This window comes from Flammeovirga sp. EKP202 (genome assembly GCF_014534745.1).
Taxonomy (GTDB): Bacteria; Bacteroidota; Bacteroidia; order Cytophagales; family Flammeovirgaceae; genus Flammeovirga.
Window position 1 is genome coordinate 173014 of record NZ_JACVVP010000006.1, and the last position, 48131, is coordinate 221144.

43 protein-coding genes (1 of these 43 running past the window's edge) are annotated in these 48131 nt (G+C 32.0%); 20 read left to right on the forward strand and 23 right to left on the reverse strand.

Annotated elements, in window-relative coordinates:
• Positions 1–1648 carry the 5' portion of a signal peptide peptidase SppA gene (sppA, locus tag IC221_RS05360; RefSeq protein WP_188167980.1) on the reverse strand. 155 nt of this gene lie to the left of the window's left edge, so the window shows 1648 of its 1803 coding nt (coding positions 1–1648); it begins with the start codon at positions 1646–1648; its stop codon lies off the left edge, out of view.
• 233 nt (positions 1649–1881) lie between these two features.
• Between sppA and IC221_RS05365 the strand changes: the two genes are divergently transcribed.
• The 3 genes from IC221_RS05365 to IC221_RS05375 all read left to right on the forward strand — a co-directional run bounded on the left by IC221_RS05365 (position 1882) and on the right by IC221_RS05375 (position 4599).
• Positions 1882–2718, forward strand: coding sequence for a LexA family transcriptional regulator (locus IC221_RS05365; protein WP_044212980.1), 837 nt, complete (start codon positions 1882–1884; stop codon positions 2716–2718).
• Between the two features lie 297 nt (positions 2719–3015).
• Positions 3016–3540: a DUF4924 family protein gene (locus IC221_RS05370; RefSeq protein ID WP_188167981.1), complete on the forward strand. Its 525-nt coding sequence runs from the start codon at positions 3016–3018 to the stop codon at positions 3538–3540.
• Positions 3541–3690: 150 nt separating this feature from the next.
• Positions 3691–4599, forward strand: coding sequence for an NUMOD4 motif-containing HNH endonuclease (locus IC221_RS05375; RefSeq protein WP_052444813.1), 909 nt, complete (start codon positions 3691–3693; stop codon positions 4597–4599).
• A 71-nt stretch (positions 4600–4670) separates the two neighbouring features.
• On the opposite strand, the gene IC221_RS05380 is transcribed toward IC221_RS05375, so the two are convergent.
• Entirely contained in the window at positions 4671–5837 is a 1167-nt protein-coding gene (locus IC221_RS05380; protein WP_188167982.1) for a homogentisate 1,2-dioxygenase, read from the reverse strand.
• A gap of 148 nt (positions 5838–5985) precedes the next feature.
• Positions 5986–8220 (reverse strand): amino acid permease, encoded by a 2235-nt coding sequence (locus IC221_RS05385; protein WP_044212975.1) that lies wholly within the window; start codon positions 8218–8220, stop codon positions 5986–5988.
• Between the two features lie 825 nt (positions 8221–9045).
• Here IC221_RS05385 and IC221_RS05390 point away from each other — a divergent pair.
• The 7 genes from IC221_RS05390 (at position 9046) to IC221_RS05415 (ending at position 19460) form a co-directional block, all read left to right on the forward strand.
• Positions 9046–10581 carry an AbgT family transporter gene (locus IC221_RS05390; protein ID WP_188167983.1) on the forward strand — a complete coding sequence of 512 codons (1536 nt, stop codon included), beginning with the start codon at positions 9046–9048 and terminating at the stop codon, positions 10579–10581.
• 420 nt (positions 10582–11001) lie between these two features.
• A complete protein-coding gene (locus IC221_RS05395) occupies positions 11002–11916 on the forward strand; it encodes a DUF2911 domain-containing protein (protein ID WP_188167984.1) in 915 nt (304 codons plus the stop codon).
• A gap of 101 nt (positions 11917–12017) precedes the next feature.
• The gene (locus tag IC221_RS05400) at positions 12018–14531 is read left to right on the forward strand and encodes a PIG-L family deacetylase (RefSeq protein ID WP_188167985.1); all 2514 of its coding nucleotides are present in this window, start codon (positions 12018–12020) and stop codon (positions 14529–14531) included.
• Positions 14531–14653: a hypothetical protein gene (locus IC221_RS29740; protein ID WP_255516019.1), complete on the forward strand. Its 123-nt coding sequence runs from the start codon at positions 14531–14533 to the stop codon at positions 14651–14653. The genes IC221_RS05400 and IC221_RS29740 overlap by 1 nt, the downstream gene beginning before the upstream one ends.
• A 2-nt stretch (positions 14654–14655) precedes the next feature.
• Positions 14656–16353 (forward strand): sodium:solute symporter, encoded by a 1698-nt coding sequence (locus IC221_RS05405; protein WP_188167986.1) that lies wholly within the window; start codon positions 14656–14658, stop codon positions 16351–16353.
• Positions 16354–16496: 143 nt separating this feature from the next.
• A complete protein-coding gene (gene ribH, locus IC221_RS05410) occupies positions 16497–16979 on the forward strand; it encodes a 6,7-dimethyl-8-ribityllumazine synthase (protein WP_062615848.1) in 483 nt (160 codons plus the stop codon).
• 87 nt (positions 16980–17066) lie between these two features.
• Complete coding sequence (locus IC221_RS05415) at positions 17067–19460, forward strand: RND family transporter (RefSeq protein WP_188167987.1); 2394 nt, start codon at positions 17067–17069, stop codon at positions 19458–19460.
• A gap of 89 nt (positions 19461–19549) precedes the next feature.
• Here IC221_RS05415 and IC221_RS05420 read toward each other — a convergent pair whose 3' ends face one another.
• The 5 genes from IC221_RS05420 to IC221_RS05440 form a co-directional block, all read right to left on the reverse strand.
• Complete coding sequence (locus IC221_RS05420; protein ID WP_188167988.1) at positions 19550–20569, reverse strand: alkane 1-monooxygenase; 1020 nt, start codon at positions 20567–20569, stop codon at positions 19550–19552.
• A gap of 211 nt (positions 20570–20780) precedes the next feature.
• Positions 20781–21530, reverse strand: a complete 750-nt coding sequence (locus IC221_RS05425; protein ID WP_188167989.1) for a YebC/PmpR family DNA-binding transcriptional regulator — start codon at positions 21528–21530, stop codon at positions 20781–20783.
• Between the two features lie 9 nt (positions 21531–21539).
• Positions 21540–22574, reverse strand: coding sequence for a thiamine-phosphate kinase (thiL, locus tag IC221_RS05430; protein WP_188167990.1), 1035 nt, complete (start codon positions 22572–22574; stop codon positions 21540–21542).
• Positions 22575–22583: 9 nt separating this feature from the next.
• Positions 22584–23930, reverse strand: coding sequence for a magnesium transporter (mgtE, locus tag IC221_RS05435; protein WP_188167991.1), 1347 nt, complete (start codon positions 23928–23930; stop codon positions 22584–22586).
• Positions 23931–23943: 13 nt separating this feature from the next.
• Positions 23944–24333 (reverse strand): START-like domain-containing protein, encoded by a 390-nt coding sequence (locus tag IC221_RS05440; protein ID WP_188167992.1) that lies wholly within the window; start codon positions 24331–24333, stop codon positions 23944–23946.
• 494 nt (positions 24334–24827) lie between these two features.
• Between IC221_RS05440 and IC221_RS05445 the strand changes: the two genes are divergently transcribed.
• From IC221_RS05445 to IC221_RS05485, 9 genes are all read left to right on the forward strand, one after another.
• Positions 24828–25163: a hypothetical protein gene (locus tag IC221_RS05445; RefSeq protein ID WP_188167993.1), complete on the forward strand. Its 336-nt coding sequence runs from the start codon at positions 24828–24830 to the stop codon at positions 25161–25163.
• 147 nt (positions 25164–25310) lie between these two features.
• Positions 25311–26771, forward strand: coding sequence for an MBOAT family protein (locus IC221_RS05450; RefSeq protein ID WP_188167994.1), 1461 nt, complete (start codon positions 25311–25313; stop codon positions 26769–26771).
• 5 nt (positions 26772–26776) lie between these two features.
• Positions 26777–27724, forward strand: a complete 948-nt coding sequence (locus IC221_RS05455; protein ID WP_188167995.1) for a hypothetical protein — start codon at positions 26777–26779, stop codon at positions 27722–27724.
• A 129-nt stretch (positions 27725–27853) separates the two neighbouring features.
• Complete coding sequence (locus IC221_RS05460) at positions 27854–28774, forward strand: glycosyltransferase family 2 protein (RefSeq protein WP_188167996.1); 921 nt, start codon at positions 27854–27856, stop codon at positions 28772–28774.
• Positions 28771–29505: a sulfotransferase gene (locus IC221_RS05465; RefSeq protein ID WP_188167997.1), complete on the forward strand. Its 735-nt coding sequence runs from the start codon at positions 28771–28773 to the stop codon at positions 29503–29505. Before IC221_RS05460 ends, IC221_RS05465 begins: the two co-directional genes overlap by 4 nt.
• Before the next feature lie 328 nt (positions 29506–29833).
• Complete coding sequence (locus IC221_RS29860; protein ID WP_188167998.1) at positions 29834–30139, forward strand: EamA family transporter; 306 nt, start codon at positions 29834–29836, stop codon at positions 30137–30139.
• A gap of 1 nt (position 30140) precedes the next feature.
• Positions 30141–31274 (forward strand): dTDP-4-amino-4,6-dideoxygalactose transaminase, encoded by a 1134-nt coding sequence (rffA, locus tag IC221_RS05475; protein ID WP_188167999.1) that lies wholly within the window; start codon positions 30141–30143, stop codon positions 31272–31274.
• Positions 31267–32637, forward strand: a complete 1371-nt coding sequence (locus tag IC221_RS05480; protein WP_188168000.1) for a hypothetical protein — start codon at positions 31267–31269, stop codon at positions 32635–32637. The genes rffA and IC221_RS05480 overlap by 8 nt, the downstream gene beginning before the upstream one ends.
• Before the next feature lie 3 nt (positions 32638–32640).
• Positions 32641–34014, forward strand: coding sequence for a hypothetical protein (locus tag IC221_RS05485; protein ID WP_188168001.1), 1374 nt, complete (start codon positions 32641–32643; stop codon positions 34012–34014).
• Here the strand turns inward: IC221_RS05485 and IC221_RS05490 are convergent.
• Genes IC221_RS05490 through IC221_RS05560 form a run of 15 tightly spaced genes read right to left on the reverse strand, consistent with a single transcriptional unit; the run spans position 33989 to position 47780 of the window.
• Positions 33989–35056: a glycosyltransferase family 4 protein gene (locus tag IC221_RS05490; protein ID WP_188168002.1), complete on the reverse strand. Its 1068-nt coding sequence runs from the start codon at positions 35054–35056 to the stop codon at positions 33989–33991. The two genes, IC221_RS05485 and IC221_RS05490, sit on opposite strands and share 26 nt — an antisense overlap.
• A gap of 4 nt (positions 35057–35060) precedes the next feature.
• The gene (locus IC221_RS05495; RefSeq protein WP_188168003.1) at positions 35061–36215 is read right to left on the reverse strand and encodes a glycosyltransferase; all 1155 of its coding nucleotides are present in this window, start codon (positions 36213–36215) and stop codon (positions 35061–35063) included.
• Positions 36212–37090: a glycosyltransferase family A protein gene (locus IC221_RS05500; protein ID WP_188168004.1), complete on the reverse strand. Its 879-nt coding sequence runs from the start codon at positions 37088–37090 to the stop codon at positions 36212–36214. Before IC221_RS05500 ends, IC221_RS05495 begins: the two co-directional genes overlap by 4 nt.
• Positions 37077–38210, reverse strand: a complete 1134-nt coding sequence (locus tag IC221_RS05505) for a glycosyltransferase family 4 protein (RefSeq protein ID WP_188168005.1) — start codon at positions 38208–38210, stop codon at positions 37077–37079. Before IC221_RS05505 ends, IC221_RS05500 begins: the two co-directional genes overlap by 14 nt.
• Complete coding sequence (locus IC221_RS05510; RefSeq protein WP_188168006.1) at positions 38203–39276, reverse strand: hypothetical protein; 1074 nt, start codon at positions 39274–39276, stop codon at positions 38203–38205. The genes IC221_RS05505 and IC221_RS05510 overlap by 8 nt, the downstream gene beginning before the upstream one ends.
• A complete protein-coding gene (locus tag IC221_RS05515) occupies positions 39273–40199 on the reverse strand; it encodes a glycosyltransferase (RefSeq protein WP_188168007.1) in 927 nt (308 codons plus the stop codon). Before IC221_RS05515 ends, IC221_RS05510 begins: the two co-directional genes overlap by 4 nt.
• A 9-nt stretch (positions 40200–40208) precedes the next feature.
• Positions 40209–40718: a dTDP-4-dehydrorhamnose 3,5-epimerase family protein gene (locus IC221_RS05520; protein ID WP_188168008.1), complete on the reverse strand. Its 510-nt coding sequence runs from the start codon at positions 40716–40718 to the stop codon at positions 40209–40211.
• Positions 40705–41676, reverse strand: a complete 972-nt coding sequence (locus tag IC221_RS05525) for an NAD(P)-dependent oxidoreductase (protein ID WP_188168009.1) — start codon at positions 41674–41676, stop codon at positions 40705–40707. The genes IC221_RS05520 and IC221_RS05525 overlap by 14 nt, the downstream gene beginning before the upstream one ends.
• Positions 41673–42755 carry a CDP-glucose 4,6-dehydratase gene (gene rfbG / locus IC221_RS05530; RefSeq protein ID WP_188168010.1) on the reverse strand — a complete coding sequence of 361 codons (1083 nt, stop codon included), beginning with the start codon at positions 42753–42755 and terminating at the stop codon, positions 41673–41675. Before rfbG ends, IC221_RS05525 begins: the two co-directional genes overlap by 4 nt.
• The gene (rfbF, locus tag IC221_RS05535; protein WP_188168011.1) at positions 42746–43525 is read right to left on the reverse strand and encodes a glucose-1-phosphate cytidylyltransferase; all 780 of its coding nucleotides are present in this window, start codon (positions 43523–43525) and stop codon (positions 42746–42748) included. The genes rfbG and rfbF overlap by 10 nt, the downstream gene beginning before the upstream one ends.
• On the reverse strand, positions 43522–44319 hold the full coding sequence (locus IC221_RS05540) for a putative nucleotide-diphospho-sugar transferase (protein WP_188168012.1): 798 nt from the start codon (positions 44317–44319) through the stop codon (positions 43522–43524). Before IC221_RS05540 ends, rfbF begins: the two co-directional genes overlap by 4 nt.
• Positions 44316–45296, reverse strand: coding sequence for a glycosyltransferase family A protein (locus IC221_RS05545; RefSeq protein ID WP_188168013.1), 981 nt, complete (start codon positions 45294–45296; stop codon positions 44316–44318). The genes IC221_RS05540 and IC221_RS05545 overlap by 4 nt, the downstream gene beginning before the upstream one ends.
• 56 nt (positions 45297–45352) lie before the next feature.
• Complete coding sequence (locus IC221_RS05550; RefSeq protein WP_188168014.1) at positions 45353–46255, reverse strand: glycosyltransferase; 903 nt, start codon at positions 46253–46255, stop codon at positions 45353–45355.
• Positions 46245–46988 (reverse strand): sulfotransferase, encoded by a 744-nt coding sequence (locus IC221_RS05555; RefSeq protein ID WP_188168015.1) that lies wholly within the window; start codon positions 46986–46988, stop codon positions 46245–46247. Before IC221_RS05555 ends, IC221_RS05550 begins: the two co-directional genes overlap by 11 nt.
• A 24-nt stretch (positions 46989–47012) precedes the next feature.
• Positions 47013–47780, reverse strand: coding sequence for a sulfotransferase domain-containing protein (locus tag IC221_RS05560; protein WP_188168016.1), 768 nt, complete (start codon positions 47778–47780; stop codon positions 47013–47015).
• 139 nt (positions 47781–47919) lie between these two features.
• Between IC221_RS05560 and IC221_RS05565 the strand changes: the two genes are divergently transcribed.
• A partial coding sequence (locus tag IC221_RS05565; protein WP_223241303.1) for a hypothetical protein occupies positions 47920–48131 on the forward strand: 212 nt, incomplete at its 3' end.

The following is a 48131-nucleotide window of genomic DNA, read 5'->3' on the forward strand; positions in this document are numbered from 1 at the left end:
TTTCCTGGAAGAAATCAATCTCTCCTGGCAAATGCTTTACTTTATAAGCATCTTCTTCCAACCCAGCTAAATCAGCAGCAATTTTGATTGCAGTATCATAACCACCTAGTTCATCTACTAGACCAACTTGCTTAGCTTGAACACCAGTCCAAACTCTTCCTTGTGCGACTTTCAATAAATCATCGATGTTCATATGACGACCTTCTGCTGCTTTTTCAGTAAAAGTCTTATAACCTTCTTCTACGCTTTGTTGTATGATTGCAAAATCCTCTTTTGAAAAATCATCTAAAGGAGATTGGAAATTAGAAAACTCACCCGTACTCACAGCATAAGTTTTAATACCCAATTTCTTATTCAACAACTCTGATGGGTTAAACATTAAACCGAAAATACCAATAGAACCAGTAATCGTATTAGGGTAAGCAACAATCTTATCACATCCCATAGAAATATAATAACCACCTGAAGCAGCATAAGTAGACATTGAAGCAACTACCGGCTTTTTCTTTTTTAAGTTTTGAACTGCTCTCCAAATCAAATCAGATGAAAGGGCACTTCCACCAGGAGAATTCACTCTTAAAACAACAGCATCTACAGACTCATCATCTGCTAACTTATTGATTTCTTTTACAAGATCAACGTTAGTAATAGCTTTGTTACCTCCTTCTGATTTACCATAAATGATATCACCCTCTGCAGCTAATACTACTACTTTTCCTTCTTTATCAAGATCTCTTCCTCTAGCATCAAAAGCCTTTTTGTATTTGTTATATTTAATAAAGGAAACATCACTTGACTTTTCTACTTCTAACATTTCTGCGATGTGTGCCTCTGCTTCGTCTTCGTAAACCAACTCATCTACGAATTTGTATTGTTGAGCATCATGAGCATTTCTAATCAGCATTTTATCAGAAATATTTTGTAATTCCTCTAACTTGATACCTCTTGATTCGCTGATACCAACCAAGTATTCATCATATAAAGAGTTAAGATAAGAAGAGATTTGTTCTTTGTTTGCAGCACTCATTTTATCGGTCATAAATGGCTCAACTGCGCTTTTGTATTTACCTACTCTGAAAATTTCAGGCTTCACACCAATCTTCTCAAAAAATCTTTTCAAGTAAACAATCTCAGAAGAAAGACCATTAAACTCTAACCCTCCAATTGGGTTCAAGTAAATCTTATTCGCCTCTGCTAACACATAATAGCCAGCCTCAGTAATATAATCGGCGTAAGCATAAATAAATTTACCTTCTTTTTTAAAGGCTTTCAAAGCTTCTCTTACTTCTAAAGCCATCGGCATACTACCACCAAAAGTTCCTCCTTTGATATAGATACCTGCAATTTTGTCATCTTTAGTAGCCTTATCAATTACATCTAAGTAATCTTGTAAGCTTACAGATCCGTTCGATGGAAAATAACTTGAATTGAGAGCTTCGAATGGGTCATTTTCTCCTATTTCTGCTAGTGGCTGGGATAATTTTAGTACTAATACAGATTGATCGTCGATCATAGTTGGTTCAGAGCTATCGCTAGATGCTGCCGCGATAATTCCCATTAATGTGACACTTCCTCCCACAAATAAGACCATCGAAAAAATAAAAAGTCCAATGATTACGGCGAATGTGGTTTTTAAAAATCCTTTCATATAATTTATTTTGAAGTTATGTTTATAATTCTTTCCGATAATGTAAATTCAATAAACAATAATTAAAGTTAAGACTTTATTACCGTCTTACAATATGTTTTAGTGTATAAAACTTATACAAAATCAAAAAAAAATGAAGTAGAAGTATATTTTCGTTGAAATATTTGGCATTTAATGTTCAATATCTTAAATTGACAAAAATTTTAGTATTCCTACGTGTAAAAAATCATCAAATGTCGAAAATACCATCAAAATTTGGAAAAAACCTAAGGTTTTTAAGACAACAACAGAAGCCCAAATTAAGTCAAACGGAATTAGGAGATCAATTAAGTACAGAAGAAGATGTGGTCTCAAGAAGTGCTGTATCCTCTTATGAAGACGGACGTGCAGAGCCCAATTATTTCCGTTTAGAGCGCATATCTCATTATTTTAATGTCGCAATTGATGATATTTTGACCAAGGATCTTACACTAATGGATCCTATCAGCGTTCAAAAAAGAGAAAATACAGAAGAGCATATTTCTGGTAAAGGAATGCGCATCTTAGCAATACCCACTGATAAGGAAACGGATGAAGAAAATATAGTTTTAGTTCCAGAAAAAGCTAGAGCAGGATATGCTGCGGGATATTCAGATACTTCATTCTTTAAAAACCTCCCAAAATATACGCTTCCATTCTTACCGAAGGGAAAGACTTACAGAGCATTTGAAATTACAGGTGACTCTATGCCTCCTCTTGAAGAAGGTACAATAATAATTGGAGAATATATTGAAGACTGGAAAAGTATCAGAGAAGGGTCTGTTTGTATAGTTACAACAAAATCAGAAGGTTTTGTATTGAAAAAGGTATACAATAACATCAATAATAACAACAGCTTTATTCTTAAGTCTACTAACCTTAAGTACTCTCCCTACGAGGTTAGTGCACTTGAAATCAGCGAAATGTGGCGTCTCGTTGCTCATATCTCAAGAGACTTCCCTGAGAAAGAAACAAATGATTCTTTTTCTGAAATGCAAGAAGCAATTTGGAGACTAGATCAAGAGGTGCTTAACATCAAAAGCAAAAAATAATTCTAAATAAAATATTATTATTAGAGGAAATATTTGTTTTATCATCTATTTCCTTTTTTTTTGCCTTTTAAATAAAAAAACAGCCACTATTTGAAGATTGTTTAAATCTTGTCAAGAGATTTTTTTATGTAATAATATAAATTTGATGTTCGCTTTTTAATCTACTTATACAACAACATCTTATAACATAAAGAAAACTAAAATTGTATTTAAATAGTTGCTCATTGGTATTGCAATAATGATAGCTATTCAAGAATTTATACCAAATAGCTATTTACGTGTTTAGAACTTGCATTAATGATAATAGCAGATAAAAAAAAGAAAGAAAATATATGTGAGTATATCATATATATTTATCAATCCGAGGAGTTATTGAGAGCCTTTAATTTTAATTTTGAAGATATAAAAGAGTATGTGCTTAAGCATATTACAAAATTAACTGAAGAGGAAAAAGAGGAAGTGCTGAACTGGCACAAAGAACTCATGAACCTTATGGAAAGTGAGGAAGTGATGAAGGAAGGACATTGTTCATGGGCACAAAACGAAATTGATACAATTTCTTCAATTCATGATAATCTTCTAAAAGAAGATGAAGATTACTTGAAAATTTATCAAAATGCGTCTCCACATATTGAGAATAACTTAAAAATTGCTGACGGTTTAATTACTAATCCAATACAAATTTGTATAAATGGGATATTTGGGTTATTATTACTTCGAACTAGAGGGAAAAAAGTTGATGATCAGACGAAAGAGATTCTTAATACCTTCGGAGATGTTTTATCGTATCTTGCATTTAAATATAAACAACAGTTCTATTAACGTATAGCATTCATTAATTGATTTTCCTTACGATTTACGTTTACAAATAGTACACAAAATTATAACCTCTTTCTTTTTTAAATAAATACAAGTATCGAAGTTATAATCTATCACTACAAATTTAACTATCTTAATTGAAACAGTCGAATTATGAAAACTACTTCGCCCGAAAAAACAACTACAGAAGAAATCTGGGTTGAACTACCCTTTACTGATAAGAAGTATGAAATTAGTAATAACGGTAAAGTAAAGTCTTATGCTCGTTCTCAAAAAGGTGAACTTATTAAAGGAAGAGACATAGGAGGTGGTTATCTATCCATTGATTGCAAAGTAAATGGGAAAAAGAAATCATTTTACGTACACCGTTTGGTAGCTGAGATGTTTCTTGACAAACCAAAAGAAGAAGGACAGATTGTAATCCACAAGGATGGCGATAAGTCCAATAATCAAGTTGATAATTTAGAGTGGTGTACCTTGAAAACAAGGTTTGCTACTAAAAGAAAATATATTCCAGATTATTCTGAAAAGTTTGTAAAAAGCTGTAAACCTTCTAAGAAAACAGCAGAGAAACCGATTGATGGTCACGATTATTATCATTACAAAGATAAATATCATCGTATCTCAGATAATGGTTCATGCTTGTTTATCAGGGTTAATGAAGACGGAAAATGGAAGTCTTTAGCCATTGCTGAAATCATTTTGAGAGATTTAGGTAAACTGAAGCCCTCAAAAAGTCACAAATTGGCCTACAGAGATTGGGATTATAAAAACTTGGCTCCTATCAACTTATTTTGGGAAACGCAAGCGGACAAGTCCACACGTCTTCTGGAGCAACGTCCTTTACAATTAGACCGTATCCGTAAAATGGGTCAGTCTCATCGTAAGGAAATTGCACAGCGCAAGAAAGACTTAATTAAAAAATACCTTGATGAAGGAAAAAGCATAGCTAAAATCAGTAGACTTTTGGATATCGGATATACTAGATTATATAATTATATCAATGAAAATGATCTAGCAGCAATCACGCAATATTCAAAAAAAGAAATTGAATTAGATTAATCATTAACGAGGCCATTATAAAAAAGATTATAATGGCCTCGTTGTTTTTTATAAAATTATATTACAAAATTCTATAACCAACTAAAAGGATATTCTTTATCGATAAATGATTCCGCTGCTTCGGTTATATATAATGGAGCAAACGTATCTACCATTACGGCATATTCTTCTGTCCCTTTCTTTCCTATACTTTTTTCCATAGTACCTGGATGTGGACCATGTGGAATACCTCCTGGATGCAATGTGAATGCACCTTGTGCAATTCCTTTTCTGCTCATAAAATTACCCTCAGTATAAAACAATACTTCATCAGAATCGATGTTGGAGTGATTGTATGGTGCTGGTATGCTCAATGGATGGTAATCAAAAAGCCTCGGTACAAAGGAGCATACAACAAACGCTCCTCTTGCTTGGAAGGTTTGATGTACAGGAGGTGGCTGATGTAACCTTCCGGTGATAGGTTCAAAGTCGTAAATTGAAAATGTATAAGGATATAGAAAACCATCCCAACCTATAATATCAAACGGGGAGTTTTCATAGATATAATGATGTAATTCATTTCCTTTTTTTATTTTCATTGAATATTCCCCTAACGACATATCAAGATCTGATAACCTCACAGGTGGATGAAGGTCTCTTTCACAATAGGGAGAGTGTTCTAAGAGTTGACCAAGTTCATTTCTGTATCTTCCAACCGTTTCTATAGGCATTTTCGATTCTACAATCAGAAATTTCTGAGGTTGTTCTTTATCAAATTCCATTTTATAAATGGTTGTTCTAGGAATTACAATGTAATCTCCTTTTTGAAAAGGAACTACCCCAAACTGCGTATGCATCTCACCTTTTCCTTCATAAACATAGATCATTTCATCTCCATCAGCATTTTTGAAATAATCATTCATTTCTAATTGCTTAGGATAACACAATGAAATCACGCATTGATTATTGGCCATCAGTGGTAACCTTGCTGAAAGAAAATCGCTTCCTGTTTCACTTATTTCAGCAGTCTTTAGGTGTGTCATTTTCAACCCATAACCCTCTAAAATTTTATAGCCATAGGGAGTTGAAAGTTTAATTTCCTTTACTTTAGTTGGAGGAACTTTGTGGTATAAATTGGAGTAAATACCAGAAAAACCCAACGAGCTCACCAGTTCTTCATGATAAAGAGAACCATCTGGCTGCCTAAATTGAGTATGTCGCTTAGGTGGTATTTCACCTAATCTGTAATAGTAAGTCATGATAGTTAAATGTGTTTAAAGTATGTGTTATAACAAAGTAAACAACTTTCGATTACTTTGTAAGTATTGGTTCGTATTCTAAATTAGCCTTAAGTCAAAACTATGAATGTATTCAATAATTTTGACTTAGGACTTATGAAGGATATTACTAAGAAATATCCTTCCCTTGAGCAGTATGTATGAATAATACATCTCCTATATCATCGTATCCATAGAAAACCTGCTCATTGACCTTCTTCAATGCTTCTAATCTTAACCCAACAATAGTAAGATCTGCATCTTGAGAAGTGGTATTAATTACTGTTTTAATATCTACATTATCAGCTCTTGAAATCAAGCGGACATTATTTTTTGAAATTGGTAAACGGCCTGTTTTGATAAGCTTTAAAATTTGCTCTCTTCTCATCTCCAATTCTGCATCAGGGAAACAAGCCAACAACGTAATTTTAGCATTACTCCACTCTGGGTGACCTATAATAATAAACGCCAAAAGAATCATCAAGTTTGCATTTTCAAGGTCCTTAGGGGTTAACCAAATATGTATTTCTGTTTTATATCCAAAATTTCTTTCATCTGATGCTAATACACAAATATCGTTTCCTGTCACTGACATCAGTTTAAAGTTGTCAATTACCTGCTTCAAGCCATCATCATTGTTTTTCTTCGAAAACTCAAACATCAACATGTTATTTTCTTTACCAGCTACAGAAGGTAACTGAATCACTTGTGCAATTACTGAAGTCATAGAAGGACTAATCATTGTATCTAAATACACCTTCGAATTACTTGCCTCTGAAATTTTAATCAATCTATCGAGGTCTTTTTGTGCTTCCTTATTGGTTTCTTTTGATAGATAACCATCAATCAAATGAATATAAGTAGCAAAGCCATATTTATGTGCTATCCATTTGACTAGATTAAATGCTGAAAAACGTTTGAAGGTATTTCTACTCACACAAACAACAGCAGGTCTCCAGTGATCCTCCTCATTATCAATTTCTGTCTTCTGAAGAAAGATTTGAAACTGTCTACTTAACTGGAAAATAACACCTTGAAAAATTGCTTTCAGCCCTTCTTTATTTGGTGTAAATCGACGAACCATCTGATAAAGAATTACCATAAATACTAATGCGATCATGGTATAAGTCACCGAGATTTTGAACATCAAATAAAGACACATTACTGCACCCACTAATGAGATAATAGGCTTTGATTTGAATACGGGTCTGTATGCAGGATCTGATGCAAAGTGCTCTAAAAATGAAATCAAGCAGATGGCACCATAAGTTACCATGAAGAACATCGTAATGATCTGTGCTACAATATCAATATCGCCAATCAGAACAAATACTACCGTCACAAAAGAAGTCACTAATGAAGAATTTAATGGTTCCCCTGAGTCCTTTGTAATATACCCCAACCATTTGTTTACGGATTGATTAGGTAATACTTTATCTTCTGCAATGGCTTGAAGCGTTCTTGGTGCAACTAAAATTGAACCAATTGCAGAAGATAGTGCTGCCGCTGCTAACCCAATAGGTACCATTGGTCCCCAAAGTGAGATATCCGTCATGATTAGTGGATCACTATCTAAGTCAGTAAGAGAAGCCGAGACTGATAATTTGTAAGCGACAAACATATAAACAATCATTCCAAAAACACCTGCTAACATGGTTCCAATAGGAATTGATTGTTCTGGAGATTTCAAGTCACCCGAAAGCCCCACTCCTGCTGCAATACCTGTAAAAGCAGGGAAACAAATAGCGAGTACTTTAAAGAAACTATCTCCATTATCAATGTGACCATTCCAATCAATCTTCGTTAATTCTTGAGCGAACTCTGTTGTTCCCGCAAAAAACGACAATAATGAAAGAAATAATATCCCAACTACTATATATAAGGTTCTCATTCCAAGATCAGCACCCTTATAAATCACCAATGCAATCAAACCAATGGTAATAGGAATTGTAATCCACCTCAAATTTAGATCTACAATACCATAAGTTTCTAGTAATGGAAATAATGGTCGAAAGGCTTCTGCGAATGCAATAATATAGAAGGCAGTACTAATGGCCTGTGATAGATAAAGTGAAATACCAATTGCACCTCCAATAGTAATACCGAATGATCTTGAAATGATATAATAAACACCTCCACCTTGTACTTTTTGGTTCGTTGCTATTTCGGAAATAGCCATTGCAGTAGGAATCGTTACTAAATGCCCAACAAGTACCATTACCAAACATGATAATAATCCTAAGTTGGCTACTGCATAACCGAATCTCAAGAAGAGAATTGCCCCTAAAATTGTACTAATTGAAGTAAAAAATACGGGAGCTGTCCCGAACCCTTGATGTTGTGTTTTGTCTAATCTATTAGCCATAATATGGTTTTTCTATTCCAGGTAATAGAACAAATGGTATTGGGAATATTTTAAAAGAGTGAAGAAATTATGTGCTATAAAACAGCAAATAGTATAATATGTTTGCCTCTACTCTAAATTCATCCCATTTATTTATTCTATTACATAATTGCTAAACTAAGTGGTCTTGACAATCTATCTTTCCAATTGTTACTCATAAAAACTGTTTAAATTTTTATTTGTTTTGAGCATTACAAAAACTATATGACGATAATTATTTATGACAAATGACCTTAGGTAGCTTAATCAAATATAGTGTTTTTGTTTTTACTCTTGCAAGTTGTACGAAATGATTTTAAAGTGAGTTACGCTTAAATTATTCGTTATTTCAACCTTTGAGGATGAATAAAAGGTGTAGTTATAAACTGAAATATTCTTAATAACAAAGGAGAGATGACTATAAAAAAGTTTGATTTTCATATCAATTGCTAAATCATGATAAGAAAAAATAACTACTCACATCCTCACTCTATCAAATAAACTTCAATAACATTCTAAAGAAGCATCTCATTTACGTTTTATTAAATACACTTAGTTGCAAATAAAATTCAAAATTGCACTTGTGAACCCTTTATCTGACGAGAATTCCAAAACTCTCCTTATTTTTGTTTGATTTTTTATTTTTAGGATGTTCAAAGCGTGAATCGTATTAAATGAATACGTTTTGAAACTCAGAAGAAATCTTAACCATATTGTACAGCAAGTTCAATTTATTGAAATCAAAAATCGCTAAACGAAACATATCTATCAGAGCTTGCTAAAAAATACTAAATAAACTATTAATACATGAACGACATTCAGAAAAAGTCAAGTTTTATTGATCGTTTTCTATCTTTTATTGAAAAAGTAGGAAATGCTTTACCTCACCCTGCAACGCTTTTTGCTGGCTTTGCATTTGGTGTAGTGATTCTTTCTTGGGTTTTTGCTCAAACAGATTTAAGTGTAATTCATCCCGGTACAGGAGAAACCATTTCAGTTGTCAACCTTATATCACAAAAAGGGATTTATTTGATGCTGACAAAATTGGTAAAGAATTTTACAGATTTTGCTCCATTAGGTGTAGTACTTGTTGCTATGCTAGGTATTGGTATTGCAGAAGGGAGTGGACTTATTGGTACTCTTATTCGCATCTTAGTTTTAAAATCTCCAAAAAGCATTATCACATTTGTGGTTGTTTTTGCCGGCGTATTATCCAATACAGCAAGTGAAGTAGGCTATGTATTATTGGTTCCACTATCAGCAGTAATATTTCTTGCCTTTGGTAAACATCCAATTGCTGGTCTTGCGGCTGCCTTTGCTGGTGTATCTGGTGGGTACTCTGCCAACCTTTTATTAGGAACTATCGATCCCCTATTACAAGGTATTTCGCAGGAAGCTGCTCAAATTATCGATCCAGATTACTCTATCAATGCGGCCTGTAATTACTACTTCATGTTTGTATCTACCTTCTTTATAGGTATAGCAGGTACGATAGTTACGGAAAAAATTGTGATACCTCGACTGGGAGAATATAAAGGAGATATTGAACCTGAAGAAATGCACAATGTAACTCCAGAAGAAAGACGAGGGTTGATTTATGCAGGTATTACTGCTATTATGCTTACTTTATTTATTCTGATTGGTATACTACCTGAGGAAGGTTTCTTAAGAAGTGTAGATCAACCTGAGAATATTTTCAAGTCGGCTTTAATGAAAGGTATTGTTTCTTGGATCTTTATTATTGCAGCAGTTTGCGGTATAGCGTATGGTAAAGGTGCTGGCACTTTTAAAAATGATGCTGATATCATGAAAGGAATGGGAAAATCAATGGAAACTATGAGTAGCTATATTGTATTGGTTTTCTTTGCCGCTCAATTTGTTGCCTATTTCAAATGGACTAACCTCGGTTTGATTTGTGCAGTAAAAGGTGCTCAGTTTTTAGAAACTATCGGATTGGATAAAATCCCATTGTTGATTTGCTTTATTTTCCTAGCTGCACTAATCAATCTAGTAATGGGAAGTGCCTCTGCAAAGTGGACTTTGATGGCGCCCGTTTTTATACCAATGTTTATGTTGGTAGGTATTTCTCCTGAATTAACACAAGTCGCTTACAGAATTGGCGATAGTGTCACAAATATCATATCACCGATGATGTCTTATTTTGCATTAATTGTAGCGTTTATTCAGCGTTATGATAAAAATGCAGGAATAGGAACTGTCATTGCCACAATGCTACCTTATTCTATTGCATTCTTGATTGTTTGGGTGGTTTTAATGGCGGTTTGGCTTGTTTTAGATTTGCCAATTGGACCAGATTCTCCCCTCCATTACTTCCCAAAGTAATATTTTTTGTAAAATTATTACAATTTTCATTGTATTTATAAAATATCTTCGTATGTTTGTAATGCAATCAAACACGATTGCAATGAGAAATAGTTAGTTTTTGGGTTAGCAAAAAGGTTCGGGTTTCCTGAACCTTTTTGTCGTTTATAAGGTTTTGTTTTTTTTATCTCTTTCTACTACATTATTTCAACTAACTACTCCCTTATCATAATACAAAACCTAAAAGGAATTTCTAGTATATCGATACTACTTAGTTAGTAGAGCAACCCCCTCTTTTTTAGATATTTTCACATCAATTAAAAGTATTTTAATATTACAATTAAATTCAATAATATATTTGAATTATTAAATTCTATTTGGTTAATTGACCCGACTTTTGAGTCACTTACTCTCAAATTTTTAAATTAAATACTTATAAACATGTTTAAAAGATCGCTACTAGCTTTATTAACGATTGCATTATTTGCGGTGCAGAGCGTTACAGCTCAAGAACTTCCAGCACCAAGTCCAAGTGCATCAGTAACTCAAAAAGTTGGCGTTACTTCCATTACAATCGATTACTCTTCTCCAGCGGTAAAAGGCCGTAAAGTTTTTGGTGAATTAGAGCCTTATGGTAAAGCATGGAGAGCGGGTGCCAATGCTCCAACTGCTATCACTTTTAGCTCAGATGTTCAAATCGGTGGATCTGATGTAAAAGCTGGTACTTATAATATCTTTATGACTCCTCAAGAATCTGCGGATTGGGATGTTCATTTCAATGGCAAAGGAAAAAGCATCTTTGCTTACAACACAAAAGATGGTCAAGATATGGCCGCAATTAAAGCTGACAATGCTGCATCTGTAAGCGTAAAAGCAACTGAAGGTCCTTTCAGAGAGCGTTTAACTTACATCATTGAAGCTGTTTCAGACACTGAAGGTAAAGTCACTTTATGGTGGGACAAAACAATGGTTTCTTTCACTGTAACAGTACCTACAGCTGAATTAACTAAAGCTAATATTGAAGCTTCTTTAAAAGATGCTGGTAAAGTATGGAGAACGTATCAAAACTCTGCTAAATACTATGCTGAGTCTGATCCAGCTAAAGCGATGGAATTAATTGACATGTCGATTGCTACTCGTCCAGATTATTTCTGGAACCAGTGGACTAAGGCTCAATTCTTAGCTAAAGAGGGTAAATATGACGCAGCTTTAGACTTTGCTCTTGCTGCTAGAACTGCAGGCGACGCAAAACCTGACGGTGCATATAACTTCTTCAAAGGTATGATCACTAAAGATATTGAAGCTTGGTTACCAAATGCTTCAAAAAAATGGAAAAAAGCAAATAAAGATATTTAATCATACGCTTTTTAAATCAATAAAGGCATTCTAAGAGAAAGGTTTTCATTACGGTCTTTTAGAATGCCTTTTGCATATATTTCCCAATATCTCTAATTGAAATGAAGATCAGAATTCTAATTTTATCTATCAGCCTATTTTTATCTCATCTATTACATGCCCAAACGCCAGTAGATGGACAACCTAATGTATCTAAAATCATTCAAGAAATTAATCATCTCAATACGCTAGGTAGTGTGATGTATTTTGCGGCTCACCCTGACGATGAAAACCAAAGAGTAATTGGTTACTTCGCTAGAGCAAAAGGCTATGAAACAGCTTACACCGCATTAACACGTGGTGATGGTGGGCAAAACCTAATAGGAAAAGAAATCAGAGAAGAGCTAGGTATTTTAAGAACTCAAGAACTGATAGAAGCCAGAAAAGTAGACGGTGGTCAACAATTTTTCTCTAGAGCCAACGATTTCGGGTACTCAAAAAACCCGGAAGAAACACTTTCAGTTTGGGATAAAGATCAAGTACTTGCTGATGCAGTTTGGAATATTAGAAAATTCAGACCCGATATTATTGTAACTCGTTTCTCACCAGATAGAGGTGGGCGTACTCACGGTCACCATACCACTTCAGCGATTATTGCAGTTGAAGCATTTGAATTAGCTGCAGATCCAACGGTATTCCCCGAACAATTAAAATACGTTGATGTTTGGCAACCTAAACGAATCTACTGGAATACTAATTCATGGTTTTTTAGAGGGAAAGGCGAAAAATTTGAAAAGGATAAATACCTTGGAATTGACACAGGTGAATACATCCCTGTTTTAGGTCAATCCGTTGGAGAAATTGCAATGGCTGCTCGTTCCAAACATAAATGCCAAGGTTTTGGTGCTGCTTTACATAGAGGTGAAAATATCGAGTATTTCAAGTTATTGAAAGGTGACAAAGCCGACAAAGATCCAATGGAAGGTGTAGAAACTTCATGGTCAAGAGTTGAAGGTAGCGAAGCTTTACAAGCTGCTATAAAGACTTTACAAAGTAATTTTCACCCAACACAACCTTCAAGTGCGTTACCATATTTGATAAAAGTAAAAGAAGAATTAGGAAAGCTCGATCAAAGTAATCATTGGGTAATTGTAAAAACTAAAAAAGTAAATCAATTATTATTAGAATGTGCAGGTATATGGCTTGAGGCGTTAACACCTGAAAGTTTAGTTGCACAAGGTGATTCATTAATCATCAATGTATCTTCATTGGTAAGAACAGCAAGCAAAGTCACTATTGAAAAAATTAAAATTGGTGATTTAGAAGAAAAAAGCCTATCCTCTACACTCACTGAAAATAAAATTCTAAAAGAAGAAATTAAAATACAGATTCCTGAAAACTTTGAAGTTTCTCAACCTTATTGGTTAAAAGAGAAAGCAACAAAAGGGATGTATGTGGTAAATGATCAACAAATGATTGGTTTACCTGAGCAATTCTCAGAGATTCCTGTTGAAATTCAATTGAATATAGACGGGGTTACTGTCCACAAATCACTAAACATTTGGCAAAAAAGAGTTTATCCAGCTAAAGGTGAAAGATATATTCCTCTGAAAATTGTTCCTCCGGTTTCACTTACACTTGATCAGAGCGTATGGATATTTGGAGATAACAACTCTAAAGAAGTTACCGTTTCAGTGCTTTCTAATACAGATAATTTTGAAGGAACTCTAAAATTGGCAACTCCTAAAGGATGGAAAATTGAACCTCAACAAAAAACAGTGGCGTTGTCCAACAAAGGGCAAAAAGAGGAAGTAAAATTCACAATTACACCTCCTAAAAGAGATAGTGAGGGAGAATTGAAGGCTGTTATTGAAGGAAATAACAAAACCTACAATCAAGGTCTTATTAAAATTGATTATGACCACATTTACAGACAAGTCTATTTAAAGCCTGCTTCAGCCAAAATTATCAAATTAAATATCGATAAAGGGAATGCGAAGAAAATTGCCTATTTAATGGGCGCTGGAGATGCTGTTCCTGAGTCGTTAGAAGCAGCCGGATATCATGTAGATGTTCTTTCACATGAGCAAATCAAAGCTTCTATTTTGAAAGAGTATGATGCTTTAATTATTGGCATTAGAGCTTATAATGTATTGGAAAACATGAGATACCTTCAACCTGAATTCTTGAAATATGCAGAGGAAGGTGGAACTGTAATCGTACAATATAATACTTCTTTCAGAGTAAAAGTGGATCAAGTTGGCCCCTATCCTTTAAAACTATCAAGAGATAGAATTACAGTAGAAGAAAGTCCGGTTTCATTTATTGCTCCAAAACATAGAACCCTCAACGCACCCAATAAAATTTCCGAAAAAGACTTTGATCATTGGGTTCAAGAAAGAGGTTTATACTACCCGAATGAATGGGGTAAAGAATATACTGCAGTGCTAAAAATGCAAGATCCAAATGAAAATCCAGTCAATGGAGCACTATTAGTTGCTGACTACGGAAAAGGTGCATTCATCTATAGTGGAATTTCTTGGTTCAGAGAACTTCCTGCAGGTGTTTCTGGGGCTTATCGACTTTTTGCCAACTTACTTGATTACAAACCTTCTAATTCAAAAGATATAAAATAATGGATCAAAAAGAACAAAAGCCTCCAGTAGGCAAATCTTGGAAACAACTTTATGCAATTGTGTTAGGAGAACTTGTTGTCCTTATCACTCTATTTTCAATCTTTTCAAAAGCATTTAACTAAAGATGAGTATTTTAGATTGGGCAGTACTTTGTAGTACATTGGCCTTTATTGTGATCTATGGTATTTGGAAAACAAGACAACAACAAGATATCAATAGTTACCTTTTAGGGAATAAAGAAGCAAAATGGTTTACGGTGGCACTATCGATTATGGCCACTCAAGCCAGTGCCATCACCTTCCTATCAGCTCCAGGTCAAGCTTTTGTAGATGGGATGCGTTTTGTGCAATTTTACTTTGGCCTTCCAATAGCCATGGTGGTTCTTTCAAGTGTAGTAGTACCTATTTATCACAAGATGAATGTTTATACTGCTTATGAATACTTAGAGAAAAGATTTGATCTTAAAACAAGAACATTCACTGCCATCCTTTTCCTCACACAAAGAGGTTTAGCGGCAGGGTTTACTATTTTTGCCCCTTCCTTAATTTTATCCTCACTACTCGGTTGGAATATCAATATCACCAATATTGTGATTGGTGTAATTGTCACCGCTTACACTGTGATTGGAGGAACAAAGGCTGTAAACCAAACTCAAAAATTACAAATGGCCGTAATTTTTGTGGGAATGCTTATCGCTGGAGTGTTGGTTGTTCAAATGTTACCAGATGAAGTAAGCTTCTCTAATGCATTACATATTGCTGGAGTTGCAGGAAAATTAAATGCTGTTGATTTTGAATTTGACCCTTCTAGCAAATACAATGTATGGTCAGGTATTATTGGAGGATTTTTCCTAGCGATGTCCTATTTCGGTACAGATCAATCACAAGTTCAACGTTACCTTTCAGGTGCTTCAATTGCACAAAGTAGATTAGCATTACTTTTTAATGGCATGATTAAAATACCAATGCAATTCTTGATCTTATTTATTGGAGCAATGGTTTTTGTATTCTATTACTTCAACCCCTCACCTATTATTTTTAACAAAGTGGCCTTAATTGAAGCCACTGAAAAAGTAGAGGGTTTTGACCAACTTCAAAAAGAATATTCTCACCAAATGAAAAAACGAGAATCTTCGGCTTTAGATTACGCTGCGGCATTGAATTTTGGTAACGAAGAAAGTATTTCAACATCAAAAGCACATTTAATGGTAGAAAATGCCAAAACAGTAGCCTTAAAGAGTGAGATCATTGAAAAAGTTGAAAAGCAAGCGCCGGAGGTAGATGTGAATGATACGAATTACATCTTTTTGAATTTTGTTATCGAATATTTACCACAAGGTTTAATTGGATTATTGATTGCAGTGATATTATCTGCAAGTATGTCATCCACTTCCTCTGAAATTAATGCTCTAGCTTCAACGACCATTATTGATATTTATAAAAGGATTCTTAAAAAAGATGCTTCCGATCAGCATTACCTTACAGCATCAAAAATGGTAAGCATCGGTTGGGGACTTTATGCCATTTTGTTTGCCACCTTTGCCAACAAACTAGGGTCTTTAATAGAAGCAGTTAATATCTTAGGATCTTTAGTATATGGTGTCATATTGGGGGTTTTCTCCATTGCTTTCTTCTTTAAGAAAATTGGCTCTAAACCTACTTTCTATGCGGCTATCATTTCTGAAGGAATTATTATTTACTTATTCTTCTTTACAGAAGTACCCTTTTTGTGGTACAATGTTATTGGATGTTTATCGGTCATTTTCTTTAGTTTAATCTTCAACGCTTTTATGAAAAAAGAGCCTATTACTAATGAAGAGTAATTCAATAAAAAGAAATTAGGTTAACAATTCTAAGATTATAGCATTTTTATAATTAAAGAATCTATAAAATAAGCATCAAGTTATTAGAAGATATAAAATTTAATAACTTTGTAGGCAGTAAAACATTAATCATTATATAAGAAATGGCTACAGCATTAAAAAGTCTTAGTGAGTATTCGAAAAAGAAAGAAATCGATATTTCAAACAAAAAATTTGCTATTGTAATATCCGAATATAATCCTAAGATTACTGAATCGTTATACGACGCAGTTGTTGAAACGCTACTTAAAGAAGGCGGAAAAGAAGAGAATATTTACAGAGAGGACGTACCCGGTGCATTTGAACTAACTTTTGGTGCTCAATTAATGGCACAAGAAGAAGAAATTGACGCAGTAATTACTTTAGGATGTGTGATTCAAGGAGAAACACGTCACTTTGATTTTATCTGTGAAGCAGTCGCTCATGGTGTTACGAATGTATCTTTAAAATATAACAAGCCTGTCATTTTTGGTCTGTTGACACCAAATACGGAGCAACAAGCTTTTGACAGAGCTGGTGGAAAACATGGTAATAAAGGTGTTGAAGCAGCAGTTGCAGCTATCAAAATGTTAGGAATGAAGCAATAATCCTTACACTCCTTTACTACAAAATTTCTTTTTTCAATAAGCCTATTACTTCAAAAGTGATAGGCTTATTACAAATTCAAACACATCATGTGGAAAAAAATAGCAGAATTTATTCTTGGTAACAGAATTCCTATTTTAGTGTGCATTGCAATCTCAACAATCTTCATGGGATATCATGCAAGGGACGTTAAATGGTCTTATCAATACATCAGAATTATTCCTGATGATGATCCAGACATGATCAACTTTAACCGTTTCCAAGAATTATTCGGAGAGGATGCTTCTTCGTTTGTGCTAGGTTTAAAAGATGAAAAACTTTTTGAGTTGGATAACTTTAAAAAGTTTATGGAACTGGGAGATGAAATCAAAGAATTAGAGGGTATTACAAGTGTTTTATCACTTGCAGACGCTCCCAATCTTACAGCAAATAGACACTCTCAAAAATTTGAAGTCAAGCAATTTTTTAACACTCCTCCTTCTACTCAAGCCGAGTTAGATAGTATATTGGGTGCTGTTGAAAACTTGAAAGTGTATAAAGATCGCCTAATCAGTAAAGGTGGTGCCACTGCTATGGTCATTAAGATGGACCCCGAGGTCCTTAACTCCAAAGACCGTACTGCAGTAATGAAAAAATTGGAGGCCAGAGCCGTACAGTTTGAGAAAGAATCTGGAATTCACCTCTACTATGCTGGTATGCCTTATGTTCGATCAATTATGGCGGACAAAGTGAAGAAGGAAACAATGATTTTCCTAGGCATCTCTATCGCCGTTGTAGCGATAGTGTTATTCCTGTTCTTTAGATCTTTCTCACCTGTTTTTTATCCACTATTAGTGATTGGTGTTGTGATTGTTTGGATTATGGGAACCCTATCCTTGCTCAATTATCAGATCACTATTCTTACTGGATTACTTCCTCCGGTGCTTGTCGTTATTGGTATACCTAACTGTATATACCTTCTCAACAAATACCATCAAGAATTTGCCAACGGAACTCCAAAGAAAGATGCACTTGCATTTATCATTAAGAAAATCGGTGTGGTTACTTTAATTACCAATACAACCACTGCAATTGGTTTTATGGTATTGATCAGTACAGGGATTACAGCAATGCAGGAGTTTGGTATTGTTGCTGGTATAAACATCTTTGTGACGTTTTTTATTAGTATCACTTTTATTCCAATCGTGTTTTCTTACCTACCTGCCCCTGATGTAAGACACCTTAAGCACTTGGATTTCAAACCTACCAATTGGCTAATACATCAATTGGAAATGCTAGTGCTTCACCATAGAACAATGGTTTATATTTTCACTTCAGTGATGGTTGCTCTTTCTATTTATGGTAGTTATAAGGTAACAGCCAACTCATTTATGGTGGATGATTTACCTGAAGATTATCACGTAAAACAAGATTTACGTTTCTTTGAGGAGGAATTTAGTGGTGTTATGCCATTTGAATTAATCATTGATACCGGACGTAAAAAAGGATACTTAAAGAAAGGTACTCTCGCTAAAGTTGAAGAGATAGAAAACTTTATTTCATCATTGGATGAAGTTTCTCAACCTATCTCTATTAATACTTTCCTTAAAGCAGGTAATCAAGCCTTTCATGCTAGTGATTCTAATTACTTCAAACTTCCATCAAGAAGTGAGATGTCATATATCATGAAGTATTTAAGAAACAGTAGTGATGAAGCTTCCTCTTCATTGAGTGAATCCATGATTGATTCTACTGGAAGATATATCCGCGTTTCTTCAAGCATGGCTGATATTGGTTCGGTTAAAATGGATTACCTGGTTGACAGTGTGATCAGACCACAGTTGGCTAAGATTGTAGAAGGTTCAAAACTTGAAACTATGGTAACTGGTTCAACATTAATCTTCATCAAGGGTAATGATTTCTTAATCAAGAACCTAAAGCAAAGTATGTTGATTGCCTTCGTTTTGATTGCCATTATCATGGGTACTTTATTTGGAAACTTAAGAATCATCATTATTTCTTTAATTCCGAATATCATTCCATTATTATTCACTTTAGGTCTGATGGGCTTCTTAGGCATTCCTCTGAAACCAAGTACTGCGATTGTGTTTAGTATCGCATTCGGTATTTCAGTTGATGATAGTATTCACTTCTTAGCAAAATACCGTCAAGAGATTGTTCTTCATAATTATAATATGAAGAAAGCAGTTATTATGGCGCTAAGAGAGACTGGGTCAAGTATGCTTTACACTTCTATTGTATTGTTCTTTGGCTTTGCCATTTTTATGGGATCCACTTTTGGAGCTACTCAAGCTTTAGGTTTGTTGACTTCGGTAACACTAATTGTTGCAATGACGACTAACCTTACTTTACTACCATGTCTTCTTTATACTTTTGACGCAAACAAGAAAAGTATGCACCCCATCATTGACGGTATGGATACTTTCTATTTTGAAGATGAAGATGAGGAAATTGATTTAGGAAGAATCGATGTAAACAAATAAGGTATAGTTTTCTATATTTCAAAATATACAAAAACACCTGATCAAGTTTAAAGATCAGGTGTTTTTTATTTCCTATGTTTTTGTCATCATTAAGTCAATCTTTTATCCATCACCCAAAACCACAACCAAGGAACTAATGAACATAAAATGGCTGTTGGGTATCCAAAAGGAAGTTCTGGAGCAGATGTTTGATGCTCTAAAGTATGGTACTTTTTAGAAGCTTTAAAATGATGATCAGAATGTCTTGTTAATTCAAAAAGAATGATTCTTCCAAAGGTATAATTTGCATTCCATGAATGATGAAGTTGTACTCTTTCGTATTTTCCATTTGGTAACAACTTCCTTTGTAAGCCATAATGTTCTACATAATTGATCGTTTCCAACAATAAAAAACCTACTATGCCGGCAATTACACAATACATTAAAACTTGTGAATTAAACATATATAGTATCGAGAAAATGTAGACAACATAGATGATATGGTACCAAAGCATACTGTTTTTAAAGGAAAAGAACTGACCTTTCAACATTTTCAATTGAATTTTCCATGCACTTACATAGGAGAAAACAACCGTCTTAAACCAAAAACTATATAAGTATTCCCCCCTTTGAGCAGTAGCAGGGTCCAAAGGTGTGGCCACATTAGCATGGTGTCCCCGATTATGCTCTATAAAAAAATGCATATAAAACGTAGGTAACAAAAGAGCTTGTGCCATCAATTGTTCTTTCTTTTCTACTCGATGCCCCAACTCATGTGCTACATTAATTCCTGACGTTCCTAATACCAGTCCCAAACTGATTATCAAACCAATATTTTCCATCCTTGTATAAGAATGACTTTCCCATTGCAATGCTCCATAAATAACTAATCCAAATACCCAAAGCAGGTTTAGGTATAAAAACCAGTCATAAAGTTTAGAATATTCTTTGTTATTAGATTCACTAACTTCTTCCGTGGTTGGTAGAAAAGCGTCTAAAATTGGTGTGAAAATAAAGCTAAATACAATAGTTAACCAAGTGTAAACTCCTCCAAAATAAAACCCTATAAAACAGCATAGTGGAATTAAATACGCAGAAGTATATTTCATTTCTTTTAATAGATTGGACATTGTTCTGAGTAATTGTTATTGATTGTATTAGCAATAAAAGGGTTTAAATCATAAAAGCAAGAAAATAGGATATTTCATGTTTTTCATATTAACTCAAATTGACAGATAAGTGTTCAATTCAATAAAAAATTGGTTCAAAAAAATCCCTTGATGTGAAGATTTTACATCAAGGGATTTCATTTATAATAATGCTGAGATAATGCTATCTAACTTAATTTGCTAATTGCTCAGCTTGTGCGTCAGTTATTTCAAGATCATGGAAAACATTCTGAACATCGTCATCATCTTCCAGACGATCTATTAATTTCATAACCACCTCCAGCGTTTCATCATCGACTGCTTTTGTAGCATGAGGAATTCTTTGGAGGTTAGCACTTGATACTTCAACACCTAACTCTTCTAGCTTTTTGTTGACAGTTCCAAAGTCTTCCATCTGAGAATAGATCGTAATGAATTCATCTTCGATTTCAAAATCTTCAGCACCTGCATCAATCAGTTCTAATTCCAATTCTTCAATATCTAACGCTTCTGTTTTTGTGATCACAAAAACACCTTTTCTGTCAAATAAGAATTCTAATGAACCATTTTTAGCCAATGAACCACCCAATTTTGCAAAATAACTTTTCACTTGCTGTACTGTTCTTCTTGTATTGTCAGTAGAACATTCAACATAAATCGCAATACCACCTTGAGAGTAACCTTCATAAGTCAATTCTTCGTACGTTACATCTTCTCCACCTGCAACTTTCTTGATTGCACGCTCGATGGTATCTTTAGGCATATTAGCTCCTTTCGCGTTTTGTATAGCCAAACGTAAACGAGGATTCATATCCGGATCAATACCACTTTCTTTGGCGGCAACCGTAATTTCTCTACCTAATTTTGTGAAAAGTTTATTTCTCTTTGCGTCTTGAGCTCCTTTTCTATGCTTTATATTGGCCCATTTACTATGTCCTGCCATAAAATGCTTCTAGAAATGTTTCCAACCTTGTGCTGTTAATGGAAGCGTTTGTTGACCTTCCGTCACTAAACGAGCTCCATTTTCAACTTCATCAATATACCCAATAAAGAAAACACTTGCATGTTTTTCTAACTTAGGGAAGTCTTCCTGTTTGATTGTAAACAATAACTCATAATCTTCTCCACCGTTTAATGCAGGTGTTTTCGAAGGAATTTTGAATTCATGACATACATCAAAAGTCTGGTGATCTACTGGTAATTTATCTTCATAAACAACAGCACCTACTTTTGAATCTTTACAGATATGTAACACCTCTGAGGCTAAACCGTCTGAAATATCGATCATTGATGTAGGCACAATACCCAATTCATTGAATTCATGAATAATATCAGTTCTCGCCTCAGGTCTTAATTGTCTACCTGCAATATATTGGTAGTCATCTAGTTTAGGTTGCATCTCTGGATTAGCTTCAAAAACTTTTTTCTCTCTCAAAAGTACTTGAAGTCCCATGTACGCTCCACCTAAATCTCCAGAAACACAAAGAATATCTCCTTTCTTCGCACCGCTACGGTAAGCAATTTTATCTTTTTTCACTCTACCTACAGCAGTGACAGAAATACAAAGTCCTTGACGTGATGAAGTAGTATCTCCACCTACTAAGTCAACTTTATAGTTCTTACATGCAGCTTTTATTCCTTGATAAATCATATCCACTGCTTCCACCGAAAAACGGTTTGTAATTGCAATACTTACAGTGACTTGCTCAGGAATTGCATTCATAGCAGCAATGTCAGATACATTGACTGCAATAGCTTTATAACCTAAATGCTGCAAAGGCATAAAGCTTAAATCAAAATGAATTCCTTCTAATAAAATGTCTGTTGATAATACGGTATATTCATCTCCACCATAATCAAACACTGCAGCATCATCTCCGATACCTTTTGCAGTGGTTTTGTGGTGAATCTCTACTCCTTCCGTAATTTTATCGATCAAAGCAAACTCTCCTAGTTCACCTATCTCTGTTCTTTTATTTTCTGACATTTTGCAAATTTAACTATGTAAAAGCATTTTTGCTACTGTAAAGTACACTCCAAGTCCTATTAAATCATTACAAGTGGTAATAAAAGGCCCGGAGGCAAGTGCAGGATTGATCCCAAACTTGTCTAAAACAATAGGCGTTATCGTCCCCATAAAGGAGGCAATCATGATTACACTGAATAGTGCTACCGATACCACAACCGCCAAAGCATGTTCTATAAATAGAAAATTGAAAGCATAAACCAAAAGTGCAAGTGTCAAACCGTTTAATATGGCGACTATTAACACTCTAAAATAACGATCAAAAACAGAGCCTTGGAAACCTCCGCTTGCTAATGATTGAACAACAATTGTAGAAGATTGAATACCGACATTACCTCCTGTAGCAGTAATCAAAGGAATAAAAAAGGCCATTGCTGGTACTAGACGCAATTCATCTTCAAAACCTCCTAAGAAATTAGCACCTAAAAGTCCTCCCGACATTCCAACAATTAACCAAGGTAAACGAGCTCTAGCCATAGCCCATAAGCTATCTCTTTCTTCAATATCTTCAGACAGACCTGACATGGCTTGCTGATCCTTTTCGGCTTGCTCAGTAATGACATCGACAACGTCATCAATTGTAATTCTACCAATCAATCGACCTTGGACATTCACCACTGGGATAACTTCCAGGTCGTAGTGTTGCATTAATTCAGCAACCTCTTCATCTTCTTGATAAGAGTGTACTTTTGCAATTTCGGGTTCATAAAGGTCCGCTACTTTATCTTCCTCATCTGCTATCAAAAGTCGTTTCATTGATATTCTACCTAAAAGAATATCATGATCATCCACAACATAAACAGTATAAACTTTATCGACTTTTTTTGCTTGACGTCGCACTTCTTCAATACATTGATGCACGTTCCAATTGATATTTACTTTCACCAATTCTTTCGCCATCAAACCACCAGCACAATCTTCCTCATAATGTAAGAGGTCCACAATATAAAGTACCTTTTCCTGGTTCTTCATGCTTCCCAACACCTCTTCTCTCATTTTGACAGGCAATTCATTTAAAATGTCTGCCGCATCATCGGAATCTGTCTGATCTAAATATTTTGATAGCTCCTCTGCCTCAAAAAGAGACATAAAGTTTTTACGAATATCGTCTTCAAGGTCACTGATTACATCAGCACCTACATTAGGATCCAACAAGTCAAGAATGTACTTACAATCTTCAGCTGAAAGCCCTTCCATCACAGCAGAAATATCTGCCGCATGCATATCTTCAAATTCATTTAGAAGATAGGCATCTTCTTTTTGCTCAACAGCCCTAGACAGCTGTTTAATATACTTCGCTGAGTATTCGAATGACATTATCTAAATGTATTTAACCGCCCACAATCTCATGTAATCTTCCGAAGAATTCCTCCCATAGCTCTTTCAATTCATCCATATCATCCATATCAGAATAATCTGTTACAATCACAAAAGTAGATTGAGCTAATTCACTAAAATCAAACTTAAAATCTAAATACGCTGATTTTTGATCTTCTTCCTTTTCAAAAACGTACTTCACATGTTGATTTTGTCTCCTTACTGCTATTCTTCCTCTTTTTTCTTCGTTCCCCCACACAAACGACATGATTTTCTGTTCAGAATTTTCTGTAACCTTGTCAGCAAACCAATCTTTTAAGAGATTCGGCGTCACAAAATAAGGATATAACTTATGTAATGGTGCCTTAAATTCAAATTCTGAGATATACTTAAATCTTGCCATGATAATAAAAAAGGAAGTATTAAAAAATGATGTCTTTACATGACTACAATTATGCGAAATTAATAAGCTAGTAGCAATAGTATTAATGAACATTTTAAAGAATTTTGAAACAAAAAAGAGAATATAGAACTAAGTGTCGAAAATTCTATTCTATTTGAATGGATTCATAGTTTAGTAACCTCGCCGTGCTATAAATAATTCCTCTACAAGTATACTCTTGTTAATTGATAGATCATTATTGGAATTCATCAATAATTTTATAATATTATGGTAACAGTGTATTTATTAACAAGTCTAGTTTCTCAAATTTTGCTCAATTCTTGTTTAGTGAAAATTGAATAAATTTAAAAAAAAGACCTCAAAGTCTACCTCAACTGAATATTAAAAGCTATGGAAAATAATGTAGAATTAACAAAAACAAAGCTACTATCTATTGGTCCGTTTTCAGAATAGAGAAAACATATCTCATTGTTTGGAAAGATAGTGGAACGGAAATGGATGACATCTCTTTCAAAAACCACATTTCATCTTTTGCCAACCTTATAGAAACAGATGGTGCTTCGCATGAAGTTAAATCATTTGTTGTTGATACAAGAGCCTATCATTTTGTGATGAACCTTAATATACAGGAATGGCATGACAAAGAAATTATCCCCAGGTACCTAAATTCAGGTATTAAAAAAATCGCTTTTTGTCTAAGTGGTGATCTCATTAGAGATCTTTCGATTGAACAAACCTTCGATGAAAGTCAGGCTCAATCGGATGAACTTTCTACATTATACTTTCAAGATTTAAGGAAAGCATTGGCATGGGCGAAGAGAATTGATTAAAATTCCATTTTTATTTACCTCAAAAAGAGATAAGTTTTATGATAGCTTATCTCTTTTTTTTATGGCAAAGGAAAACCTTAAGGTTTAAAATGAAAATAAGGCTATATTTGGGCGACAAACATTCTGTTCTATTTATTATACTATTGCATGCTTTTTAATTCTTTAGAGTTTGCTGTTTTTCTACCAATAGTATTTCTTTTATATTGGTTCGTTACTAAAAACAGTATCAAGCAACAAAATATACTTCTTTTAATTGCTAGTTATATTTTTTATGGCTGGTGGGATTGGCGTTTTCTAGGATTAATTGCATTTAGTTCATTTGTCGATTTCTCTATTGGAAAAAAACTAGGTAAAACTTCTAATGAAAGATCAAGAAAAGGACTACTTTATTCTAGTCTTTTTGTAAATCTTGGCTTATTAGGTTTATTTAAATACTATAACTTTTTTGCTCAAAGTTTTGCGGACGCTTTCACACTATTAGGGTCTTCCATCCATGTAGATCGACTTAATATTGTACTTCCTGTTGGTATTAGTTTTTATACTTTTCAAACATTGAGTTATACAATTGATGTTTACAAGAAGAAACTAGAACCAACTGAAAATAGTATTGACTTCTTTGCGTTTGTGAGTTTCTTCCCTCAACTAGTAGCAGGACCAATAGAAAGAGCTACTCATCTATTACCACAATTCCAAAAAAGAAGATATTTTGAATATGTGAAAGCAGTTGACGGTATGCGTCAAATTTTATGGGGACTTTTCAAAAAAGTTGTGATTGCTGATAACTGTGCCTATTATGCAAATCTTGTTTTTAATAATTATGAAGACTACAATGGAAGTTCACTTTTGCTCGGAGCAATTTTCTTTAGTTTCCAAATCTATGGAGATTTTTCAGGTTACTCTGATATTGCAATAGGTACTGCAAGATTATTTGGTTTTGATTTAATGCAAAACTTTGCCTTCCCCTATTTTTCAAGAGACATTGCTGAATTCTGGAGAAGATGGCATATATCACTTTCTACATGGTTTAGAGACTACCTATACATTCCTTTAGGAGGAAGTAAAGGTGGTACTTGGATGAAAGTCCGTAATACCTTTATCATATTTTTAGTGAGTGGATTTTGGCATGGTGCCAATTGGACGTTTATTGCTTGGGGTGCTCTAAATGCTATTTATTTTCTTCCCCTATTATTGTTAAAGCAAAATAGAAATAACATTGAAATAGTTGCAAAAAACAGATTGCTTCCTAATATCAAAGAATTATTCCAAATGGCAACTACTTACTTCATGGTTGTTATTGCATGGATATTTTTTAGGGCTGAGAGTATAAATCATGCTATCCATTACTTATATAACATGGTCATTGGCTTAAAATTAAAAAAAGGATATGTAGAAAGTTTGAATTTTCTTTATTGGGAAATCGGCATAGCGTTCTTACTAGTACAAACTTTGTTCATTATTATAGAATGGATTGGAAGGGAAAATAAGTATGCTTTACAAAATATAGGATTAAATCGAATTACAAGATGGAGTTTATATATTTCAATTGGTATTGGGATTGCTGTTTTCGGTAATTTTAGTGAAACCGAATTTATTTATTTTGCATTTTAAGATATATGAAACGTTTATTAACTCTCACATTACTTTATTTAATTTTACTCCTTCTGTTTACAACTGGCATACTAAATATATGCTCAAATATTGTGAGTAATCGTCAATTCAAAAATTATGAAACAGAGAGTAACTTACTCGTAATGAATGAAAATGATAATTACAATAGTCTTTTAATGGGAATTTCACATGCTAGAAATTTTTCTAGGCATAAAAATCATTTAAGAATAGAGAAAATATTAAATGAAAAAATACTAAATATTGGTCAAGGTGAAGGAAGGTGTGGGATTAATGAACAATTATTTTACTTAGACTATTTTTATAGTTTAGGTAATTCTTCCTCTAAAGTAATTTATGTTATTTCACCTCCCTTATTTTTTTCAAATACACTCCCTATTGCTTCCAATACTTTTGATAGAGAACCATTCGAGTTTAAATTTTTATTCAACTATCTTTTGTTTGATAGTGAGAACAAACAAGAACGACTAATCTCTTATCTACAATCAAAATTTACAAATGTATGGTTAAATCAAAAACCAAATTCTAAAGATTCTAAAAATGAAAAATTAAATCATATTGATAACAATGCAGTGGACATAGGTTTTGAAATGGTTTATCAAGATTCTTTGTCGACAAAAAACAGGTATCATAAAAGTATTAAAAGAGTAGAAGAAACAATTAATTTGGCAATTAATAATAATTCAAAAGTAATTTTAATTATTCCTCCAGCTCTATTTGGCAAATGGAAAGGACATAATGAAATAGTTTCATTTGCAAAAAAAATGGAGACACTTAAAGCAGTAGAATTCTATGATTTTTCTGAATCTATCTTATCACCAGAGTATTATTATGATCATCATCATCTAAACACTAGAGGTATTATTTATTTTACTGATAAGTTCTTGAAACCTATTTTGGTTGATGATAAAAAATTACTGCACTCTTTAAATTAAAGAATTCACTAATTTGAAATATTTTTTTATATCTATTATTTATAAATAAGGGTATATTTGTGCAATTATATTTTTTACAATATAGAAACGCACTCACTTTTTATTGTATTACAGGTAAAATATCACTAAATGAAAGTATCGATAGTCATTCCAGTTTATAATAGTGAAAAAATCGTTACTACTACAGTTAACGAAATAATTAAAGTTTTAAACACAACTAGCTATACTTTTGAAATCATATTAATCAACGATGGTAGTCCTGATAATAGTTGGAATGTCATAAAAGAATTAGCAAATAACAATAATAATATCATTTCAATTAATCTTCATAAAAATTATGGTCAACATAATGCCGTTTTATGTGGTTTTGAAAATGCTAGTGGTGATTATATTGTTACAATGGATGACGATATGCAAAACCCTCCTTCTGAACTTATACCTCTAATCAATTCGATTGTTGGGACAAATTATGACCTAGTATTTGGTAAATTCAAAGAAAAGAAACATGCTCAACATCGAAAGCTAGGTTCAAAAGTAGTAGGCTATCTAAATGCTAAAGTTTTTAATAAACCAAAAGATGTAACACTTACAAATTTTAGAATTATTAAAAGAGATGTTATTGAAAAAATCATAAACTACAAAACTTCTTACCCTTATATACCAGGCTTAGCATTAATGTTTGCTTCAAAAATAAAAAACGTAGAAGTCGAACATGCTGAAAGAACCATTGGTCAATCTAATTATACATTTAAGAAAATTTTCCAATTAGTTAGTAGGCTTATGATTAACTACTCCTCTTTTCCTCTAAGAGTCTTAAGTTCTTTTGGCTTTTTAATAGCTGGAATTAGCTTTACAATTGGTATTACATTAATTATAAAACAAATACTTTTTGGATCTAAAGTACAAGGGTGGACAAGTATCATGGTATTACTATCTTTCTTTTCTGGTTTTATAATTATTTTATTAGGAATAATTGGAGAATACTTATCCCGTATTTTAGATCAATTATCTTCTCATAAAAGTTACCACATAAGAGAAATAATAAAATGAAAAATGTTATAATTATTGGTGCACAACGGTCTGGTTCTTCATTTCTAAGTGATATATTAACTGAACATCCTGATGTAATTAGATCTATACCTTCTAAACCTGAACCAAAATACTTTCTTCAAGAGAAGAAATTAATAAATAGAGCTGATTACTTAGATGTATATTTTAAAAATTACTCGAATAACAATGTGTTGCTAGAAAAAAGTACAAGTTATTATGAGTCTACAACTGCATTAAAAAATATAAAAGAAAATCTTCAAGAAGTAAAAATTTTAATGATATTGAGAAACCCTATTGAAAGAGCATTATCAAATTATTTTTTCTCAAAAAATAATGGGTTAGAAACAAGAACTTTAAATGAAGTATTTATTAATAAAACCCCAGTCCCAAATAAAATTTCTACTAAAACATCTGTCAATCCATTTAACTATCTTGAAAGAGGATTATATGTCAATTATATTCATAATTTATTTAAGGTGTTTGATAAGGATGACGTAAAAATAGTATTATTAGAAAAACTTATTGGAAGTCAAGATTATTTAAATGAAATATATTCTTTTATAGGTCTTAAGAAACACACAAGTAATTTACTTTCTTCAATTGTTAATCAATCTCATAAAGATAGTGAAGTTCCTTTTGAAGTTTTTCAAAAAATAAAAAAATATTATGAAGAACACAATTTCCAACTTTCAAAAATATTACAACAGGATTTAGATAAAATATGGATTTAAAAAAAATATTTTGGGTTTTAACTTCCATAATGTTAACAATTTTATCTGCAATTTTATTGAACTTTACTTCACAAAAATACAGTCTTTTATCAATAGCTGGTATAATATTGATAGGATGTGTAATTTTTGTGAACTTTGTCAAGTTTATCCTTTGGGGTAAAATATATAACAAATATGATCTAAGTGAAGTCTACCCACTAACAGCCTTATTTTTCCCAATAATATATATTATATCATTATATCAAAATGAAACTAGTTTATCGTTTAGAAAACTAATTGGTGTGTTGATTATTTTAGTTGGTTGTTTTATTTTTAATCAAAAGAGATAATGCAAATATTATTTATTTCATTAGCTGTCCTTTTTACTTCACTAGGGCAAATTTCCTACAAGAAATATGCAAATTCTCAAAAGAATTTTTATTTGACATTAACTATTAGTCTGTTTTTAATTGTTCCAATTATGAATTTTAGTGCTCTAAAATATACATCTTTAGATATTGTATACATGTCCACTTCAATTACTATTGTTATCTCTTTGATTTTATCAAGATTTCTTTTAAAAGAAAAAGCAACTAAAAAACAATTACTTTCCTCTTTACTAATTACACTAGGTATCATTATTTACAATTCTTAAAATGAAAATAAACTTTAATAAACCTTATCTAACCGGTAAAGAAGCTCATTACCTATACCAAGCCGTTTATTCTGGTCATATAAGTGGTAATGGTAATTACACAAAAAAGTGTCAAGCCTTTTTTGAAGAAAAATGGGGTTTTAAAAAAACATTATTGACAACTTCTTGTACAGATGCCTTAGAGATGTGTGCTCTTCTACTTGATATCAAAAAAGGAGATGAGGTTATTGTTCCTAGTTATACCTTTGTAAGTTCAGCATTAGCATTTGAGAGACAAGGTGCTCAAATTGTTTTTGCAGATTCAAGGAAAGATCACCCCGGTATTAGTGAGATACAAATTGAATCATTAATTACTCCAAAAACAAAAGCAATTGTAGTAGTTCATTACGCTGGAGTTGCTGTTGACATGGACATAGTTATGGCACTAGCAGAGAAACATAACCTTTTTGTAATAGAAGATGCTGCACAAGCAATTGACAGCTGTTATAAAGGAAAGTCTTTAGGAAGTATTGGACATTTTGGTACATTTTCATTTCATGAAACAAAAAATATTCAATGCGGTGAAGGGGGATTATTAGCTATTAATGATGAACAATTTATTCGTCGAGCAGAAATAATTTGGGAGAAAGGAACAAATAGAGCAGAATTTTTTAGAGGAGAAGCCAATAAATATGGATGGAAAGATACTGGTAGTAGTTTTTTACCAAGTGAACTAAACGCATCCTTTTTATATGCTCAACTAGAAAACATTGATGATATCCAGAAAAGAAGAAAAGATATTTGGTTGAGTTATTATAATAAACTTTTACACCTCGAGGATAGTGGGAATATTAAACTTCCAAGTATACCCGACTTTGCAACAAACAATGCTCATATGTTTTATATGGTCTTGGAAGATGAACAACAAAGATCCAATTTAATCAGATTTTTAGCTGAAGAAGGAATTAAAAGTGTTTTTCATTATTTGAGTTTACATAAAAGTGATTATTACCTTATAAATAATGAATTAATACATCTACCATATTCAGATCTGTACTCTAATTGTTTAGTCAGACTTCCACTTTTTTATGAATTAGATTTATCTGAAGTTTACAGTATCTGTTCAAAAATAAATAGCTTTTTTCTTAATGAATAAAAAAATTAATAACTCAACAATCCTGATAGTATTAATAGTAATTGGCCTTATTCTGCGATTACTTTTCTTATTTATAGGAGCAAAATTTTATTATGGTGAAAATATTCATACTATGGGAGATACTTCTTCCTATGTAAATTCATTTATCAACCTAATAAATGAAGGGATTTATTCTTTTAACTTAAAAAACTCTGAATCTGCTTTTGGAAGATTACCTGGCTATCCTTTTTTCTTTGGTATTCATTACCTACTTTTTGGGAAATATTCATACATCGCTACATCTATATCACAAGCTATTTTAGATACATCTGTTATCTATCTAATATTTTTTATTTGTAGAGATAATTTCAAAAAAGATTTAGTAGGAATAATAGCAAGTTTGATTTACTGTTTCTATCCTTTCACAATAGTTTGGGTACCACAAATTTGCACCGAGATTTTCGCAAATTGGTTGTGTTTTCTTATTCTATTTCTTCTTACTAAAAATAAATATAAAACTGCCTCAATTGTAACAATTATTGCCTTCTACACTAGACCATACATGGCAATATTAATGATTGCTGTTCTATTAAAAATTTTTATTAATTCAAAAAATCTTAGAACTTCCTTGAAAATTATTGTTCAATGCTCTTTAATTTTTTGGACATTATATTTGCCTTGGCCTGTAAGAAATTATATAAACCACGATAAAATTGTTCTATTAAAACCGACAGGGGCTGGGTATGAAAGATATAGAGAAGATATCAGAAGTTGTAGAACATGGATTCAAACTTGGAGTACAGATGTAGATAACATTATTCATAAATTTTCAAGAAATGATTACTCCTCAATTCCTGAAGATATCATGCAAAAAAGTGGCGGTCATGAATTATTAGCTTCTACCGTTCAATTAGCATCCAATTGCGGTGGCGGTTTTTATAATTGGAAAACAAACAAAACCTATCCAAATTTACAAAAAAACTGTGACCAACAGATAAATGAGCAATTCAAACAAATGACGAAAAACTACAAACAGAATAATTACATCTCTTATTTAATAGACGTTCCTTTAAAAAACATAAAAAAAACATTATTTAAGGGAATTTCACTTCAATTTTCCACAACAAAAGAAATATTGATGATATCACTTTTTTCCTTCAGATCAATATTATTAATCTTAGGTATTATTGGTATCCTTTTGAACACAAAAAGCATTATTTCTTATTCATACCTTATCATCTACCCTTTATTTCTTTATTTCTTTATATGTTTTATAATTCGACAACTTGAAATGAGATATATATTACAAGCGGACTGCATTTTGCTAATTTTTTCTAGCTATACTATTTATCATATTTCAAAAAAGATAAAAATTGCTTATTAAGGAATGGATCCATTATATAACCTTATTTTAACGCCTATTTATTTATGTATTATCTATTTCTTAATTGCTCCTTTCTTTGAAAAGAGGTGGACCAATAAGTATACTAAGAAATATTTTTGGTTAGGATTAAACGCAAAAATTATAGGTTGTATATTTTTTTGTTTAATTTATCATTTCTATTATGGTGGAGGTGACACAACAGCATATTTTAATCAAGGAGGAATAATAGTAGATGCATTTTTAGATTCACCAACTATTGCTTTTGAAACGATTCTTTACGATGGTTCAACTATAAGTGGAGAAAGTGCCCAATACCTTAGTAAGTTATTTTTGAAGAAAAATCCTAGTACATGGCTAATGGTTCAGATTTCTGGAATTATACAACTTTTCACCTTGAAATCTTTTTATGTAACTTCTTTATTTTTTGGATTATGGTCTTTTTTGGGTACTTGGAAATTAGTTCAGCTTTTCACATCAATTTACAAGACAAACTATAAATTAATTTGTTATGCTGTTCTTTTTATTCCTTCTTGTCTATTTTGGAGTAGTGGAATTATGAAAGAAACGATTACAACGGGTGCCATTGGTTTCTTTGTCTTTTATTCAAGTAATATTCTATTTAAGAAAAAAGACACCCTTTTATCATTCTTGGTTTTAATAACTACTTTTTTTCTTATCAAAACAATTAAAGGAGCTACCATATTTGTGCTTTTTCCCTGTCTACTATTATGGGTCTTTTTATACAATTACAAAAGAATTTCTACCATTCTGAAGTACTCTTTATCATTACTGTTATTATGTTCAGTTCCATTGGTGCTCTTTCTAATGGCTCCCAAAATTCAAGAATATATAGAAAATAATGAGGAATTTGTTTCTGCTCAAAAGACAATCCATGGATTTCAAAGTGATCATGGAGGAGAGTGGCGTAAAGGGAGAGGGCATGGAGGTGGAGATACTTCAGCCTATCACTTAACAACAGCAGGTGATCTTAGTTTATTGGGAATGTTAAAGGCATTACCCGAAGCTATAAGTTATACTCTTTTTAGACCTTTTCCTTGGGAAACAAAAAAAGTAGTTCAGCTACTTGGTTCATTGGAAAGCTTTGCATTTATACTAATTACAATCTATATTTTCTTTAAGGTTGGTGTAATCAAGACAATGGGACAAACTTTCACAGATCCTCACCTTGGTTTTGTATTAAGTTACGCTCTCTTTTTCGGTTTTATTGCTGGTTATATTTCATTTAATTATGGTGTACTACAACGATTCAAAACACCAATGATGCCTTTTTACACTCTATTTTTAGTAATTCATTATCAGTATATTACTAAAAAGACTCAAAAGAGAAAATCTAGAAGAAAAGTGATAAAAAGTTAGGAGTATTGGATTGTACTGAGTAATTATTTACAATTTTTTCACGAGCTGCAATAGACATATCAGTAGAAGTTGACTTTTCTAGAAACTGCTCTAATGCAGTATACCACTGTTCCGTATTTTCACAAATAAACCCGTTGAGAGTATGATCTACAATTTTTGTATTAACGCCAACCGGTGACACTATTGCCGGTACACCTAAACTCATATATTGTAATGCTTTAAAACCACATTTGCCCTTTGCCCAAATATCATCTTTTAAAGGCATTATACCTATATCGAATTTCATTAAATCTTGTATTTCCGTTTCCTTTGACCAGGGGTGATATACTAATGATCGAATTGGAAACTTAGGATCTTCATTCGAAATCATTCGAAACTCAAAATTGTATTTCTTTTCTAATTTTTGAAAAACAGGTATTAAGAACTCTATATATTGTGCTGTAGTTAAAGTACCCGTCCAACCAATTACAGGTAAGTTGTTGTTTTCTTTTTTATATAACTCCGGGTTATGGTAATTCTCAGTATCGATAGTAGTTGGATTAACCTTTACATTTTTATTGTAGTTTATTGCATATTCTTTGAGGTACTCATTTCCGACACTAACTACTGAAGCCCATTGGATAATCCTCTTTACTTTTCCATACATTTTCAGCTTATTAAACTTTGCATTATGCTCAGAATAATTAGGTAACCAAATGGCATCATCAAAGTCATAAATCACTTTTTTTCGAAGAATCTTTGTGATGTAGAATTCAAAAATTGGTGGTCCAATATGTGAAGCTTCGCGATGAATAAAGACTTGATCAAACTTTCCAACTCTAAGCATCAATAAAAACCGTTTTAAAAATGCAAAAAGAATTGCGATTCCCTTCTGAAGAAACTTGCCAGGCTGATGTAGTATTTTCCAGGTTTTTAAATTTAAAAAAGAATGGTATTCATACTCGTAACCATTTTCAGTCAAAATTTTTAAATATTGCTCAAAACGAAATCGTTGAGAAGGTGCAATAGATTTTGGATAAGGAGTTAAAATTAATATCTTCATTATATTAGAGAATCGTTTTATACACGTTTTCGATTATAGAGAATGAACGAGTATTTTTTGCTAATTCTACTATTGAGTTGGGTTGCTCCAAACGTTCTTTCTTAACTACAATATTAACAATCTCGTCTAATGCTTTTTGATTATTTTGGTTTTCCCAGATAACACCAATATTATTTACTTTGATCAAATTTGAATCATCACCTATACCTTTGGATATAAAAACAGGTAATCCATTCGCCCAATATTCCCCATTTTTAATAGGTGAAAGCGCTATCTTGGAAGGAGACGGCTTATGAAGGGAAAAAGCAAAATCAGAAGCTGATAAATAATCTGGCACTTCTGAATGAGCAACAGATTTTATGAATACATTTTTCTTTGTAGACAATTCTTTCTCTAGTTCCTCAACTTGAGGAGTAAGAATAATTAAAAAATGAGAAGATGACTGACTTAAAAAGTCTTTAAATAATTGAATAGATTCCGCAGAATAATAAATCCCCCCTATTTTACCAACATATATTGCAACAATTGCATCTTTTGAGATCTTTAATTTTTCTCGAATTGCTGTTCTTTGCTTTTGAATAAATTGAAACTTAAGAGTATCAACACAACATGGACCTACCTCAATGATACTCTTTTCAACTCCTTCTTTTATTAATTGATTTTTATAACTATTGGATACTGTAATAATATTTTTAGCACATTTCTTTTGTTGTTCTTCCCAATACTTTTCTAATAAGTATCTTGGGTCATACTTCGGCCAAATACCTGATTCTAACATATAATCAGCATGTGGCTCAAAGGATTCGACTACAAACGGAACTTTATTTTTTTTCCAAACCATCCATGCTATCGCTCCAGCTGGTGCACCTCTAGCTATGATTTTATCTATTTGTTTTTCTTTAATAAAATCAAGTAATATTTTAGGAAAAGTTGTAAAGTCATTCCATTTATCCTTCAATCCATGACCTGTAACAAACGGAAAATGCTCTATTTTAGAAGAGTCGAAGCTTTTTGTCTCAGTCGTACCCTCCCTTTCCATTGAAAAATAAAAGATCTTTTGAATAGAATCAAAAGATGCTAAAATTTTAAGGTGTGGATAGATAGTCGCCACTGATAGGCCTTCATTAACACCCCAATAACCTAGATATAATATTTTCATCGAGCTTTCAATAGTTCAATAGTTGTTGAATAACTTTTATAAAAAGAATAAATTAAAGAATGAACCGCTTTGTAATATTGCTTTGTATGGAAAGCATAAGCTGACACTGTATAGTAGAAATGACTTAAGTATTTATTTTTATCCCTCTTTTCCATGTTTATATTTTCACCAACAAGGCGGATATAGTTGAGATAATCCACAACTAATTTGGGGGATATTTTACGAGACATACTATTTTCAAGAATTCTATAATACATTGTTGCTCCAGTAACATAGCCCATCTTTCCCTTCTGAAAAACTAAATGTAAAAAATACCTATCCGCTGTATTAAAAAGATCTTTATTGAAAAAGATTTCATTATCAAGCAAGACACTTGTTCTAAACATATAGGATGAAGGACAAGTTTGAGTATTTGAAGAAAATTTGACAAGTTCCTCATAAGTTGTCAAAGCCTTATAATTACTTTCTAGTATACCTCCATTCTCATCAATTGTTGTAACATCAGCTGCTACACCAATATAGTTTGTATTATTATTTAAAAAATTAACGCGTAAAGTTAAATAATCAGATGCTAGTACATCATCACTATCTAGAAAAACAATAAACTGACCTTTCGCTTGTTTTAGTCCTTTATTTCTTGTGATAGAAACACCTTCATTTGCTTTATCAATCACTATAAATCGCTTATCAGTACTCGTTATACTGCTGAGTACCTCCAAAGACCTGTCTTTAGATCCATCATTAATTAACAAACACTCATAGTTTGAATAACTTTGACCTTGAACACTTTTAACGGTTTCTAAGATATATTTTTCAGCGTTATATATAGGTATTACAATGGTAACAAGTGATTCTTTCATATTAACTTCTCTCATAAAGAGTTTCTAATAAATCAATTTTCTTTTTTAAATAAAACTCCTTTCTAACCATTTGATTAGCTTCTGTGATAATCTGTTTTTTTAGCCCTTTATCTTCAACCAAAAGACACTGCAAAGCATTGTAAATTTCTTCACTGTTTTTATAATCTACCACTAAAGCATTCTCCTTATCTTTTAAAATATCCACTCCTATTCCTGATCTGGTAACAATAGAAGGTACATTAGCGGCCATTGTCTCAATATAGATTTGCCCAAAAGCCTCACAATATTCATCAATTGGTGTATGAACAAAGACATCAAATAGTTTATATAATGCAAATAGGTTATTCTCAAATTCTATTTCCAAATAATTGTCGGAGGGTAATTCTTTTAATAAAGCTTTTAATTCGTTTGTATATTCACCTCCTTTCCCTCCAGCTAAAATTAATAAAGCATTAGGTTCATCTTGTAATAATTTTTTAAAAGCAGGTATAATATACTGAATTCCTTTCCATTCAGTATATCTTGATATTACACCTACAACAAAACGTGAACTTGACTTTATATTATATTTACTTTTTAAACCATTTATTTCTTCCTCTGTCACACGATCAAACCGCTCAATGTCAATACAATGAGGAATAACTTTTACTTTATTATTTTCAACGTTTTCTCTATCTGTTAGAATTTTCTTAACATTTTGAGTTATTGCCACAATATCAGTAGCTAACCAATTTGAAAAAAGATCATACTTTATGGCATGTGGATGATAATCATAATTGAAAGTTGAATGGTGTCTAGTGTATATTCTACTCTTTATTCCTATAACTTTCCCAACCAACAATCCAATTAATGTTGCTTCAGGTAAATGTGTATGAATTATATTGGGTCTACTTTTTAATAACAAACCCAATATTTTAAAAAAGCATGTCAATAAATCTTTTTTAGAGGAATAATGAATTTCATTTACTTGCCTTCCTTCTGACTTCATGTGGTTAGCCAGAAAAGTATCTTTTTTCGGATTAAGTAAAATAAAGTTTAATTCATAGAGGTCGCGATTTAAATAAGTTCCAACCCATTCAAACTCAAAAGCTTTTTCAATATTTGATATAATATATGTTACCTTCTTTTTAGACATATTCAAAAATTTGTTCGATTAGTTTTGGGTATCTATGATTCATCAAGTATTGGTCTATTTGTAACCTTTGATCATCATCTAATATCGTTTGTTTTTCTATTGCCAATTGGATAAATTCTTCAACTGAAGATGCCTTGAAAATCACTTTTCCTTCTAAAGTGGGGATTTCTGAATCTGTGGAAACTACAATTGGTTTATATTGTGCCAAGTAATTTAATATTTTCAGTGGTGATCGGTTTCCACCAGAAGATTGAAGCGTGAATTTATAAGATGTTATACACAAAGTTGAAGCAGAAATATAATACTTTAACTCTTGTGCATGTATCATTCCTTTATAATGTAAATTTGGATGTTTTTTTAAGATATCCCATTTATTATCGGTAATGACTTCTTTTCCTAAAACAATAATTTTAAAAATTTCAACCAAACCTTCTAAAATAGAAAAGTCTATATCATGATTGATTGTACCGACAAGTAAAATATAATTACCTTCCTTTTTTTTGATTTGTTCAACTTTATCAAAGTCAGTAATCTTCTCATCTTCAGATAAACCATGTGGTATATATATCACTTTTTCACCTTTTGTAATCCCCTTATAATGTGATAAGTATTTTTTACTTGTACATATTATAAGATCTGATGATTGTGCAATTTGTTTATCAGAAGACCACTTCATGTAAGGGTCAACAACATGGTATATCTTTTTAAACCTACCTAAAGAATTTGTATTTCCAAACCTTGTTGGGTCAAACTGCCAAAATATTCCTTTTTTACTTATCCTACTTAATTTTAGGCAATTGATAAAGTCATTAATGTTACGACAAACATCCTTAAATATCCTTACAGGTAGCAAATTATTATAATCTACATAATATAGATTCTCAGATACTTTATTAACCTTTATCGACCAATCAAATAAATGAGAAAAAGTCCAATAAGATGGCGAGTTAATAAAATAAACCTGATGATTTAATTTACTTAATTCGTTTGCGTAATGATGTTTAGAATACCAAATATCACCCCAAGGTTCATTAGATATGATAAAAATAGGATTTCCCTTATTCATCGAATTATTCTGTAGATAAAATCCTTAATAAATAAACTTCTTAGCCTACTTTTAATATTTGATATTTCTAATATTTGTGACAAAAGGAATTCAAGTCTTTTATAGGCATTTAATGGTTTCACTACTTCAATTCCAAACCTCCAAGTGTGCCTTCTAGTAAATTCAAATATTAAATTTGATACTTTTTCTTCACCTATATCTTTTAAAAAATAATAATATGATTTATACACTTCGGGTAGTAAACCAGCCTTATCATAAGACCAAGCCTTTACATTACCTTGAGTAATTGCCACTTTATAATCTTCAACAAAAATTCCATTATAATGTAAAAGGCAATAGTTGGTAAAAAACATAAATAAATAGACGTTTCTCCAATCTTCCTTCATTAAATAGTTTTCTAATAACGAAGTTCGTTTTAATACTATTCCAGACATTTGGTGTGAGAAATGTCCAATATCAAACATGGTATTGTAGCCAGCTTCTTTTAATTCAAAAACAGGTTGTTTAATATCAGAAGTTTTGAATTCTTTCTTATCAAGGATATTACTATTTCGAGGCAATATATATCCTATTTCTCCACTGTTTATCTGTTCAAAAACAAAATTCAAATAGCCCTTTGGTAAATAGTCATCATCACCCAACCACATGATAAAATCTGACGTTGATTTACCCAATACTTCAACAGCATTTTTTTCCAAACCTATATTTTCAGAATTTCTGTAATATTGGATATTTATGGTTTTATGACCTTCAATAAAAGTTTTAACTAATGCTTGAGTATTATCACTAGAACAATTGTCGGAAATAATGATTTGGATTTTATTATCTTGATCTATCGAGCTTATATAAGTACCCAGTAGATTTAAATTATAAATTAAGTCTTCTCCTCTATTAAAAGTGGGAATAAGTATATCTAATATCATAGTGTTTGGTTACCAAAGTTTATCTTTTTCTGAAAGAATTGGAGTATTCGATTCCCAAGGTAAAGTTACACGAGAATCATTCCAAAGGACTCCTTTTTCGACATTTGGTTGGTAAATATTGTCAGAAAAATATAGAACAATAGTATCAGGTTCTAAAGTTAAATAGCCCGTTGCATATCCTCTTGGAATAAACACCCCTTCTTTGGGATCACTAATTGTAATTGTTCCTGAGTTTAATCTATTACCCTCTTCGATAGATCGTACATCTACAAAACCAATCTGTGCAACACCTGTTACAACTCTAAAAAATTTTGCTTCAGCAAATTCCCCCTCTTGATAATGCATTCCCCTTAAGGTATACTTATCCATCGTGTGAACGTAATTTGTTTGTTGTATGTTATATTCCGCAAAAATTGAATTATTCTTATCAAAAGCCTTTAAAAAAGCCCCTCTATCATCGCTAAAAAAATGACTTTCTATATGATGCACTTCATCAAAATAGGAATCAATTATTTTCATAATATTCTTTTAATCCTTCTTCTAAAGTAATTTTAGGTTGCCAATTTAACTCTTTTTTGGCTTTTTGCGATGAAATACCTAAAAACTTCATAGATTGGTCACGTTTGCTTATTTCCCCAAACTCATATTTTGGTAAAGCATATCCATATGCTTCCAATTGAGATAGCATTTTACTGATAACCTCTTTCACGGAAAAAACCTCATCATAAGTGATATTATATACACCATGATGTTTTAATGGTGAGGTTGCTAAATCTATAACTAAATTAGCCACATCGGAAATATGCGTAAACTGTCTCATCTGTAAACCAGAGGAAAATTTCAGTTCTTCCCCTTCTTTTACTGACTGAACGATATAGGGAAATAATCTATTTTCATTTTCCCCTAGACCATAAATATTTGTTAAGATCAAATGTAAATGATCATATTCAAAGTCATGAGACCTATGTTTATTATAAACAAACTGTGTCAATGTTTTCTTAGATAAACAATAGGTATTAGGTAATTTATTCGATGAAAAAATAAACTCTTCTTCGGTCAAAAGTGCTTCCGAAGAAGTATCTCCAATTTCAAAATAAGAGCCAAAAGTCAAAAGCTTACCCTTAAAACCTGACGTTGTAAGTGCCTCAATCAGTTGAATAGTAAAAAAAGCATTAATTTCTAAAATATCACTTGCTACAGCTTGCTTTTTAGGTTGAACACCCGCTGCCATTGTGTTTATGATAACATCACTCTTTGACCATTCTTCAATCCAATCATTAACATTACCTTGAAGAGCATCAAAGAATTTTATTGTGTATTTTGGTTCTCTTAAAGTACTTCCTTCGGTAATGGAATTATACATCCAATCCTTTTGGGTTCTAGTGTAGATACAAACCTCATCAACATCAATGATAGATAATTGTTCTAATATCTTCTCTGCTAAAAAAGAGGACCCTCCAATGAAAATTAACTTCATCCTAAATATTCGTCTATTTGTTGATTTGTATATTCTGAAGGTAAAACTTGATCTTGATCTACAGCTTTATACCATTTAATTGTAAAAGAAATTGCTTCAGAAGCATTTTTCTTTGGTTTCCACCCCAATAATTTTGAAGCTTTAGAGCAATCTAACCTTAACAACTTTGCCTCATGAGGTTGAGCTATCTCTATTGCCTCATACGCCCCTTTACCCCAAATATCAATTGCTGTTTTGACTAATGTTTCTACTTCTACGTATTCATCATGTAATGGGCCAAAGTTCCAGGCACTTGCCCAAATAGAAAGGTCCTTTTCATCGAATAACCGTCTTCCTATCTGCAAATACCCTATCAAGGCCTCCAATACATGCTGCCAAGGCCTTACAGCTTTAGGGTTTCTAATTTTGATCGTTTCATTTTGCGATAATGCACGTACAATATCGGGAATAATTCTGTTCTCAGCCCAATCACCACCACCTATCACATTTCCTGCTCTCACGACAGCGACAGATTTTTGATGTGCCTCAAAAGATGCAATAGGAAAAAAGCTTTTAATAAAAGATGATATAGCAATTTCAGAGCTTGCTTTACTTGAGCTATAAGGGTCAAAACCTCCTAAACGATCTGTCTCTCTGTAAGGATAAAGCCATTCTTTGTTTTCATACACTTTATCAGTAGTAATCATTACTACATGACATTTCTTCTCCATTAACCTTACGGCTTCCAAAAGGTAAATTGAGCCCATTACATTCGTCTCATAAGTATAAACCGGTTGCTCATAAGAGGCTAATACTAAGGGTTGAGCAGCTAAATGAAATATAAAATCAGGTTGAAAATCATGTAATTCGTGTAATAGCTTTTTTTGATCTCTAATATCTGCAATGACAGAGTTGCAGTATTGGTCACCCTCAATATCGTTGTATAAAGACTTTTTCTCTGCTTCTAAAGCATAACCTTTCACATTGGCTCCAAGTTTATGAAGTAAAAGTACCAACCAAGTCCCTTTAAATCCAGTATGCCCTGTTACGAAAACGTTCTTTCCTTTATATGAATCTGATAATTGTTTCTTTAGTCCCATTTTTTCCATTGAGGATTATTTACCCACATTTTTTCTAATTCTACTCGATCCCTCAGTATATCCATGCACTTCCAAAATCCATGATGATGATAGGCTACTAACTCTTGATCTGTCGTTAAACTTTTCATGGGTTTTTGCTCCCACATTTCATCTTCCATGTTTCCTTCTAAATACTTAAAAACTTCAGTATTTAAAACAAAGAAGCCTCCATTTATCCAAGCCCCTCCACTATTGGGTTTCTCAACAAACCCTGTAACTTCTGAATCGTCATTGGTCTCCAAGACACCAAACTTACCCGCAGGTTGTATTGCAGTTACTGTGGCTATTTTACCATGTTGATGATGAAAGTCTACTAATGCATTAATATCAACATTTGAGACTCCATCTCCATACGTTAACATAAATTCTTTTTCCCCCTCTAGATAAGGTTTTACTTTTTGAAGTCTACCGGCAGTCATGGTATGTAAGCCAGTATCAACTAAAGTAACTTTTAAATTTTCCGCATTTGCCTTATGTATTTCCATTTGATTATTCGCCAAATCAAATGTTACATCAGCATTATGTAAGAAATAATTTGCGAAATATTCTTTTACAATATATCCTTTATAGCCTAAGCAGACAATAAAATCATTGTAACCATGCGACTGATATATTTTCATGATATGCCACAAAATAGGTTTCCCACCTATTTCAATCATGGGTTTGGGTTTTAGGTGAGATTCTTCTGAAATTCGAGAACCTAAACCACCTGCGAAGATGACTGTTTTCATTTGATAGTTTTAATTAAAGGATAGACGAAATTACGAATTCCTTGGAACATTTTTTTCGAATTCCAACTGAATATCTTTCGTAGTGGTGCTACCCAAACACGTTGGGATGTAGATGCATTTACAAGTGTTGCTATTCTTCTAAACTCGTCTTCTGATGATCTTGAATGTAAAATTCGGACTTTCTCACCATCTGGGAGACCTACATTATTTAGAAATCTAAAGTTATAAATAGAACTTAAAACTAATAACTTCACATTTATTTCAATTAATGCCTTCATAAATGCTTGTTGGTCACTCCAAAATTCATGCAATTCTTTCGTATATATCGACAACCATGAATTCATAAAAGCCTTTGTTTGTTCATTCTTTGAAAATGCTAATACGCCTGTATTATAAGGGTAATACCCCTCAACTGTTTTACCGTTTATCTGAATTTTATTTTTATCATAATAATCTGGAGCTACCATGACTTCAAAATAATCCAATAAATCAAATAACTCATCAAATGGTTCAATAACAAAAGTATCTGTATCTAGAAAAATTGTCTTATCATACGGTGATTTTGAAATACCTATTATTTTGTAAACCAAATTAGCTTTCCATGATTTTTCATCAATTGATTCAAACCCTTGAAGTATTATATTATCAAAAAATTGAGATGAATATTTTTTGTCTGTTATTAAAGTAACTTTGGAATCCGGCATTACTTCTTTTAAGGATTTTGCCGATAATTCTGCCTCTTTTATATATTTGTCACCTGTTGCAACATATACAAAGCCTAAATTTACTTTCATTTATTAAAAAAATTAAATGCACTTACAACTAATCCTCTAACGTAGGGTATTTTAGTTAATTTCAAAAAATGCAGTATAAATAAATATATTTTTAAAAGCTTAGCGTTGAATCTAGAATAATAATTAAATGGATTTGACAAGAGGATGACTTCTTCGAATTTACAATCAATATCTAAAGCAAATTTTTCTGCCTCTTTGAAGAAAAAATTTGCTTGTTTTTTTATGAATAACAACTTTGTTAGGTCATCATTTAAATAACTAATAATTTTAGTACAAGTATTTTTACGATTCAATAAATAAGACAAAGTGAACCTCTTTTTGGAAATACTATCATAATTTCTATCAACTCTGTAATACCAATCGATTTCTTGAAACACTTTAAACTTAAGCTTGTTATTAAGAAGTCTTATATGAAATTCTGGGTCCTGCCAGTTTATTATATCTTCATCCCAACGGTATTGATTTATATACTCTCTCCTCCAAATTGGTGAGGCCGTAATCCAATTTACATTACCTAATACATAGTTTCTAAGGTAATCAGTACTATCATTAATTCCGTGCCCTAATCTAGTAATTTCTTTAGATACTTTAACATCTAATTCAAATGAAGCTCCTGAAAAAATAAGTGCATCATAACTAGGATTAGTAGTAAACTTATTCACCCTATTAAAAAAGCAATCTGATTTAAAAATATCATCACTATCAAAAAAAATCACATAATCTCCATTTGATCTTTCTAAACCTATATTTCGACAAGTTGGAGCACCTTTAGGCTCCCTATCTCTATGAATAAGAATAAAACGTGAATCCTTTAATGTGTACTTTTCTAATATTTCTTGAGTTCCATCAGTAGATCCATCATCTACAAGAAGACACTCCCAATTATTATATGTTTGATTGATAATAGAGTTGAGTGTTTGTTGAATCAGCTGAACTCTATTAAATACAGGGATTATTATTGATAATTTATTTTGCATTAATATATGTACAAGAATAAAAAATTATTTTAACATATTCCAAACCTATCTTCAAATTACCAAGGATTATAATTCTTATATTTTATGATTTTTTTAAATGAGAAATTCAATTTCATAAAGATTTTAGAAAATGAAAGAAATGAAATTAAGAAATAGAATAAATCTAATCTTTTAATGCTTGATTTCATTCTTTGGATATCAACAATAAACCTTCTAACCCAAATCTTATGTTTTATTTTTAGAGTATAATCATTTGAAAAATAATCTAAAACTTGAATTATTGTATCATATCGATATTTCCATCTATGATCTGCATTCCATAGTGAATCATGTACTCTATAAGTAGCGGTTACATCAGGTAAATATTTTACTTTACCCTTTTGTGCATGTAAAATGAATAATGCCCAATCACCACAAATGAAATTCCTATAATCAGAAGGTAACTTACTATTGAATACATTTCTTAATACTACGGTAGGCGTATTTGTATAATTACCAAATAGTAAATCAATATCCGATGCTGTACTTTTTATTGGTCTCTGATAATTAATTACTTGTTTATTTTCTTTGACATATAAAAAATTCAAATTGGTATGACAGACTGAGTATTCTTGATTCTTTTCAAGAAAGTCAATTTGTTTTTGTAATTTACCTTTATCGACCCAGTAATCATCACCTTCTAATAATGCAATATATTTCCCTTTACAATTTTCAAAAGTCCTAATAAAATTACCCATTAAACCCAGGTTTTCATTAGAATCTAAAAGATTAATATTCTCATATTTAGAGGCAAAATCTTCACATATTAAACGTGTGTTATCTGTAGAACAATCTTCACCAATCACTATTTCAAATGAGAAATTAGTGTTTTGACTAATAACTGAACTAATGGTTTCAGCTATTGTAAGCTCTTGATTATAAGTAATTATATGTACACTAACTAAAGGCTTATTTTCCATTGTTAATTCTGTAGAGCTTTTGTAATAATTTTGAATTAGCTATGATATCTCTTTCTTCCAAAGAATATTCAGTTTTCTTTCTTTTTGATTGATCAACTTTGTTTAGAACTGTTTCTCTTATATTTATCCCTAAGAATAAGTTAATGTCATCTATAGCTTTTTGATCCCCATGGATCAACTTATCATAACATATATTAATCGAATTTGCATATGAATCTGTAAAATTCAAGCATTTTTCAACATATATCTCCCATAACTTGAAACAGTTTGATAAACTATCAAAAGACTGACTGTAATGGGTTATTCCATTTTTAGCTAGAATTTTATTTCTTGTTTGTAAACTTCTTGCAACATCAATTCCATTTCGATAAATATGGACCACTTTTGCATTCGGAAAAAATTTTAACCAACCTTCTATCGTAAAAGAATTTCTTGGGTCTTTCCATCCCCAATTAGAGTTCGCAAAAATACTACTAATACCTTTTAAGCCTAAATAATTTTTAACGAACTTAATTCTCCCAATCAAACCTAAAGTTAGTTCATCAATGGGTAGAGGATTATCCCAACTTGCTCCTTCCTTCAATAAAGCTCTTTCATTCTGTTCAAGAAAAAAGAAGGGTTCATTATTGGGGTCATTATTTGATCCCATAAAAACACCATTATCTTCCAAAATTTCACTTAAAAAAGTTGTACCTGATCGATGCATACCAATAATGATAATTGGTTGATTCATATTTTTATACATTAATAAGAATTATTAGATTTTCCAATCATCGCAATTCCAATTTAAAATTTCTTCTAATTTAGAAATATCTTCACTAAAAAAATCATTTAAAAACTGCTTTGTAGAATCCTCTAGATTTGAATGTTTAACTCTCTTATGAATTAATTTATTCTGATATTCAAAACTAGTACTAATATTTAAGAAAGTATATATTATCTTAAGTTGATTTTCTTGATCATCTTTAAAATCTTCATATTTTAAAAACAGAACTTGATCTCTTTTAAAAAGGGATAAAATCTCAATAACTTGTCTAGAATAAAATCCTCTATCTAAGTATGATATAATACGATCTTTCTTATACTTATTATTTAATATATCTGAACTTTCCTGTTTTATTGCATCTTCGAAAGATCTTAACTCATTACCTCTATCATATTCCATATTCCAATGTGAAAAGGATCTTTCTATAGGATTCCTTAAAATAACTATTACTTTAATTTCTTCATTGTAATTTTTTATCCTTTTCAAACAATTATCCCAATACATATAAATTGGTGTTATCTCACCATACTTTTTATATTTTTGATTTAAATCATTGAAATTTTTATGATATAAAAAGTTCAAAACGAAATTAGGTAAATACCTAAAAATTAAATCATTATCAAAATGATGTAATTCTTTTCTTTTAGGCATAACTAAATCTTTATGTTTTCTAAAATAATAATCTAAAGCTGTTGTACCGGCTTTTTGTGCTCCTATGACAATAAAATCATTTTTCCTAAGAAACTTATCCAAAAACATATAAAAAAATTCATGTATTCATAAAAAAAGACTTTTCCTATTGGAATTCATCTTTGCTTTTATTCTATTTAAAAAATAGTAAAGCTTATTTAGTTAAATTTACGCAAATATAACAAAGTAATATTCATTGTATATTAAAATGAAATTTTTATCAATTCTAATAATTTTCCTTTCTGGAACTACATATGCCCAAGTTAATCACATAGACTCTCTTGCTTTGGTTGATATCGACCAAAGTAATCAAAATAATACTCTTGGATGGGACTTTAATACACCTGTTAACACATGGGAAGGAGTAACTGTTGAAAATAATAGAGTGACTCAATTACAAATTAACGCCAAAAACTTGTA

Bases quoted from the DNA above. Each gene is read 5' to 3' on its own strand.
- IC221_RS05385 (WP_044212975.1), bottom strand. From the start codon at position 8,220: ATGGCTAATAGATTAGACAAAACACAACATCAAGGGTTCGGGACAGCT.
- ribH (WP_062615848.1), top strand. From the start codon at position 16,497: ATGGCTACAGCATTAAAAAGTCTTAGTGAGTATTCGAAAAAGAAAGAA.
- IC221_RS05505 (WP_188168005.1), bottom strand. From the start codon at position 38,210: ATGTCTAAAAAGAAGGTAACATATATTATATCAAATATTGAAAAAGCT.
- IC221_RS05525 (WP_188168009.1), bottom strand. From the start codon at position 41,676: ATGAAGTTAATTTTCATTGGAGGGTCCTCTTTTTTAGCAGAGAAGATA.
- IC221_RS05415 (WP_188167987.1), top strand. From the start codon at position 17,067: ATGTGGAAAAAAATAGCAGAATTTATTCTTGGTAACAGAATTCCTATT.
- mgtE (WP_188167991.1), bottom strand. From the start codon at position 23,930: ATGTCATTCGAATACTCAGCGAAGTATATTAAACAGCTGTCTAGGGCT.
- IC221_RS05465 (WP_188167997.1), top strand. From the start codon at position 28,771: ATGAAAAATGTTATAATTATTGGTGCACAACGGTCTGGTTCTTCATTT.
- IC221_RS05455 (WP_188167995.1), top strand. From the start codon at position 26,777: ATGAAACGTTTATTAACTCTCACATTACTTTATTTAATTTTACTCCTT.
- IC221_RS29860 (WP_188167998.1), top strand. From the start codon at position 29,834: ATGCAAATATTATTTATTTCATTAGCTGTCCTTTTTACTTCACTAGGG.
- rfbF (WP_188168011.1), bottom strand. From the start codon at position 43,525: ATGAAAACAGTCATCTTCGCAGGTGGTTTAGGTTCTCGAATTTCAGAA.
- IC221_RS05485 (WP_188168001.1), top strand. From the start codon at position 32,641: ATGGATCCATTATATAACCTTATTTTAACGCCTATTTATTTATGTATT.
- IC221_RS05375 (WP_052444813.1), top strand. From the start codon at position 3,691: ATGAAAACTACTTCGCCCGAAAAAACAACTACAGAAGAAATCTGGGTT.
- IC221_RS05520 (WP_188168008.1), bottom strand. From the start codon at position 40,718: ATGAAAATAATTGATTCCTATTTTGATGAAGTGCATCATATAGAAAGT.
- IC221_RS05555 (WP_188168015.1), bottom strand. From the start codon at position 46,988: ATGAATCAACCAATTATCATTATTGGTATGCATCGATCAGGTACAACT.
- IC221_RS05490 (WP_188168002.1), bottom strand. From the start codon at position 35,056: ATGAAGATATTAATTTTAACTCCTTATCCAAAATCTATTGCACCTTCT.
- rfbG (WP_188168010.1), bottom strand. From the start codon at position 42,755: ATGGGACTAAAGAAACAATTATCAGATTCATATAAAGGAAAGAACGTT.
- IC221_RS05365 (WP_044212980.1), top strand. From the start codon at position 1,882: ATGTCGAAAATACCATCAAAATTTGGAAAAAACCTAAGGTTTTTAAGA.
- IC221_RS05460 (WP_188167996.1), top strand. From the start codon at position 27,854: ATGAAAGTATCGATAGTCATTCCAGTTTATAATAGTGAAAAAATCGTT.
- IC221_RS05500 (WP_188168004.1), bottom strand. From the start codon at position 37,090: ATGAGAGAAGTTAATATGAAAGAATCACTTGTTACCATTGTAATACCT.
- IC221_RS05550 (WP_188168014.1), bottom strand. From the start codon at position 46,255: ATGGAAAATAAGCCTTTAGTTAGTGTACATATAATTACTTATAATCAA.
- IC221_RS05480 (WP_188168000.1), top strand. From the start codon at position 31,267: ATGAATAAAAAAATTAATAACTCAACAATCCTGATAGTATTAATAGTA.
- IC221_RS05560 (WP_188168016.1), bottom strand. From the start codon at position 47,780: ATGTTTTTGGATAAGTTTCTTAGGAAAAATGATTTTATTGTCATAGGA.
- thiL (WP_188167990.1), bottom strand. From the start codon at position 22,574: ATGTCAGAAAATAAAAGAACAGAGATAGGTGAACTAGGAGAGTTTGCT.
- IC221_RS05440 (WP_188167992.1), bottom strand. From the start codon at position 24,333: ATGGCAAGATTTAAGTATATCTCAGAATTTGAATTTAAGGCACCATTA.
- IC221_RS05495 (WP_188168003.1), bottom strand. From the start codon at position 36,215: ATGAAAATATTATATCTAGGTTATTGGGGTGTTAATGAAGGCCTATCA.
- IC221_RS05420 (WP_188167988.1), bottom strand. From the start codon at position 20,569: ATGTCCAATCTATTAAAAGAAATGAAATATACTTCTGCGTATTTAATT.
- IC221_RS05395 (WP_188167984.1), top strand. From the start codon at position 11,002: ATGTTTAAAAGATCGCTACTAGCTTTATTAACGATTGCATTATTTGCG.
- IC221_RS05370 (WP_188167981.1), top strand. From the start codon at position 3,016: ATGATAATAGCAGATAAAAAAAAGAAAGAAAATATATGTGAGTATATC.
- IC221_RS05515 (WP_188168007.1), bottom strand. From the start codon at position 40,199: ATGATATTAGATATACTTATTCCCACTTTTAATAGAGGAGAAGACTTA.
- IC221_RS05405 (WP_188167986.1), top strand. From the start codon at position 14,656: ATGAGTATTTTAGATTGGGCAGTACTTTGTAGTACATTGGCCTTTATT.
- rffA (WP_188167999.1), top strand. From the start codon at position 30,141: ATGAAAATAAACTTTAATAAACCTTATCTAACCGGTAAAGAAGCTCAT.
- IC221_RS05540 (WP_188168012.1), bottom strand. From the start codon at position 44,319: ATGAAAGTAAATTTAGGCTTTGTATATGTTGCAACAGGTGACAAATAT.
- IC221_RS05445 (WP_188167993.1), top strand. From the start codon at position 24,828: ATGGATGACATCTCTTTCAAAAACCACATTTCATCTTTTGCCAACCTT.
- IC221_RS05425 (WP_188167989.1), bottom strand. From the start codon at position 21,530: ATGGCAGGACATAGTAAATGGGCCAATATAAAGCATAGAAAAGGAGCT.
- IC221_RS05510 (WP_188168006.1), bottom strand. From the start codon at position 39,276: ATGAATAAGGGAAATCCTATTTTTATCATATCTAATGAACCTTGGGGT.
- IC221_RS05400 (WP_188167985.1), top strand. From the start codon at position 12,018: ATGAAGATCAGAATTCTAATTTTATCTATCAGCCTATTTTTATCTCAT.
- IC221_RS05450 (WP_188167994.1), top strand. From the start codon at position 25,311: ATGCTTTTTAATTCTTTAGAGTTTGCTGTTTTTCTACCAATAGTATTT.
- IC221_RS05545 (WP_188168013.1), bottom strand. From the start codon at position 45,296: ATGCAAAATAAATTATCAATAATAATCCCTGTATTTAATAGAGTTCAG.
- IC221_RS29740 (WP_255516019.1), top strand. From the start codon at position 14,531: ATGGATCAAAAAGAACAAAAGCCTCCAGTAGGCAAATCTTGGAAACAA.
- IC221_RS05380 (WP_188167982.1), bottom strand. From the start codon at position 5,837: ATGACTTACTATTACAGATTAGGTGAAATACCACCTAAGCGACATACT.
- IC221_RS05390 (WP_188167983.1), top strand. From the start codon at position 9,046: ATGAACGACATTCAGAAAAAGTCAAGTTTTATTGATCGTTTTCTATCT.